We start from the raw sequence: 57,671 nt of genomic DNA on the forward strand, positions 1-57,671 counted from the left end.
CGCTTTGATGATTGGAGATCTGAAGATATAACTTGCATCCAATGATGTAATCTTTTCTTCAGTTATACCTTGAACAAAATTATTGTTTTCTCTTGAGTTAGAGAATGTATTACGAATTGATGGAGCTTTAGTAATATACCCTGCATTTACATCAAACAAGTGACGACCTGTTAACTTATATGTTAATCCAGCTTTAGCTCCTATACCAGTAAATGATAGTTTTTCACTTTTCCCGAAAGAATTCTCTGGGAAACCACCGTTTCTGTATAATCCTTCACGTTGGTAGGTTGTATTTTTAACACTAGCTCCTACAAAGAAATCTACTTTTTTGTATTTGAATTGTGCTTGTGCAAAACCTCCAATAGTGTTAGATCTGATTTCAAAATTATAACGGAAACGATCTCCTTGTGTTACCAATCTGTTTGGATTGTTTAAATCGTTTTGAACTGCACCTGGATCAGTTACTAAATCGCTAGCAAAAGGATCTACATCTAAATATCCTGTTCCTCCTAATAAATCAACAACTTCTGCAAAATTTTCAGAAACTAATGAAGTGAAGTTTACATTTGCGTTCAAAGTAATATTATCGTTGATTACTGAGTTTAAGATTGAATTTGCGGTAAACTGTCTGTCATCTGCTCTATCTTCATATACAATATTGATAGCGTTTCCACCAGCAGCTAAGTTATTTTGGTTTGCTGTGTATAAAGCTGTCCAATCAATTTGTCCGTCATTTACAAACGCTTCTTGCGCTTGGAAAGCTAACAGTGGATTGTCTGGGAAGTTTCTTCTGAAATAACTTGGTAGGTTTTGGTAGTATGTTGGACTTGGGTTTGCTGCGTTTCCGATTGGGAAACCACTAGCATCTAAATCTGTTCCACCAAAATCTAAACGACTTCTTCCTTGCTCACCAAATTGATAGGCAACATTTGTGTTTAACGTCGTGTTTTCTGAAATGTCCCAATAGTGATTTAGCATCAAGATTGGCTCAATTACTCTACGTACTCTTGAGTTACGCTTTTCACCGTCTTGATATCCCCAAAATTCGTTGTAACGAATTCCTTTTAAATCGTATACCTCTTGAGTGTTTGCAGAAGATAATCCTCTTCTGTTTGGCGCGTAAATTCCTGTAAAGTTAATACTGTGATTGTCGTTTAATTGTTTTTCAACTGAAAGAAATAAAGAATTTGCGTCGTAGAAAGTACCGTCGTTAAAACCTTCATCTCCCCATCTTCTTCCTGCTGAAACTGTGTACGCCCATCCACTTTCTAGTAAACCAGAAGAATATGTTGCCATAAGTCTATTGGTATAACTTCTATCTGATGACGAATACGTTACTCTACCTCCTTCTCTGTATTGAGAAGCTCTTGTATTGATATTTGTTGTTCCTAAAACACCTCCAAATGTGTAATCTGAAGCACTTAAACCATTTGTAAGCTCTTGATTTCTTACAACATCATTCAATCCTCCCCAATTACTCCATTGTGGTCTTCCGTTGAACATCTTGTTCATTTCAATACCGTTAATAAGTACTGTTCCATTTTCTGAGTCCAATCCTCTTACTCTGAAGAAAGTCGCTCCAAATTCAAAAGCTGCAGTTCTTAGGAATACATCTCTTGACGATTGTAATAATCCTGAGATGTTGTCTGCTGCTGTTGAATCGTCATTTAATTCATCATCCGTCAATGTTATAAGGGTAACATCTTCTTGAATGAACTTTTTTAACAAAATTGTTCCCAAGTCAATTGCTTGACCATCGGCAACCGTTACAGGCATCCTCAATATTGAGTAACCATCTTTTGTAAACACGATGTCTACTTCCCCTGCTGCAACATTTGTTAACTTAAATATTCCAGATGCATCTGTAACAACTTCTTGTTTGTTGTTACCCGCAACCGAAACTAAAACATTTTGAATTGTATCATCTGTATTGGCATCAAGTACGATTCCCGTAATTGAATTTTGTCCGCTGACAAACCAAACCGATAGCAATCCAAATAAAAAAATAAGTTTTTTCATACTGTAATTTGCAATTAATTATTATTCGAGTTTAAAAAATCTTTAATAACGACGGGCAAATGTACATTATTTATAATTAATAACTACTTTTGGTCTATCTTTTGTATAGATTGTTTAAGATAACATAACATTCAATAAATGAAAAACCTTAAATCCCTAGTAATACTGGCTTTTTTACTAGTGTTTACCCATGGTTGGGCACAAAAAAAGAAGCAGTATAAAGTGCAAACAATAGCGTTTTACAATGTAGAAAACCTATTTGACACTGTTAATGATCCGCTGAAAGATGACGAGAAGAGTCCAATTATGGAAATTCAAGGTGATCGTTCAAAGATTTATGAAGACAAAATTTCGAAACTTGCGCGTGTAATTTCTGATATCGGATATGATATTTCGAAGACTTCACCTGCTATTTTAGGTGTTGCAGAAATTGAAAACAGAAAAGTTTTGGAAGATTTAGTAAATCATCCAAAGTTAAAAGATTCCGATTACGGTATTATCCACTTCGATTCTCCTGATAAGAGAGGAATTGATGTAGGTTTATTGTACAAGCAAGGTGTCTTTCAACCACACAGTTTCTCAAAACATCCATTGTACATTTATGATGGAGATAGACGTATTTATACGAGAGACCAACTGTTGGTTTCTGGTGTGTTAGATGGTGATGAAGTACACATTATTGTAAATCACTGGCCATCTCGTAGAGGTGGAGAAGCCAGAAGTAGACCAAAACGTGTAAAAGCTGCTGAGTTGAACAAACGCATTATCGATTCTTTACAAGATATTGATAAGAAAGCAAAAATCTTCACTATAGGCGATTTGAATGATGATCCTTTTAACGTAAGTATGAAAGAAGTACTTAAAACGAAAGCTAAACGTGAAAATGCTAAAGGAAAAGATTTATTCAATCCAATGGAAGGTATGGCTAAAGAAGGTAATGGAACCTTGGCATACAGAGATGGTTGGAATTTGTTTGACCAAATTGTAATGTCTGCTCCTTTATTAAAGAAAGACTTTTCGGAATACCGTTATTACAAAGCAGGAATTTACAATAAAACCTATTTATCTAATAAACGAGGACGCTATAGAGGTTATCCGTTTAGAAGTTTTGCCGGTGGTTCGTATACGGGTGGTTATAGTGATCACTTCCCAGTATATGTACACTTGATTAAAGAAGTGAACTGACATTTGAACATTGCAAATCAGATTCTGCAGATATGTGGAATTCATATAAAAACAAAAAATCCTTATCGTATTTGATAAGGATTTTTTATGTCTGAATATTTCTTTCTTTATTAGTAAAGATTTAACCAAGTTTTCCAGGGCAGTCTTAAAAGAAGCAACAACAATCCTGTACTATAGAAAAGTATAATTTTCTCGTAGGCTCTTTTGCCTGTTTCCTGCTTTTTATGTTTAGACCATCCAATAGTGATAAAAACAATTGCTAAGATTCCTACTATCAGATGTTCTATGGTCAATAAATGATCTGCACTTTCCAATCTCGTTCCATTCGCCTTAATCGCTTTAAATCCTTTTATAGATGTAAAGCATAAAATGATTTCCATTAGTAATTGTAAGTGTGAAAAAACGATTGCAAATAACGAAATCCGTAAATCCTTTAGTGTAAACTTTTTATTAGTGAGAAAGCCTATAACAGCATTACCAATTGCTATTAGTAGCATTACTACTACACAATACACAAAATATGAATGTAATGTTTTTATAATTTCGTACATGAGTTTGCTTTTTGTTTATTAAGAAACTTCCTCGATTTTTTGACACATTAGTTTAGAAATATAAGATGATTTGTAGAAAACAAAAAATCCTTATCGTATTTGATAAGGATTTTTTTATGTCTAAATATTTTTACCGCGTTAGTTATTACCTTCTTCTAACTCTCTTTGTTTACGTGCATCAATAAAACTTCTAACAAATGCAATCATCGCGATCATTGTAAAGAGAATCATTATTGAAACTCTGGCAACACCAACATAATCAGCTGCATCCATTCTTCCCATGAATGGTTTTATAAGGCCAATAAGAATGGCTAAGGTTAACACAACAGCGATATGCGCTATAATTTTGTTTTCTTTTTTTACACCTCCATTTAAGACAATTAAAATTGCACCTATAATAACAGGAATTAATGCAGTCATGGATGGATTGTCAGAACCAAAATATCCCCAACTTCCTAAACCTATTAATACAATGGCATTTAGTAAACTTGCTACATGGGCTTTCATAATTATGTTGTTTTTTAAGTTAACTTACTATTTTCACAAAGATACAGGTTATTAAGTTTAGAATGAAAGCCTTTTTAAAAATAGTATATTGTGTTATTGTTTTGCTAAAGTTTAAAAACCGCAGGTATTCTTGCAGTTTTTGTGGTAATTTTAGTTTTTATATGTTATCATACATGATAACTAAAGACAGCCACTCTCAACATATTTTACAAAAGCTTGAACAGCATTCTAATATTGGAAATGTTGGACTTTTGAATGGACTCGCAGGTGAAAGCTTGTATTATTTTTATAGAAGTGAGTTATTGGATGAAGATGCTTCGTATGATACTGCAGTTTTAAAACTACAGCAAGTCATGTAAATTATGAGTAGTACTCAAGTACACACCAATTTCTATAATGGCTTAGCAGGCATTGGTTGGTTTATTTGTCATTTAAATGAAGCTGAAATCGCAGATGTGGATGTAGAAGATTTTTTGGATACTTCTATAGATACGCTTTTGTACGAAGATATGATTCAGTTATTGAATACGAATGTATATGATTTCTTTTATGGCGCTACTGGTATTTGCTTTTACTTTTTGAAAGGATTTATAACGACACAAAATCCAGCTATAAAAGAAACATACAGAACGTATATTACCCATTTTCTGTTTTATATCGAATACAGAAGTATTACAGATACACATGGCAAGCATTGGAAGCACTCTGGTTATCCTTTTGAAAAGGATCATGTAAATTATCAATTGAGCTCAGTGGATAATATTTCTGGTTTAATGCTAGTACTAACAGAAATTGCAAAGACAAACAGCTTTAATACTCTATGTTTACCACTTGCTTAAAGCATCCAGTAGTTGGCTGTTGCATCAATTGGGAGCGGTACAAGATATACGAATTGATCAGGCATATTGCTTATGGAAAGCTGGTAATGAACTGAACAACGATTCGCTTCAAACTAAAGCACTACAGTTTTTTATAACATACTGCAAAGCACCTTTCTGATGAGTATAGTATTTCATTAAGCAAATTTGCGTTGATTTATTAAAAGATAAGTCATGAAACTAATGATGCATTCTTCATAGAAAAGGCGCAAGAGAGTTTTAAAATCATCACAGAACGATTTGCTTCAGAAGATATAAAAGATGCTAGCCTATGGAAAGGATATGCAGGAATTGGACTTGCAGACCTTTCTTTGAAGTTTAACCTGAATACAGATTGGGAAACCTGTATGCTAATCTAATTTTTTGTTTATAGAAAAAGTTTTAGAAAAATTTGTAGTACATTGGAAACAGCAGCTAAATCTACGAGGGATTCTTTTAACGGGAAGTTATGCCGTGGGATTACAAAATGAAAATTCGGATGTGGATATTCGTTTGATTCTTAAATACAGTGTTGAGAAATCTTTTAAAGGACTCGAAACTATTGACGAATATTGTTTTTCGTATATGGGACGAAGTAAGGCAGAAACTATGCAAAAATTCAATCACCAGTTTTTTTCAAATGTAAAGATGGAAGCACGCATTTATGCTGTTGGAAAAATTGTGCACGATCCGTTTGGTGATATTGCAGAGATTCTAAAAGTTGCCCACGTATATTCAGATACTCCATTGATTAAAAAAGAAGTTTCTAATGAAGATTTGAAATTGTATATGTATTCGCTTTCTCAAAAGTATCAATTCATAGAAAAAACAACACCAGAAGATGCTTTTTACGATTATAATTATATATTATATTTAAAAAGTACGCTTGCTTATTATGCAGAAAAATTGAATATAGAAATGAATTATGGGAATGATACGAAGCTTTTTCGTTTTTTAATAGATGAAAAGTACTTAAGTGCCTATAAGTACCCTGAATTTCAAGACAAAACCTTTAGAAACTTATGGATCAGTGCATTAATAAAAAAAGACAAAAATAGTTTGAATATACTTCATAACTTTTTAGAAGAAAATTTATGTAATTTTAACAAATCTACAATACGTATTGAATGGAAAAAATGAGAAATTTGAGATATAATTTTTAATATATTAATCATAAAAAAAAGTAAATCAAAGTTAAATCTTAAAAAAATGTCCATCTCCAACTTGGCAGTTGTTAAGGGTGGAGCGACAGTTTGGTGTACCATTGCTATTGGTACAAGCGGTGTAAGTACTTGTAACTACACAGCTGGATGCCCTCCAACACAAGCTAGTGCTTGTTGTGACACAAGAGGTGATTCATACTGTGATCGTGAAACCTGATTTGTAATTTACATCAATTACAAGATATAAGAAAGCCTCGTAAAATTTACGAGGCTTTTTTATGTTTTCAACATAGTGTTACTTCATATTAAAATGAATAACGCACACTAAAGTTCCATGTTCTTCCAAATCCGAAGAATGCTTTGTTTGCTGTATTAATTCCGTCATACGTATCGTCTCCAGGATTCGCAAAGATGTTTGTTTGCGATTCTGCAAGATATGTAGTGTTGAACAAGTTGTTGATGTTCAATCTGAAATTAACTTTTTGGTTGTCATCTTTACCAAATAACCATTTGTACGAGATACCTCCATCAAATAAGTTATATGCTGGTAATTGTAATGAACCATTGTTATCAGCTGTATCAAAGTCTTCTGCTCTAATGTCTGCATATAAATCGTCAGCTCTAAACCAAGCAATATCAAACTTTAAATTTTCTACAGGCTCAACAATAGCAGCTAAACGCATTGTAGTTTGAGCGGCGTTTCCAACTTTTACATCGTCTAAGTATAATGTATTTTCACCTACTACACGTTGGTTATCACTGTTAATATCAATTGCAGGTCCGCTTACAGTTCCTCCGTATTCCCAATTACCAAGAGACAACATTCCTCTAAATGTTAAGAAGTCTAATGGACGGTATGTAGTTTCAATTTCAAGTCCAGAGTGAATTTGCTCAATTCCTACAACATTTGTACGTCCTTGCACTTCTTCCATTGGATCGTCTGGATCAGGGAAAGTTCCTGTAATACGTTGGAATCTGTCTTTCCAAGACGTTCTATATAAGTTTACGTTTGCCGATAATTTTTCAGACTGATATCCGTATCCTAGTTCAACTCCGAATACTTTTTCATTTCTGTAATCGTCATTCAATTCGTTGGTATTGTTTAAGTATACTGCATCAAATAAAGGTTGTTTTGAGTAGTATCCTGCATTACCAAAGATGTTGTGATTTTCGTTGATGTTATAATTCAATCCACCTTTGATTGTTCCTCCTAAGATGTTTTCCCAATCAGTACGTTGCCCTTGTGCAGGCGTTAATAAGAATAAATCTTCTCTACTAAATCCTTGGTTAGATCCAGAGAACTGAACAAACGCTGAGATGTCATCTTTTTTATATTCTAATTGACCAAAGATTCCTAACCAACGTACATATCCGATGTTGTAGTAGTTAATTTTATCTTCGTTGTCAATGTCTTTAAATACATTTACGATAGAAGAGAAATCAGAAGAATATGTGTTTGTTAATACAACATTAGGATTATTTACATTACTGTTGTCTAAATATCCGTCAGCTCCTAATAAGTTGTCTAATCTTCTATAGTGGAAACCTTTGTACGTTCTAGCATCAAATCCAATATCAAACGTAAGGTTATCATTTAACTGTGTGTTTAAATTTGCTAATAAACCAAACCAGTTGTGAGAGTTAATAGAAGCTCTACGAACAATACCGTTACTTCTTGAAGTTACAAAGTGATTTCCTTGAGAATCAGGTTGTGTTAAGGTAATATCATTATCTCCAGTTCCTGTGAAAGAAGTTGTTTGTCCTCCATTCCATTGTGCAATTTCATCAAACTTTACAATTCCAGTAGCTGCATCTCTAAAAGCTAGGTTTGAAGCAAAAGCAGATCGTCCAGCTCCTGTTCTACCTCTACCGATATCACCAGTTCCACCTCCACGACCGTAAGAAGCATAAAGTACAGATGATAATTTTGTTTTTTCAGAAATATTCCAATCCCAGTTTAATGATAATACCGGCTTGTGGTAAAAGTTTCTTCTCCAGTTAAATTCTTCACCATTCAAAGTACCATTGTTGAAGTTATACTTGTCTCCATACTGTAAGTACTGTGCAATTGTTGCAGCGTTAAAGAAGCTTGTTGTTCTTTGGTTGTGTACCTGTGGTGCTCCCGTTAAAGTGAACTGAATATCGTGTGTTCTTTTTTCGTTAGACCAACCAAATCCTAAGAAGTAGTTGTATCCTTCAAAAGCAGTACCGTCAATATAACCATCTCCTGCTGTTCTGCTGAATAATGTTGTAAAGGCAAAACCATTTTCCATTCTTCCTGTAGAATACGAAGCAATTGTTTTTAAATAGCTATCGTTACCTACTGTTGTTCCTACAAATCCACCTTCATTTCTTTCAGTAGTTTTAGTAACAATGTTTAATGTACCACCTACAGAAGAGATTGCTAATTTAGAAGAACCTAAACCTCTTTGAACCTGAATTGCAGAAGCTACATCAGCTAAACCTGTCCAGTTACTCCAGAATACACGACCGTTTTCCATATCGTTTACTGGCACACCATTTACCAATACAGCAGTGTTTACTTGGTCAAAACCACGAATATTAATTCTTGAATCTCCAAAACCACCACCAGATTTTGTTGCGTATACAGATGGCGTTGCATTTAACAATTCAGGAAGTTCTTGGTTTCCTAATCTTTCAACGATTTCTGCAGCTCTAATGGTTGATGCAGCTACTGGCGTTTCACGCTCTTTTGCTATATCAACAACACCTACAATCACTACTTCATCTAAAGAATTATCAGAAGCCAACGTAATTGTTCCTAAATTTTGCGTTCCTCCGTTTACACTGAAAGGAATCGATTTTGTACCAAATCCTACATACGATACCTCGATAGTACCCGTAGTACTGTTGACATTAATTTTAAAATTTCCATCAAAATCTGCTGATGTACCATTTGTTGTTCCCTTCACTACGACACTTGCTCCAGGTAAAGGACCATTTTCATCTACTACTTTTCCAGTAACTGTACCTTGAGAAAAAGCTACCGATGTTATCAATATCATCGCTACTGTAAAAAAGAAATTGTACTGTTTTTTCATATAATAATTTAATTTATTTAATCTTTTAACAATGAGTCTGTTAAAAGCACTAAAAAAGCCGAACCAAAATGTGGTTTGACTTTTTTAGTTTTTGAGACAATTCTATTTTAGAACTGTTTTATTTTTTCTTCTTTTAAAAATGATATCTTAAAGAAGTATTGAATGTACGTCCAGTAATTGGGAATGATCCAAACTGATCAGTATCTTGAATTCCTCTCTTATCAAATGCGTTGAAAACGTTTGCTCTGAAAGTTAACTTATTTTCTCCAATATTGAAGTCATAAGTAACACCTAAGTCAACTAATTCAAAACTATCCAAAGTTGGGAAGTTTCTAGTTTGTGGTGTTCCATCAAAGTCTCTATCATTTGAATAGTGATTACCAAAGTGCTTGAAGTTTATATCAGCAGATAAACCAGTAATGATTCTTGCTTTCGCCGTAGCACCCGCAGTAAATTGTGGAGCAGTAGTAACTTTTACACCATCTCTATCAACTCCTTCAGTTGAAGAGATTAATACATTTGTATCGTCATTATATATTTGTACATTACTACTTCCTTTATATTGCCAGCTACCTGCAGAAACAAATCCTCTTAAGTCTAACCAATCTGTTGGTCTAGCGTCTAACTCTAACTCAACTCCTCTGTGTACTTGACGAACTCCTCTTTCAAAAACATTGATGTTTGTTTCAGAACCATCTGTATTTGTGATTGTTCCTCCAGATAATAAAACTCTGTTATCCCAATCTGTGTGGTAGAAGTTAAAAATAGCTCTGAATACACCTTCAACTTCAAATTGGTAACCAGCTTCAATACCAGTAATTTCTTCGTTTTCTACTTCTGGTTGAACCAACGCATTAGATCTACGAATGTTTGTGAATACGTTATCTAAATACGGTTGTCTTGAATAGTAACCAGTGTTAAGGTATACCTTGTGATCTTCTGTAAATTCATATCCTAAACCAGCTTTTAAGTTGTAACCAACTTTGCTTAGGTTGTCGGACTTCCCTAAATCTCCCTGAAAGCGTCCTTCTCTTTGATATGTTTGGTTAGAAACTGCTCCTTGGAAGAATGCAGAGAATCTGTCTGTAGAGTACTCACCTTGAGCAAATAACCCTTGATATGTAATTGTTTCAGAGTAGTCATAGTCTAATCTATCACCTTCATCAGCAAAATTAAATAATGCTGCCCATGGATCTGGATTGTATTCTGTAGTATATGATACACCATCCTCTTCCCAAGCTGTCAATCCATATAAATTGGCTACTTGACGGAAGTGATCTCCCACATAATATCTTAAGTCTGTACCAACATTAAACGCAAAGTTTTCATTTACTTCGTGATTAAAGTTAGATACGATTCCATACCAAGCATGATTGTTCATAGAAGCTCTACGGATATAACCAGGACCATCATCTCCTCCTGTTGCTACACCTATAGCTTGATTTGACTGTTCAATTGCAAAATAATCAATTTGACCATTTGGGTCTCTTAGCCTACCATCACCTCTTGGACCTGTTCCACCTCCACGTCCCCATGAAGCGTATAATACTGTAGATAAATCTGATTTTTCACTAATAGTCCAGTCCCAGTTTAAGTTCATTACTGGCTTGTGGTAGAAGTTTCTTCTTTCTGAATCGATATCAGAAGTATAGTTATTTCCTTGTAAGTTTGAGGTATATCCCCAGTGTTGGTTAAACTTAGGATCATTAAGTGTTCTATCTACACTTTGAGACCATTTTTGTCCGTGGAACTGAGGTGCTCCTGTTATTAAGAAGTTGAAGTTATGTCTTTCATTTGGCTTATATCCAACAGAGAAGAAATAGTTTTGTCCTTGTCCAAAAGTTCCTTCAGCCCATCTTCTATGTGCTTGCCAGTGGTCAATTAATACAGAAAAAGCCCATCCTTTATCGTTTATACCAGTATTGTACTCAGCAGTTCCTTTAAAATAACTATCGTTACCTGTTAAGAAACGTACAGATCCACCTTGTTTCTTTTCTGCAGCTTTCATTACAATGTTCACTGTACCACCAACAGAAGATATTGCTAATTTAGAAGCCCCTAAACCACGTTGTACCTGAACAGCGTTTGCGATATCTGCCATTCCTGCCCAGTTACTCCAGAATACACGTCCATCTTCTTGAGCGTTGATTGGCTGACCATTTAAAAGTACAGCAGTGTTAGTGTCGTCAAAACCTCTCACTAATAACCGTCCATCACCAAATCCTGTTTGTCTAGAAACGAATACAGAAGGAGTGTACTTAATAATTTCAGGTAATTCAACATTACCAACTGCTCTTTCTTGAATTTCTCTTTTCTTAATTGTAGATACAGCGATAGGAGTTTTTCTATCTTCGGCTAAATCGATAATTCCGCTACCTACAATAACCACCTCATCAAGAGAGTTGTTTGAAACTAATTTGATAGTTCCTAAATTTTGTGTTCCTCCACTAACATTGAAAGTAACTGATTTTGTATCAAATCCTACATATGATACTTCAAGAGTTCCGGATGCAGAGTTCACGTCTAATGTGAATTTCCCATCAAAGTCGGTTGATGTTCCATTGGTCGTCCCTTTCACAACTACACTAGCTCCTGGAAGCGGTCCTGATTCATCTACTACAGTACCTGTAATTGTTCCTTGAGAAAAAGCAACTGATGTTACTAAGAACATCGCTACTACAAAAAACAAGTTGTTAAACGTTTTCATAAGTTTTATTAGTTTATTTAATGCCGCAAAAATCGTATTTATTGTGCATGCATACATTAAGCGAATGTTAAATGTTTTAACATTATACCAAATTTACATTTTTAACCTATTTGATTGTTTTGCAGTGAATTAAGATATAAACTAAATTATTAACATTTATTTTCTATTTTTTTTGAAGTATCTTAAAAGATTCGTAGTTGAAGCATCATGTTCTGCAATTTCAGAACTCTTAATGTCTGTTAAAATTTTTGTCGCCAATTGTTTTCCAAGTTCAACTCCCCATTGATCATAACTAAAAATATTCCAAATTACACCTTGTACAAATATTTTATGTTCGTATAAAGCAATCAATGCACCTAAACTTTCTGGCGTGAGCTTGTCTATTAAAATGGTGTTTGTAGGTTTGTTGCCTTCAAAGATTTTATATGGAAGGAGTTTTTCTATTTGAGAAGCCTCCATTCCTTTGGCTGTTAGTTCTGCTAAGACTTCTTCTTTTGTTTTTCCATTTAACAATGCTTCCGTTTGCGCAAAGAAGTTTGCCATTAATTTTTCATGATGCTCTTTATCTCCATATAATGAATGTACATATCCTATAAAGTCTGCTGGAATGAGCTTGGTTCCTTGGTGTATTAATTGGAAAAATGCATGTTGTGAATTGGTACCTGGTTCTCCCCAAATTAAGGTTCCCGTTTCATAGTTAACTCGATTTCCTTTTCTGTCTATACTTTTCCCATTACTTTCCATGATTCCTTGTTGCAAGTATGCCGCAAAACGATGTAAGTATTGTGTATACGGAATGATAGCTTCACTTTCTGCATCATAGAAGTTATTGTACCATACACTTATCAATGCCAATACAACCGGAATGTTTTGATCAAAAGCAGCAGTTTTGAAATGTGTATCCATTTCATGTGCTCCCGATAATAGTTTGTCAAAATTATCATATCCAGTAGCTAAACTAATTGATAAACCAACCGCACTCCACAAAGAGAAACGTCCACCAACCCAATTCCACATTGGAAATACATTTTCTGGCGCTATTCCAAATTCGTTGATTTTTTCCAAGTTTGTAGACACTGCCACAAAATGTTTAGCAATGGCTTCTTCTGAGGCTTGTGTTAAGAACCATTTACGAATTGTCAACGCATTGGTTAAGGTTTCTTGCGTAGTAAATGATTTTGAAACAATGACAAATAAAGTAGTTTCAGGATTTACTTTTTTAATCACTTCTTGTACATGATCGCCATCAACATTGGATACAAAATGCACTTTTAAGTGATTTTTATAATGTTCTAAAGCTTCCGTTACCATGACAGGCCCTAAATCAGAACCACCAATTCCAATATTTACAATATCAGTAAAAGCTTTCTCTGTATGTCCTTTTTGATTTCCAGAAATAATGGCTTCTGAGAATTCTTTTATTTTTTGCTTTACTTCGTATACTTCAGGGATTACATTTTTACCATCTACATATACTTCGCTACTTTCTTTTTCGCGTAGAGCGGTATGCAACACTGCTCTACCTTCAGTCTCATTAATAATATCGCCGCTAAAGTATTTTTCTATGTTTTCTTTTAGATTCACCTCAGCTGCCAATTCTAATAGCAAATCCATAGTTTCTTGAGAGATTCTATTTTTCGAATAATCCACATAAAAGTCTTTCCACTGAATCGTGAAACGATCTGCTCTTTGAGAATCTGTTGTAAAATAATCTTTTAGCGCAAACGATTTCGTTGCATAGAAGTGCTCCTGAAGTCTTTTCCAAACTTCAGTTTCTGTAGGGTTTATGTCTGTCAACATGATGTGTTAGTTTATTGCAGTTATTGGTGCTTCCTCTATTGGAAGCTCTATTTGAATACCATCTAATTGCTGTTTTAATGGCTTAATGAATTCTAAATAAGATTCTTTTAGTTTTAAATCTATCGGATCTGCATCTGGTAGTTTTTGTTTGAATGGATCTACCTGACGTCCATTTTTCCAGAAACGATAACATACGTGTGGCCCAGAAGTGTTTCCGGTCATTCCAACCCAACCAATGACGTCTCCTTGTTTTACAAATTCACCTACTTTTGCCTTTCGCTTACTCATATGCAAATATTGTGTGGTGTACGTGCTGTTGTGTTTTACCTTGACATAGTTTCCGTTTCCTCCTCTACGCGCAGATTCAACCACAACACCGTTTGCTGTTGAAATGATTGGCGTTCCTATTGGCGCGGCAAAATCAGTTCCTTTGTGTGGTCGGATACGATTTCCGTATAGCTTGATACGTCTGCGCAAATTGTAACGCGATGATATACGAACATGTTTGTAACGCACAGGCGCTTTTAAGAAAGCACGACGTAAGTTTTTAGCATTTTCATCATAAAAGTCCACAATTTGCTTTACACTATCAGTTTCAAATTCAAAGGCATAAAACGGTTCTCCATTGTGCTTGAAATACGCCGCATGGATTTTATCAATTCCCACGTAAGTGGTATCATTTATATATTTTTCAGTATAGATTAACTTAAATTCATCTCCTTTTTGCAGTCTAAAAAAGTCAATTGTCCACGCATAAATATCAGACATATTATACGCCAGTAGCTGACTTAAACCAGCATCATCTAACGAAGCTGACAAAGAACTTAGAATAACTCCTGAAGCTTCTTTTTCAACAATTTTTACAGGTTTGCTTTCCTTATAGGCATTGATAGAGTCTTTAAAATTGATAACGACATAGTCAATACTATTTTCTTGATAGATGAAACATTCTGGTCGTTGAAGCGAATCACCTTTTGTACATAAAAGTGTATAGGGTTTTCCCGCTTTTAATTTTGTAATGTCAAACGTGTCTTTCGTTTTTTCGGCTATTTGAAAGATTTTTGAGTAGCCAATATGATTTTTTCCTAATATCTCACCAAAACTATCACCACTTCGTACCGTATCTCGCACCACAACATAGTCATTTAGATGGAATCCAAATTCCATCGGATCAGGCGCTGCCGCTTCAACTTGTACAATTTCTTTTTCGTTTTTCTTTTCGCCAGAACATGCGTAAAGAGCTACTAATAAGAGTGTAAGCAGTGTGATTTTAGCTATTTTCATTGTTTTCTTTCTGTATTGAAGATATGGTCTACCCATTCTTTTCCCCATTCGCCTTTTTCATTTTCGCTCCAAATTTCGGGAAAAAAGATCACTTTTTGAAAACTTGGAGGCAAGTATTCTCTCCAATTTGTTCCTCCAGTGGCTTCAATGGTCTTTTTTTCGCGTCTTAAATAGCGATATGCTGAGCCCATGTGCATAAGTGGCCAATTGACATTTGCATTGAGGTCTAGCTGTTTTAGGGCTTCAATTAAATTCTTATTTTCTTTTACCTGTTCAGGCAACGCTAAATAGCGGTGATATATTGTGCTGTGTTGTACTTCTGCAGCAATTCTCATGAAACGTGGTGTGTAACGATACTCAAATTGTTTGAGTGTTAAAGTTTTTTCGCCTGTTTTGCTATCGGTTGCCCCTTTTTTCCAGTAGATATTTTCATAAAGATCATCTAAAGAGTTGTCTGCTGAAAATTGATCACGTACGGTATGATGTACTAAGTTTTCCACAGGTGTTGCATACAATTCAATCATTCGGTACTGCGCTGATTGAAATCCACTTGCTGGCAACAGAGACATTCTGTAGTTTAAGAATTGCTCTCTTTCCATTCCATTAATCATGATTTCAAAAGAGGAAATTAATGCTTTAAAATAATTGTTTATTCTATGGATGCGCTCTGTAAAAAACTTTGCTGTTTGATCTTTGTCGTCAATAATTTGTTTTTGTTCGTGTATGATCAACTTAAAGTATAGTTCTGTAATTTGATGATACATGATAAAGATTTCCTCATCAGGAAAAAAGGTACGTGGAATTTGTAGACTTAGTAAGGTATCTAAGTGAATATATTCCCAATATGTTAGATATCGCTGGTGCAATAAGCCATCGAGATATGAGCCTAAGTCCTGTCCTGAATTTGTATATTTTTTGTCTAATTTTTCAATTCGCTCTGCAATTTCTGGGGAAATTTTCATCTGCTTATTTTTATTTTCGGGATGTATCAGATGAGATTTGCCTTGCAACCTAGTTGAGTATTAACAAATGATTGTTGCGGCTCATTTCACGCTCCTAATCTACAATAATTTTAAAAGGATGTTTGAATCCTTTGAAGGCATCTAAATCTGCTTTTAGTGAGCCTACCACAAGTTTGGCTTTGATACGAATTGGAATTTTATTCTCATCATCAGAAACCCAAAGTGTTAAGCTTTCACTTTCTTTAAATACACGTCCGGCTTGTACATACGGTCTGAATTTTAGACAAGGAACTTTTCCAAATTTAGTTCGCATTGTTTCTCTTCCTAAGAATTTTAACTTGAACTTGAAGTTTTCTTTATCAAAAAACATATTTAGCACTACTTCGTCACCTTCTTTTATTGTTGACACATCATAATTGTTGCGAAGATAATAAAAAGCTGAAACCATATCTTGAACATTTTTTTCAATGTCGTATTCACTTTTCGTTTTATGCTTTTTATTGTTTACAAGCGCTTTTTCTTTTTTGTAGTTAAAATCGATTTCAATGTCTTTCGTATGTCCACCTTCATCAATTTTACGAATAAACTTGTATGGCTTTCCTGTGTCTTTATCAAAATAGCTTTCGTAATTGTCGTCTACTTTGAAAAAAATACTAGCAAAACCTGTTGTTTTTCCTTTTCCAACAACGTGATATACGCTTTTTCCGTTTAAGTAATCGTCTTTAACTTCGAGCGTAGCATAGCTAGCATTTATAAATCCGTAATGGATTCTAAATTTAAACCATTCGCCCGTTTCAAACGCGGTATCTTTTTTTTGTGCTTGTCCTGCGAAACAAGCTAACAGTAGGCAAATTATAGAAAGTGTACGTTTCATGTTCAGTATAATAGGTTTGTAAAAATAGTAAAATACTAACTACTTTTCTGTTAATTTATGTTAGCAAAACAATTACTATTCCAAAAAAAAATTAATTTTTTGTTAATGTTTGATGAGTCACCTCTTTCATTGGTATTTTTTTTACTTACTGGTACGCTAAATCTAACTATCACTTGTTTCTATTATAGAAATACTTGAAAAGTAGGAGAAACCACTTTTAGCTCACTTTTAGGGAAAATTATTAAATTAAATCTAGTTATCAAGGAGTTTCAACATATTAGGCTTTCCTTTTTACTATTATCTTGGTTCACATAAGTATATCATAGCTTTATTTATTAACAACGATTGAATAATTATTGAAGGCTGTCAACATATTGGCAGCCTTTTTTATGAATAAGAATCAAAAAGAAAAACTTTAAAAATAAAGAAGCTCGATCTTACGACCGAGCTCTTTATTTATTAACCAACCAAAACTTTAAATTATGAAAATCTCTCTTCTTAAAGTTGCAAAAGGAAACCACTCACTTTTGCACTGCAAATATAGAACGAGAATTTTATTATGCTAGCATAGTATTTCATTTTAACACAATTTTTATATTCAAAGATGTATTTTGTCGATTTTTAATATTGAATATTCAACACTTTTTAGTTTTTATTGATGATTTCTCAATAAAAACACACCTACTTCTACAAAAAGAGGTCATAAAAAAAGCTCGATCTTACGATCGAGCTCTCTTTTTATTTATTAACCAACCAAAACTTTAAATTATGAAAATCTCTCTTCTTAAAGTTGCAAAAGGAAACCACTCGCTTTTGCACTGCAAATATAAAACGAGCTTTACATTGTGCAATCACAGTAGTTGACTTTAACACAATTATTACATTTAAACATGTATTTCATCGATTATTATTATTGAATATTCAATGATTATTTGTTTTTTATAAGAAATGTGCAACTTTTTAGATTTTAAAGCGTTGGTTTTCTAGGTTATTTTAGTGTTTTATAGCCTTCTAAGTTGGTAATTCCCCAATTTTCAAGTTCTTCTTCGCTCCAAAGTGCTGGAAAGAAAATCCTTTTTTGATATTTTGGATGCATATATTTCTGCCAATCGCTTCCGCCTGTAGCTTCCGAATTTCCTTGATTTGAGTTTATATACTTTGCTGCTGCATTGTAATGATGCATTACCCAACTAATATTTACCGTATGATCATAATGACGCATAGCATTAATGAGTGAAGTATCATTTTGATATTCTCTTGGTAATTGCTTGAATTTTGTCCACAAATTGATGGTATTGTATTCTTTCATCCAAGAAATGAGTTCTTTTTTATATTTTTCATCAAAGTTGACCATCAATTTACTACGCTTGCCAGTTTTATGATCATGTCCTGCGACTTGCCAGTACATATTGTTATATGCATGCAAATACGGTGTTTCACGATCAATGGTAGCTCTAAATCTATAATCAATTAAGTTGATAAGTTCGGTAGAAGCAATTTCTATCTTTCGGTATTGTGCTGATTGAAACCCACTGGCAGGTGTTAAGGTATCACGGAATTTCATGTACTGTTCAACCTCCATTCCATCTCCCATAATTTCAAAAGAATTGGACAGTAAATCAAAATAGCGACTGATACGCATTAAATGCATTACGAACTTTTCTGGTACAATGTTTTCTGTATGCGAAATTTGCTTCATTTCCCACAAAATCATCTTAAAAACCAATTCATTTACCTGATGATACATGATAAATACCATTTCATCTGGCAATTGTGTACGTTGCGTTTGTAATCCTAAGAGTGCATCTACTTGAATAAAGTCCCAATATTTCATGGGTTCAGCATATAATAATCCTGAAAGGTGTACATCAGGATCTTGTCCCATATCCAAATATTTTTTGTCTATGGCAGCGAGTAATTCTTCTCTGGTCATGTTGTTGTTGTTTTGAAGAGAAAATAAAAAACGCACACTTCGACTCCGCTCAGTGTACGTTTTTGATAGTTTTTATGTTTTTATAACGTTCCGCGTGCAGCTTGCTCTCTTTCAATAGCTTCAAAGAGTGCTTTAAAGTTTCCTACACCGAACGATTGCGCACCTTTACGTTGAATGATTTCAAAGAACATCGTTGGTCGGTCTACAATGGTTTTGGTAAACAACTGTAATAAGTATCCTTCTTCATCACGGTCAATTAAGATTCCATGCTTTTTTAGTTCTTCCACATCTTCATCAATATCTCCAACTCTTTCTAATAAGTCATCATAGTACGTCTCTGGAACATATAAGAATTCCACACCACGTTCGCGCATTTGCGAAACCGTTTCGATAATATTATCTGTTGCAACAGCAATATGCTGCACACCTGGACCATTGTAAAAGTCTAAATATTCTTCAATTTGCGATTTCTTTTTTCCTTCTGCCGGTTCGTTGATTGGGAATTTGATACGTCCATTACCATTACTCATTACTTTACTCATCAACGCTGTGTAATCTGTAGAAATGTCATCGTCAGTAAAAGAAATGATTTGCGCAAATCCCATTACTTTCGCATAAAACTCACACCATTCTTGCATTTCTCCCCAACCTACATTTCCTACCATGTGATCGATAAATTTTAATCCTACTGGTGTTGGATTGTAGTGAGATTCCCATTTTTGATAGCCTGGTAAAAAGATTCCGTTATAGTTTTTACGCTCTATAAAAAGATGCACTGTTTCTCCATATGTGTAAATTCCTGAACGCACTACATATCCGTTTTCATCTTCTTCTTTCGTAGGTTCCATATATGGTTTTGCACCTCTTTTGGTAGTTTCTTCAAAAGCTTTTGTTGCATCTTCTACCCAAAGTGCAACTACTTTTACACCATCGCCATGTAAATCGATATGCTCATTGATTTCACCTCCTTTTCCCAGTGGAGTTGTCAATACCAATCTAATTTTATCTTGTTTTAATACATACGAAACTCTGTCTTTCATTCCTGTTTCTAAACCTGCATAGGCTTCTGATTGAAAACCAAAAGCAGTTTTGTAGAAATGTGCAGATTGTTTTGCGTTTCCAACATATAATTCCACATAGTCAGTTCCTAACAACGGAAGAAAGTCTTCTGCTTCTTCAAATAATTTTTTGAGTCCGTATTCTGTATTTTGTAAGTCCTTTAAATTTTTTATTTCTGCTGCCATTTTGTTAATTTTTTAATGCATTTGCGAATTCATTTTGTAAATAATCAAGTGTGATAAATAGTATTTACCACATGGCACGAATATGCGTTGCGATTTTAGTTGTTTGTTGTCTCATTCGTACTATTTTTTTATTCTAACCAAGATTTAAAATAATCTTCATCAGCAATTTTCATAGCTTCTTCTGTCACTTGCAATGGCTTGAAAGTATCTACCATCACTGCTAATTCTTCGGTTTCTGTTTGACCAATACTGCGTTCTACTGCTCCAGGATGTGGTCCGTGAGGAATCCCAGCAGGATGTAATGAAATGTGACCAGCATCAATATCATTTCTGCTCATAAAATCACCATCTACATAATATAAAACCTCATCACTATCAATATTACTGTGATTGTATGGTGCTGGAATACTTTCTGGATGATAATCGTAGAGTCTTGGCACAAAAGAACATACTACAAAAGCATCTGTCTCAAAAGTTTGATGCACTGGTGGCGGTTGATGAATACGCCCTGTAATAGGTTCAAAATCATGGATTGAAAAGGCGTACGGATAGTTGTAACCATCGTATCCAATTACATCAAAAGGATGCGTAGCGTATACCATTTCAAAAATGTCTCCTTGTTTTTTTACTTTGATTAAAAAGTCTCCTTTCTCATCATTCGTTTCTAGTTCGTACGGTCTTCTAATATCGCGTTCACAGAATGGCGAATGTTCTAACAATTGTCCAAACCAGTTACGGTAGCGTTTTGGTGTATATATTGGTCGATACGACTCTACGATGAATAATCGGTTATCGTCTGTATCGAAATCTATTTTGTAAATAATTCCGCGTGGCACTAATAGATAATCTCCATATTTAAAATCAAGATTTCCGAGCATTGTACGGAGTTTTCCTGTTCCTTTATGGATAAATATTAATTCGTCAGCGTCTGTATTTTTATAAAAATAATCACGAGTAGATTCTTGCGGAGCTGCCAAAATGATGTTACAATCACTATTGGTCAATACTACTTTTCTACTTTCTAAATAATCTGCTTCTGGTGGCACTTGAAATCCGCGAAAGCGATACGATTGCATATTATTTGCTTTAGCAATTGTAGGTTTTACACTGTATTGCTTGCGTATTTCTTTGACTTGTGTTGGTCTGTGTTCGTGGTAGCTGTTGGTAGACATTCCATCAAAACCGATGGTTCCAAACAATTGTTCGTAATATAAATCGCCGTTTGGCTTTCTAAAAATGGTATGACGTTTTGGTGGAATATTTCCTAATTTATGGTAAAAAGGCATAGTGTTATTTTTTTGTAATCGTAAAATTGATGTAAAAAGATATAGAAAAATGTGATGAATTGAGTTCACATTTAGCAAAAAAACAACGCTTTCTTATTCAGGATTTCGCTTGATAAGATAGTGTAAATGCGCTAATAAGTCGTTCCAAAAAGGTTTCACTTGTATAAATTTAGCAGATGATTTTTCTTCATCTGTACACAAATATCGTAATTATTTGGAGATTTTTTATGATTGAAGTCATGTTTGACCTTTTTTCTGCATAAAATCAAGCAATTTTCAACCTTAAAACCAAAAACCGGTACTAAAAAAAACTGTATCTTTTTTAATATCTGGTGACCAAGAATATTTGACTTGCAATGGTCCAAAAAAAGTTTCTAAACCGTAGCCAATGGCATATCCATTAAAATTTGGTGTCGTAAACCATTCACCTGAATCAAAAATATTGTTTCCTGCATTAGCATAATTTGCTGTAAAATTTAGGTGATGTTTAGTCAGAAAATTATAATCTAATGTAATTGTTCCTTTAACAAAACTATCACCAGCAATGCTTAAAAAATCATACCCAACAAAAGGAATATAATTGTTGATGAAGTCATTTCCAAAACCTCCTAAAACAAAATCTAACGACGTTGTTCCAGGTTCTCCTAATTTAAAGCCTCCTTCTGAAATTAAATTCAATGAAAAGTTATCAATTAATGTCACTGCATAGCCAATTTTTGCTCTTGCAAAAGAAAATGGCTCAAAGTTTTTATTAAAGTTCGAAGAAAGAAGATACCAATGAAAATCTCCTGAAAAGAACAATCCATCAGATGGAAAATATTTATTATTATAAGTATCTAATTTTAGGAATCCGAAGGCACTTCCAAAGTCACTTCGTTCAAAAATAGTCTCATCACTGTTATTCTGGCTGATGGTTTCAGAGGCAATTTTTAGGCGTTTATGTTCTGCCCCAAGACCAAATACAAATTCTTCTTGTAAAACCGTTTGAATATAGAGTCGATTGGTTAGATCAGAAACTTCAACATCAATTCTATTTAAATCTGGATTGGATGTATCATCAGAAATCAGATCATAATTCACACCATGTTCAAATTTATTGAACTGTGATTTTAGACCAATACTCCAGTAGTATCCTTTATCAATATAGTATTCAAAATTATAACGTGTGTTATCACCTACAATAAAATCTAATGAAGCCACATCATTATTGAATAGTAATTTTTTCTTCGTTACATTAATTAAACCTGCTGTTTTGTATACATCATCATAATGTGCTGCCAAGCGCAAGAAGAGTGTATTTGGTTTTTCTCTTAAATTTAAGATGATAGCATCTTTACCATCGCTACTTTTTATTCTTTGGTACCGAATTCCTGTAAAATTTCCTGTGGCTGCTAAATTCCCAATCCCTTCTGTAAATTTTTTGAATGGTATTTTGGTAGGTGTTTTAAAACGAAGTTTCCCTCTCACATAGGAACGCGTAAAGTTGTCGGTTCCACGTAAGTGAATATAATTAATAGCAATAGAGTCTTTTCGTTTTACAGGTGACAAGTTTCGTTTTTGTTGTTGTTGTTCCGCAACTGACTTTAAAACTTCTATTTGTGCTCTTCCTGCAGCTTCACCTCTATCAATAAGTTCGCGCCCTTTGTCAAAAGCAATTACAGAAAACCCTTTGATATTTGGGCGAATGTAGATATCTGTTTGCTTGCTTTTCACCTTCATAGCATTGATGGTTCTGAAGTTATTGATTTGCGTTAGAATGCTTGGTGCTGACTGTAGTTTTTCTCTATCCGCCAAACCATCTTGTACATCGACACCAATTATGATATCTACATTTTTAGCTTTGATTTCGTCGATTGGATAGTTGTTTGTTACGCCACCATCAATGAGTAAACGCTCGCCCATTGGAATGGGCTCAAATAATGACGGAAACGCACCACTGGCCGTAATGGCATCTGGCAAATATCCTTTTTCTAGCACTACTTGCTCGCCTTTTTCTATGTCGGAAGCAATGCAAAGAAATGGAATTGGCAGCTTGCTAAAATCATCTACGTTTTCTACATGTAAGAGTAATTCTGCTAGTTTATTGTATACGTTTTGCCCTTTGGAAATAGACGATGGAAACGTGACTTTGAAACTATCAAACGGTAAGGTAATTGCATAACGTTCGGCATCTTCTTTTTCGTAAAATGTTTTTGCAGAACGTGGTAATTCATCTTGAATCAGTTCGTTTAAGTCTGTTTTTTTGAAGATTGAATCAATTTGTTCTCCTGTATATCCTGAAGAATATAATGAACCAATGATTGCTCCCATACTGGTTCCACCGACATAATCGACTCTAATTCCTAAACTATCAATGATTTTTAACGCGCCAATGTGTGCCAATCCTTTTGCACCACCACCACTGAGTACTAAACCTACTTTTAGGTCGCGCTTTTCAGATTCTTCCTGAGCAGAAACTGTTAAGAAACAAAACATTGATATGCAGATGAAAATCCATCGTTTCATAATTTGGGCACTTATTTTTTATGAAAGTTATCGTATATTTTTTTTGCTCTACTATGACCAACAACTGCCGAAATTTCTTCGAGTGAAGCTGCCGAAATTCGCTTTACGGATTTGAACTTTTTTAGCAGTTCTACAATCGTTTTTTCGCCAATTCCCGGAATGGTTTCTAACGCTGAATTTAACGCACTATTGCTTCTTTTATTACGATGGAATGTAATTCCGAATCGGTGTGCTTCATTTCGTAAATGCTGAATAATTTTGAGCGATTCACTTTTTTTATCTAAATATAACGGAATAGAATCGCCTGGATAGTATATTTCTTCCAAACGTTTTGCAATTCCGATAATTGCTATTTTTCCACGTAAATTTAAGACATCTAAACTTTTTAACGCAGAAGAAAGTTGCCCTTTTCCACCATCAATGACAATTAATTGTGGTAAAGGTTGCTCCTCTTCTACTAATCTTTTGTATCTGCGATAAACAACTTCTTCCATAGAAGCAAAATCGTCAGGACCCACAACGGTTTTTATATTGAAATGTCGGTATTCTTTTTTGCTCGGTTTTCCGTTTTTGAATACTACGCAAGCTGCTACAGGATTGGTTCCTTGAATATTGGAGTTGTCAAAACATTCAATATGTCGCGGTTCTTCTGAAAGACGCAAATCTTTTTTCATTTGAGCCATGATACGATTGACATGTTTGTCAGGATCCGTCAATTTAATTTGTTTGAAACGCTCCATTCTGTGATATTTTGCGTTTCGTAACGACAGTTCTAAGATGCGCTTTTTGTCTCCTAGTTTTGGAACTGTGATTTTAAATTTTTCGCCTACTTCGACTTCAAAAGGCACATAGAGTTCTTTGGAATTTGTTTTGAAGCGCTGATGAATTTCCGTGATTGCCAACTCTAAAAGTTCCTTATCGGTTTCATCTAGTTTTTTCTTGATTTCCATAGTATGTGAACGTACAATAGAACCAAGTGAAAGCTGCAAGAAGTTGATGTAACCAAAGCTTTCATCTGAAATGATAGAAAAGACATCTACATTGTTGATCTTTGGGTTTACAATCGTAGATTTTGCTTGATAATTTTCTAAGATTTCGACTTTTTCCTTGACTTTTTGTGCTTGTTCAAATTCCATCGCTTCTGCATACGCTTTCATTTGTGCTTTGAATTGATGCAAAGAGTCTTTGAAATTTCCTTTTAGAATTTTTCGAATCGCAACAATTTGCTCATCATAACTTTGTACGGTTTGATAACCTTCACACGGACCTAAACAGTTTCCTAAGTGATATTCGAGGCAGACTTTGTATTTGCCTGCGTTTATTTTTTCTTGTGATAAATCGTAATTACAGGTTCGTAACGGATAGAGTCCTTTGATTAGATCTAATAGTGTTCGAACTGTTTTCACGCTAGTGTATGGCCCAAAGTATTCTGAACCATCTTTGATGACTCTGCGTGTTTGAAATACTCTTGGAAAACGTTCATTTTTGATACAAATCCACGGATACGATTTGTCATCTTTTAGCATGACATTGTAACGTGGTTGGTATTTTTTGATCAGATTGTTTTCGAGCAATAACGCATCTGTTTCTGTAGCAACAATAATGTGTTTTATAGAAGCAATCTTTTTGACGAGCACACGTGTTTTTCCATACTCATGATTTTTGGTAAAGTAGGAGGAAACTCGTTTTTTCAAATTTTTAGCTTTTCCTACATATAATAACTTTCCTTCTTTATCATAGTATTGATAAACTCCAGGATTGGTTGGTAAGGTTTTGAGTTGTAATTGTAGGGCTTCCGTCATTGTTGGGTATTGGCTCTTAGGTTTTAGGTCGCTTCGCTTTTTGTTATGGACTTGTCTTTTTATTAATTCGTTTTTGTGGATTTGTTAATTTGCGTATCTAGTTTTTTTTAGCAACATGAACCGCTATTAATTACGAATTTTAAACTCAACATTTCCAATTTAGCATTTCAATGTTTCATCCACAAAGTTACTGGCAATTATTCCAAAAACAAAGGTGTATCTAAGTTACAATTTTTATTTTTGTTGTAAATCTTTTTATAATGTCAAAATCTGCTTTACGGAAGAAGTATAAAGCCTTGCGAAATGAACTGACTATTGCACAGTTAGACACGTTTAGCATGGCAATTGCCAACAACTTGTTGAAGCTTCCTATTTGGGAAAAACGCTATTACCATTTGTTTTTGACCATTGCCGAACAGAAAGAGATTGATACAGAGTTTATTTTGAATATTCTCTTAGGAAAAGATAAAGATGTGATTTTGTCTAAAAGCAATTTTGATGATTATTCTTTGACGCATTTTCTACTTACAGACAATACAGTTATTAAAAAAAACACCTATAATATTCCTGAACCTGTGGATGGCATTGAAGTTTTTTCCAATAAAATTGATGTGGTTTTTGTGCCTTTATTAGCCTATAATACAGAAGGAAATCGTATTGGTTATGGCAAAGGTTTTTACGATCGTTTTTTAGCAGAGTGTAAAAAAGATGTGGTCAAAATTGGGGTATCTTTTTTTCCGCCAGAAACTACTGATTTTGAAACTAATCAGAATGATATTCCTTTAGATTTTTGTGTGACGCCTGAACGGATTTTTGAGTTTTAAACAAGCTGTATGAAGGTAAAAATTCCTTTTATATTCATAATTATTCTTTGCATGTTTGGTTGTACTAGTGCAAAAAGAAAATATTATAGAGCTATTGGGGAAAAATATGTATGTGCTTATGAAGGACATAAAGATGATATAGCCTATTTGCTAAATAAACGTTCTAGTTATAAGCAAGACAGCATTAGATTAGACGTATTTTTACAGACCACATATACCTTTTACAATCAAAACTATAGATACAAGAATTTTTATACATATTTAGAAGATGAACAGAACCTAACAAATAATTCAATGAGACTATCTTCTACTGGTGATTGGTACAGAAACTATACAATGCTAATCAATGAAAATGACAATGGGATTATTCTGAAAATAATGTCCCCTGGAGATTTTGTAATGACAAGAATGAAAAGAGCCATCATTCTAAAATGTACCAAAGAAAATGAAGTCACCGTTCAGGAGTTTCTAAATAAGGGAACTAGAGAATAACTAAATGTATACTTCAATTAGTAAATCCCTGTATATTCTTCCTCTGCTGAAGCTTTCTCGCTTTCCGTTTCTGGGTTTTTATCTTCTTTTTTCTTTTTAGGAAATGCTTTCTTATTGAAGATGATTAATAGTGCTACTCCAACCGTAATGGCAGAATCAGCGATATTGAATACTGGCGCAAAGAATCGTAAGCGATCGCCGCCAACCCATGGAACCCATTCTGGCCAAGTTGAGTCAATTAATGGAAAATGAAGCATATCTACTACATGTCCATGAAACACAGGTGCATATCCACCACTTTCTGGCATAAATGTAGCCAGTTGTCCTTCGCTTCCGTTGAAGATAATTCCATAGAAAACAGAATCGATGATATTCCCTAAAGCACCTGCAAAGATGAGCGAAATGGCAATAATAAGAATGCGAGTACTGTGTTTTTTTACTGCATCATATAACCAATATCCAATAGCAGTAATGGCAAATAAGCGGAATAAGGTAAGGAATAGTTTTCCATAGCTTCCTGGAATTTCTGCACCCCAAGCCATTCCTTTATTTTCTACAAAAAGAATTTTAAACCAACTAAAAACCTCAACTTCTTCTCCTAATACAAAGTTGGTTTTGATATATATCTTACTGATTTGGTCGATTAATAAGACCAAAACAATGATTCCAATAGCTTTTTTTAATGACATTTGTCGTACAATTTTCGTTTTGAAAATAATTGCCCGCTAAAATACTAATATTTTATCCTTTATCCGCAGAATATGTAATCTTTCCGTTGTCTGCTTTTAATTCTACTTTTTTTCCTTTTTCATAGAAGACTAGTTCTCGATCTGATTGAGTTTCAAAAGTTGGCAATTTTTGTTTGATATAATGAATGTTTCCCTTTTTGGTCTGAAGTTTTGCTTCACCTTCTAATTCATAGAGTTTGTAATTTCCTGAGATGAGCATTCCCCAAAGTTTTTTGTAGCTTCCTTGAATGTATACTTGGGTTTCATCGCCTTCAAACTGCACTTTGAGATGCTTGGGAATGTATATGTTCATCGTAATTGAAAATACTTTGTGCGCACTTAGCTTGTCATTTGGCAATTCAAAATCTTCTGCCAATTGACATGAGAGTTGTAATTGTTTGTTTTTTGTTGCCGTAATTACATTGACATCACGATAGTATTCGCCTTCCATCTTGGTTTCAATCTCCAAAACATTAGCATTTGTACTTACGATATTGAGTTCAAATACTTTTGCTGTGTTGATACGAATTTCTTCTATACCATGAATCGTTAGCATTTGTTTCGTTACTTTTTGCGCAAAACAATAACTGCTTAAAAGCAACACTAGCAATGATATTTGTATTCGTTTTAGCATTTTTGACATTTGACAAGCTTGTACACTTTCATACGCAAAATTATAAACCAAAAAAGCGCTCCTATAGAGCGCTCTTTGCGAAATATATAGTTATTTACTTCTGCATATTTTTTGCTTCAATGCTTAACGTAGCATGAGGAACGAGTTTTAAACGTTCTGGATTGATCAATTTACCAGTTACTCGACAAATTCCGTATGTTTTGTTTTCAATACGAATAATTGCATTTTTAAGGTCGCGAATAAACTTTTCTTGACGAATTGCTAATTGCATATTCTTCTCTTTTGACATCGTGGTAGACCCTTCTTCAAAAGCTTTGAATGTTGGTGACGTATCATCAGTTCCATTGTTATGGTCGTTCATATACGCACTTTTTAATAATTCTAAGTCTTTTTGTGCTTGGTCTATCTTATCTTGTATGATCTGTTTGAACTCTGCAAGTTGCTTGTCTGAGTATCTGATTTTTGTATCTTCCATGGTATACTACATTTTTTTAATAAACAATACGGTATTCACTTCATCGAAAGTAATTTCTGTACCATTTTCTAGCTGATCTACAAATTCTAATTTGGCTGTTAACGTTTCCGTTGTCAGATAGTCCAAATTACTATTGATAGCATCGACTAAATGTTCATCTTTTTGTAGTGTTACATGGATTTTATCCGTGACTTCAAACCCTGAATCTTTACGTGCATTTTGAATTCTATTTACGAGTTCCCTTGCAATTCCTTCCTTTCGTAATTCATCAGTTATGGTAACGTCTAACGCTACGGTAATTCCTCCCGAATTGGCTACTAACCAACCTTCTATATCTTGTGAAGTGATTTCCACTTCTGTAATCCCTAAAGTACTACTTTTTCCGTTAATTTCTATAGTGATTTTTCCTGTTTTTTCAATTTTGGCAATTTCTTCTTGCCCAAACTGCATAATTGCTGCTGCAGCCGCCTTCATATCTTTTCCAAATTTTGGACCTAAGACCTTGAAATTAGGCTTTATTTGCTTCACCAATATTCCAGAAGCATCGTCTAAAAGTTCTACTTCTTTTACGTTTACTTCCGATTTAATTAAATCTGCAACAGCTGTAATATCAGCTTTAGTTTCTACATCTAATACAGGAATCATTACACGTTGTAACGGTTGACGCACTTTAATCTTCTCCTTAGCTCTTAACGACAATACTAACGAGGATATGGTTTGCGCTTTTTCCATTTTACGTTCTAATGACTTATCGACGAACGATTTGTCATAAACTGGAAACTGAGCTAAATGTACACTTTCAAAGTTTTCTTTTCCTGTAGTTTGGATTAAATCTTTGTAAAGTCTGTCCATATAAAAAGGCGCAATTGGTGCACCAAGCTTGGCAACTGTCAACATACAAGTATACAATGTTTGATATGCTGATATTTTATCGTGCTGATAATCTCCTTTCCAGTATCTTCTTCTACTTAAACGTACAAACCAATTACTTAGGTTTTCTTGTACGAATTCTGAGATGGCTCTTGCTGCTTTTGTTGGCTCATAATCCGCATAACTTTCATCTACAAATTTGATGAGTGTATGCAATTCTGAAAGTATCCAACGATCAATCTCTGGTCGCTCTGTTAATGGGATTTCAGCTTCACTGTATGTAAAATTGTCAATGTTTGCATATAAACAGAAGAATGAGTAAGTATTATATAATGTTCCGAAGAATTTACGACGTACTTCGGCAATTCCTTCTAGGTCAAATTTTAAGTTGTCCCAAGGATTTGCGTTTGAAATCATGTACCAACGCGTAGCATCTGGTCCGTAAGTGTCTAATGTTGTAAATGGATCTATAGTATTTCCTAAACTCTTAGACATTTTTTGACCATTTTTGTCTAATACCAAACCGTTTGATACTACATTTTTATAGGCTACCGAATCAAATACCATAGTTCCTATTGCGTGAAGTGTGTAAAACCAACCACGTGTTTGATCGACACCTTCAGCAATAAAGTTTGCTGGATAGTTTTCGTTTTTATCTATGAGTTCTTTGTTTTCAAATGGATAGTGCCATTGTGCATACGGCATAGAACCTGAGTCAAACCACACATCAATTAAGTCACTTTCACGCTTCATAGGCTTTCCTGAGGGCGACACCAACGTAATTTGATCTACAACATGTTTGTGTAAGTCTACTTTTTCATAGTTTTCTTCAGACATATTTCCAACTTCAAAATCGGCATATACGTCTTTATTTTCTACACCAGCATCAATTGCTTTTTTAATTTCCGCTTTGAGTTCTTCCAGAGAACCTACAATGAGCTCTTCTTTTCCGTCTTCTGTACGCCAGATTGGTAATGGAATTCCCCAGAAACGTGATCTGGATAAGTTCCAATCATTTGCGCCAGCAATCCAGTTTCCAAAACGTCCTTCTCCTGTTGATTTTGGCTTCCAGTTAATGGTTTGATTCAATCTGTGCATTCTGTCTTTTACATCCGTAATTTTGATAAACCAAGAATCTAATGGATAGTATAAAATTGGTTTGTTCGTACGCCAACAATGTGGATAACTATGGACATATTTTTCAACCTTAAAGGCTTTGTTTTCAGTTTTTAGCTTGATCGCCAATTCAACATCGATAGATTTTTCTGGAGTTTCACCATCTGTATAGTATTCATTCTTTACATATTTTCCTCCAAATTCGCCCATTTCTGGTCTAAAGCGTCCTTGTAAGTTTACAAGTGGCGCAGGGTTTCCTTCTTCATCCAATACTAATAGCGGCGGAACTTCTGGTGTTGCTTCTTTGGCAACTTTAGCATCATCTGCTCCAAATGTTGGCGCTGTGTGAACAATTCCTGTTCCATCTTCTGTAGTTACAAAATCACCTGAAATGACTCTAAATGCATTTTCAGGATTTTGATAAGGTAATACATAGTCAAGCAATTGCTCATATTTGATTCCTACTAAGTCACTTCCTTTGTGTTCTGTTGTGACTAAGTATGGTATTTTTTTATCTCCTTGTTGGTATGCTTCTAATTCTTCTGATGTTTCCACTTTCGTGAATTTCCCTGCGAATTGTTTTCCAACCAAATTCTTAGCCAATACTACATTGATTGGTTCAAACGTGTACTGATTGTATGATTTTACAACAACATACTCAATTTTTGGTCCAACCGTTAATGCTGTGTTCGATGGCAATGTCCAAGGTGTTGTCGTCCACGCTAAGAAATGTAAATCACCATCTATATTTTGCAATACTTCTGGCAAGGTTTCCTTGATGGTTTTAAACTGCGCAACTACTGTTGTATCAGTTACATCTTGATACGCTCCAGGCTGATTTACCTCGTGCGAACTTAATCCTGTTCCTGCTTTTGGAGAATATGGCTGGATTGTATAACCTTTGTACATTAAATCTTTATCATAGATTTGCTTTAGCAACCACCAAACACTTTCCATATACTTAGATTTATAAGTAATGTATGGTGTTTCCATATCTACCCAATATCCAGTTCTACGGGTCATGTTGTTCCAGATGTCCGTATAGCGCATTACCGCTTTTTTACAAGCTTCGTTGTATTCTACGATAGAAATTTTCTTCCCGATGTCCTCTTTGGTGATTTTCAATTCTTTTTCTACACCTAATTCTATCGGAAGTCCATGAGTATCCCAACCTGCTTTACGCTTTACCTGGTATCCTTTTTGAGTTTTGTAACGGCAGAAAATATCTTTAATAGCTCTTGCCAATACGTGGTGAATACCTGGTAATCCATTTGCTGAAGGTGGTCCTTCAAAAAACACAAATGATTCAGCACCTTCACGCGAGGTTACACTTTTTTCAAAGATGTTGTTTTCTTCCCAATAGCTGAGTATTTCTTCAGCAACTACGGGTAAGTTTAGTCCTTTGTACTCTGTAAATTTATTAGCCATTTTTTCTGCTCTGTATTGAATTTGCGAAATTAATGAATTTCATTGAATTGTAATGTGTTAAATAAAAAAAGACCACTTGGTTTTCAAGTGGTCTTTGTATTGTGTGTGATTCTGTGTTATTGGATGACTAGCTTTTTACTAATTTTTCCTGTTTCAGAATAAATGCTCACTACGTAAATACCACTTGCGGCATTGTCAATAGGAATTCGAATGGTTTTTTTATCAATTTCCTCATTGATTGAAATTAATTGCTGTCCAAGAATACTATGTATATCAATTCTTTCAAGCTTGAAGTTTGTATTGTTAGTAACTACAATTTCATCAGCTTTTGTGTCATTGTATAGTACAATACCATTTTCTAGAATATTGTTATTAATACTCAATAAACTATGTGGCTTGAATACTAATGAATATTTATCATTGGTTTCTCCTGAAGGAATGTCTATTTGGAAATCACCTTCTCTTAAGTCGTATGTTGCTCCTGTATAGTTGTTTTTAATATATATACCTATATTATCACTTACATTTTCAAGAGCATCAATCATTACTGTTCCGCCACCTGAGAATTCTGAAGTAAAACCAAGTGATACTTCTCTATCGTCATAATAATTTTCTACTGCTTGAATTACATATTTTCCACCCTCTAATGCCCAATACATATCATCTTCAGTAGCTCCTATAGATTCTCCATCATATCCTAAATCGATTGCATCCGTTGCCTTTCTATCGAATGTTAGTAATATTTGACGGTGGAATCCTTCAGTGTTTCTGTATCCTAAACGAATTTTTTGTCTATTATCTCTACGAATGTTAGCAGGTGTTGGCTCCGTATCAAATAAAAGATTATTAGCTTCTGTTGAAGCATTTTCAGCACTCTGATTGATTCCAGATACATCTAATTCATCTTCTTCACCATTTCTTAAGAAGATAGATAGTACAGAACTTGGGTTTTCTATAACCAACCCTGCAGAGTTTCCACGTTGTGAATTATTAAATTCTACAGTAGTAGATAATCCATTACCAGCGTTAGAATCTCCTTGCACGTAGAACCCTTGACCAACAGGGACAAATCTTCTTGGCGTTTTTACACCTGAACCTGTTTGATCAACTGTTGGGTGAGATAAGGCAGAAACTCCTCCACTTAGTGTATAGGTTGCATATCCTCCTTGGTATTCTAAAAGCGTATGTGTTCCTCCTCCCCAATGTTCCCAGAAGAATAAGGTTCCTGTAGTAGCACCATTTGCAATATTATCATTGATAAATTCATTTGCATCTAAAGCTGATAAGTATGGATTTCCAACTAAATAGATATTTGTATCATCTAAAGGTCCTACCGTAATTACTCCATTATTTGGTTTACCTCTAAAGACATAGTTTTGCTCTTCCAGTTCATCTAAGGCAGCAACTCCTTTCATTGTATATCCTTCACCAGGAGATATATTTCCTGTTTGCTGGATAAATTGCCATGCGTCATAATCTTCATCTGCCCCATTTACAAATTTGTAAATCCAACGTGTACTAATTGTAAATGGTGATGTAGCTCCATCTGCATTTGCAGGAACTGTCCAAGTAATTGCTCCTGGAGAGCTTGGGTTTGTTCCATCTAATAAGACATCAGCAAGTGTAAAGTCTTGATTGTTTGCTGTTGTATTTATATCACTTACTGGCGATGACCAATAGTTATAGGTATATCTATTTGCCGTTCCTTGTTGATCTCTTTCTACGTAACCAGCACTAGAAGTTGCCAGATCACTTCGTTCTGTTTGTCGAAACTGGCTTTCTCCATTAAGATCAATGATTCCGTCTAATTCTGTATACCATGTGTTTATAAGTTCAAATCCTGTTCCATTAGTTACTGTATACGGAGCTGTACTTGTTACCACAGGATTAGTTCCTGTAAATGTTAATCTAGCTCCACTATCGACCGTTAATCCTAATGTAGAATAACTTGCACTAGCAGTTACGTTATTTCGTATTTGCACAATTGACCAGTTAATACTATTTGCAGAAGGTGTATCCCAAACGGTTCCAAATTCCCAAGTAGCATCGTCTGTCCAGTTACCATCAGCTACACTTATGTAAGGCATTGGTGCTGTTTGCGGAGCAATAGTAGACATGTTTTTTATGTATAAATTATCGCTATTACCAGTTAGATCGAGAACACGGTTACCAGTTATTGAAGACATATCATAATAAGCCACTAATGAGGACCAAGCAACATTATGTCCACTGGTAAAATCTTCTATATCTTTAGGTATCACACTTCCACGAACATTTGATCCATTTTGCTCAATTTCTTGATGCACCATTTCTCGGAGTTGATCTTCCGTAAGTGCAATATCAAAAACTCTGACTTCATCTATAAACCCTGTAAAAAAGTTTAGATCATCAAAGGTTCCCATACGCAATGGATTTGTATTCGAACCTAATGGATCTATTCCTCCTCCTCCAATAAGGAATCCATTGAGATAGAAGTTGGCTCTTCCTGTACTAGTATCAGTTATGATTGCAAAATGCACCCAATCAGTCAGTGATCCTGTTCCGGCTCTTGGTGTCCCACCTGTTTGTCCTTCTTGGATAGAAAGTAATCCTCCACTTAAATAAAACCTAAACTGACCTTGTACTCCTAAGATATCTCTATCTGCAGTTGGGATTGATTGTCCTGGATTACGAATCCACCCCATTACAGTGTAGTCTGTTAAACCTACTGATACTGGTGATTTTTCTTCTGCATAATCATCAACTCCATCAAAGAAAAGAGCATTTGTTCCTGTTACAGTTTGCGGTTCTCCTAAAGTAAAGTATTGACCATCTTCTAGGTTCACTCCTGCAAACGTTAATACGCCTCCTACATTTGTTCCTGTATAGTTTTCGTATGCCGCAAAACTAGTATCGTCTGCAATATATAATTCTAAGTCATCGAGGTTCGTTAGTCCACTACTACTCATATCAAACTCTAATTCTACAGTTCCTACATCCGTAGCACTTTCGTGGGCATGCCATATTTTATTAAGCATTCCTGCAGTACGTTGTGGCAACGTAGTTGTTTGAATTGATTCTGTTAAACCATTGTTTCCAATAACTAGGTAACTTAGGTTTGAAGCGAAAGAACCTGATTCTTTTCGTATAGTTAATACATCTGCAGGTGCTATATTTACACTTCTTGATTCTGTTTGTTCAAATACAGAATTATCATCTCTTGCTATTCCAAATACATTATATCCAAATCCTGCATTGGCAGATCCGTCCCAAATAACAGTTCCGTTTGTATCTATGTAATCTTCACTAGTTCCTGCATATCCAAAAGGAGAAGAAGTATTTGTATTACTATCCCAGTTTTCATCATTAGATCCTAGTGTAATTCCATATTTTAGTGCTAAATACGACTCAACTCTTTGAACTTCTGTCGCAGTTAAAGCTCTGTCATACAGAATAACTTCTGCAATATCTCCATTGTATAGATATCCTGAATCTGTATTGTATCCTGCATTTCCAAAGGTATCTTCATTTCTACGTGCTCCAATCAATACATCAACATTATTGCTTCCGCTATTAATTCCATTATTAGTAAATGCTGGATCATTTACTCCATTCACATTTGTTGATAATCGCAGAAAAGGATCTACATTTGTAGCAACAACTCCTGTTGTAATTTTTGGTTCGTTTAACGCATAAATAGTACCAAATCTTTCCGAAGTATCAATATTATTAGGTCGCCCCAGAGTGTAATGTACAACTCTGTCTGTAGTCCCTAGCCACAATTGGTAATTTCGCATACTATTTGTTGCTTTGGAAATTACCGTTCCTGTACTTCCTCCTCCAGAAATAATTACAGACATTATAGTCATTTCCTCTGTTAAAGGATCAATATCCAATACAGCAGGATTCCCTAGACTTAAATATTGAGCTCCTGAAAAGCGCAATACAGGATTAAAGTTTAATGCATTAGTTATGAATTGGGCATCTGAAGCTCCTCCTGAATTTGCTGTAAATCCATTTGGTGACTGATCTGTCCAACTATCTACATCTGCTCCTGTCAATGAAGTTCCTGCATCTGCCTTGAGCCATAATTGCAGGTTGGTTGATATGTTTCCTGGACTTGGAACAGGTACAATTCCCGTACCAGCAATATTGAAAGTATACGATTGTTCTGCAACATCAGGATCGTTATTGGAAATTATTATTTCAGCAGAAGCAGCACCTACTATTGTAGGAGCAAATTGCACCGTAAATGTTGTGGTTTCTCCGGGCGATAACGAAAGATCAGTGGGTTGAGTCAAAATTGTAAAAGCCGCATTACTACCTACTCCGAAACTTACTGGACTTGCGGGCAACGTTAAGTCTGTTGTAGTTCCTACGTTTTCTATCGTGAAGGTCCGAACAACGGTTCCACTAGATATTGTTGTAGATTCAAAGTCTGTATGATCGGTAGTAGATGGAACGTTTATAGAACCGTCTGCTATTTCAACTGAGTTCCCTGACACATAAATATCAGGTGGCAAAGAGGAACTTGTAATATTAACCGTATAATCTTCTACTTCTCCATAATCATATCCAGTACCTACTACATCACAGGGATCGTTCACGGAATTGTCCCCTTGCATTTGTATACGCATTCGCGTATTTCCAAGAGTTGCTCCTAATGGAACCGTGAAGTTTCCTGAAACAGGTGTTGTGGTATTGGGCGAATCATTATACACAAACTCTCCAGCATCAAAGAAATCTCCATCTTGATTATAGTCAATCCAAACACCAATTCCTTCGTTGTATGGACCTCCAAAACCTGCTGGCCAAAATTTTGTGATCGTTATAGTATAGTTTGTACTTATCTCCAAATCTGTTGGAGTATCACCAGTAAAATCTGTGTAGCCAGTTGCTGGTGTAGATGGGCTAGAATTGTCCAAGGTATTTAATTGAACTCTACTTATATACTCAGCGGTTGGATCACTCGCTGAAGATGTACAATATTGTGCACTCGCATAAGTAAAGGATAGCAATAAAGCTAATAACGAGTAGGTTTTTTTCATGTGTGAAAGCATTTTTAAGGCAAGGTAATTTTTTTCAATTTTAACTTTTTTTATTCATTTCTTTGGTATATTAATCCATTAAATTAGATGAAATCTATGAATTTGTCGATATAAAAGTCATAAAATTTCAAAAAGGGTAATTTTCCGTAGTATATTTCTTGCTGTTTTTTAGCGCTAGAAGCTGTAATTTAAGGCTAAAATCAGGTTTCTTCCTGGCGAAGAAATTCCTGAAGAGTATACTCGATAACGTCTATCTGTTATATTTTCAAGTGAAGCTGTTAAGTTAATTTTTTCGGTGATTTCAAAATTTGATTTTGCATTTATAGTGACCCAAGATGGCGAATATGGATTTCCATTTTCATCCATTGCATATAAGTATGCTTTACTACGTTCTGAAGGAGCTAAATCTTCAAATCTTATGGAGCTATTGAAGTTTGTAAAAAAATCTAAATTCCATCTTTCGTTTTTGTAGATAAAATGAAAGTTTCCAAAAATAGGCGATACATGTCGCAACGGAACTTTTGTTCCATCTACTTGTTCTTCTTCTCCGTTAGGAATTGTTAAATCGGCTGTAATTTTTGTCCTTTTATCAAATTTTGCAGAAAAACCAAATTCGAAACCATAAGTATATACTTTTGAAGCATTTTGAATGGCTTGCACATTACTCAATTCACCATTGTATATGATTTCTGTTTCACCATTCAAATTAAAGTCTTTACGAATGAGCGCATCGTCCAATAATGTATAAAAAGCATTAAAACTTAAGTCAAAACTACTCCCTATCCTTTTTTGAATTCCAAATTCAGCACTGTATGCATGTTCTGGTGTCAAATTTGGATTTGGCACTACTACAGATCCTGGTTCAGAATCGAATACTTTTCCAATATCATCAATGTTTGGCGCTCTAAAAGCTGTACCAATGTTTGCGGTAATTTGCCAGTTTTTTGGTAACCAACTATATCCTAGACTTCCTGTATACGCACGTGTATTAGTACTTGATTCTGTATATGGAAACGGAAAATAAGTAGTGTCATAATCTGTATCAATTAAAATATGATTGTAGCGCAATCCCGACTGAAGCGTAAATTTAGGATTTGGTTTGTACTCTAAACTTGCATATGCTGCCATAGACTGCCAAGAAGCTCCATCAGGATAACGAGAAGGTGCATCCGTGATTTGTCCTGTGTTGACATTTCTATTAAATCCGTTTGAATGTACTTTGTTGTACACGTACTCTAAACCATAGAAGGTTTTGATTTGCGGGTTGAATCTTTTTTCAAAATCCAAACTTGATGAGATTGCATCTACTTTTTCCTCTGTAACATTGAGAATATCATCTTGGAAGTTACGTTTGTTTCTACTTTCCTCAAATCTTTGATATGCATTGGTAAATTTTACATTATCGTAATAGGTGTTGTTTCCTTTTTTCTGAGTTTGAAAATTCCCCATAAACCAACGTTGCGGTCCATAAAACCAATCACCATATCGAAGCGATCCGTCTCTGTACTGTATTAAACGATCGTATCGCGGATAGTTTGAAGTCGCAGAATAATGCAATCCTAAGTCAAATTCCCATATATCATCAGTAACTAGTTTTATACGTTGAGCTAGGCTGATTTGACTATATCCTGTAAAGCGTTGATTTATTGGATTTGCATTTTCTACAACAGTATCTTCTCCGTTAAGGTTTGCTACAAATTCTGATCGAAGATATTCATCTTTACCATTTTTACCCATGCGTAAATCATCAAAATCACTATAACTTACACTCGTTAAAAACGCCCATTTTTTTAGTCCGATATTGACATCAAAATGACCTGTTTTTTCAGTATTTGCAGATGCGTAGCGCATGTTTGCATTTCCTGAAATCAGCGTTTCTTCATTCCATGAAAGCTTTGGTGTTTTTGTATAAAAATTCATGACACCACCAATAGCATCACTTCCGTAAATAACAGATCCTGGACCTAATATAACCTCTGTATTGTTAACATTGAAAGGATCTATTGAAATCACATTTTGCACGTTTCCGCCTCGAAATATGGCATTGTTCATTCGCACACCATCTACAGAAAGCAACAATCGGTTAGTAGAAAAACCTCTAATCATAGGGCTTCCGCCTCCTAATTGACTCTTTTGAACAAACACTTTTCCACTTTTTTCTAACAAATCGGCTGCGGTTTGCGGTGCTGAGTATATGATTTGCTTGCTATCAATACTCACAATTTTTTTAGGAACTTCTTTTTTGTTTTGTTGCCACTTAGAAACAGATATTACAATTTTAGTCAACTCCGCCGTTCTTTTGACTAAGTAGACAATATTTTTGTTTTCGAGAATTTGTTGTTTTGTGAATGTAACTGGCAAATAGGAAATATGCTGAAATGTAATTTTTTCATCTTCAGAGAACATAGAAATATTTATCTTGCCTCTTGCATTGGTAATTCCGCCTTTAGATTGATCAGCATTATATACATTTACGTTAGAGATGTTTCTATCGTTAACAATATCTTTTACTTGAATTTCTTGACAAAAAAGCGCTTGGGAAAAAATAAAAGAGATTATACCAACAATGCCTTTTATTTTATTTGAATACTTCATGTAACACTTCCATTGATTTTGGTTCCCTAAATCCCTGCAAATGTAATTTAAAATATTGAATGAATATTGCAAGAATTTCATTTCTTCTGAACGAAGATAACATTATGGTATTTTGTGCATCAAATTTTATGCCTAATAGCTGTTTAAAAAACGTTAAATTTTCACCTGTCACACATTCGTTCATCGTACTATTATCAAAGAATTGGCCTTCTTGCAAGTCAAAATACTCTTTATGGATATGTTTAGTTTCTGGATAGAACCCTAAATACTTCGTTAAGTTGGTTAAAAATACGAGGTGAAAGTTCGCAATTTCATCGTTCATATCAAGCCATTGTAGTGCATTTTCAATAAATTGAAATAAGGCATCATTTTTTTCTTCTTCTTGAATAGAATAGTTAAGGATTTCTGATAAGAATAATACAATGGCACTTTTAGCTATTTGCGTATGAATTGAAGTGTATGGATATACTGTTTTAACGTCTTTAATGTATTCTAAACTTCCTTTGTTTTTATGATTAGCAACAATTTCTAGTTGCATTAATGGTTGAAAGTAAGCAATTTTTAACTTGCCTTTTTTTGATTTTAAAATTCCGCGTAATAAATAACTTTTGATTCCATCAGAAGCTGTAAAGCATTTTGCTATAACACCAGCATCACCATATTTTATGGTTGAGATTACAATAGCTTTGGTTGTGACTAGCATTTTAACGAACAATCATCACTTTCGTGACTTTAGTCTCAGTACCATCTGCACTTGCTATTAGAACAAGATATACACCCGTAGCAACTTTGTGTCTGCCAAACGCTGTTAAATCCCAAAGCAAGGTTCCACCTTCAGAAGTTGTTTCATATACTAGGTTTCCTTCAATATCTGTTATTTTTACGTTTGCATTATTTGTTAAACCAGTAATTGTTAAGTCTCCACTAAATCCAGGTCGTACAGGATTTGGATATGCATATACATTTTCTAAAGTTTCTTTTGGTGCTGTTGCAGTTCCCTGAAAAGACAGTAGTCCTTTCGCCGTAGCGATATACACTCTTCCAGACTCTGCATCAATTTCAATATTATTTACCGTGTTTGTGGGTAATGGCGAGTTATCTTTTGTAAAGTGCGCTAGTGTTTCCGTAGCATCTGGTGACATATAAAATACACCGGAAGCCGAAGTTGCGATCCATTTGTTATTAGAACCATCTACTTCAATATCAGTAACCGTTTGTTCAAATAATAATTCTTTTGGCACACCATCTTCATCTACAATAATAATATCGTTGGATTGCGGGTCATCATCTTCAAAAATACCTGCTGCACCAAAGTACACACGAATTCCTTTTACGGTTCCAATCCATAGATTTCCCGATTTATCAATACGTACAGCACGCACATCCGTTGTTGGTAAGTTTCCTGATTCTTCTTCACTTATGGCAACAAATTGAGAACCTTCACTACGTGTTTCATCAAAGGCTAGCACTCCATGTGATTGTGTTGCTATGAATTTGATATTGTTGTTACTGATTTCTACTTTAGAAAGTCCATTTTCACCAAAAACTGGATCACTGATAGCTTCCGATACAGAATATGAATCCCATTGCCCACTACTTCGCAATACTTTGATTCCGTTTTCAATCTTTGAATTTAGTACCCAAAGATCGCCATTGGCATCAAATTTTGTTTCACCAATTCTAATGTCTATATATGTTGGAATTCCAATATCTAATGATTCAAGCCCACTATTCGTATGATTTAAAATCTCAACAGGCACATTGTCTTCAATTTTTAGTATTCCAGAAAAAAATGAACTCAAGAATACTTCATTTTGGTTTGATGGATTTACTGTTGCATGCACAATACTTTTTGCATCATAATGTGGCGAATAAGGAATATTTACCCAAGCCATATCTTGCAAGTGACTTACACCTCTATCATCAAGTGGATATGGATCGTATCCAGCAGTGTAATCACCATACACTACCCATAATTCATTTGGAATTGCAGTAATAGAAAATGTGTTATTTAATAGAGGACCATCTGGTAATATTTGATTTGCCGTCATTGGCATAGGAAATGCAGTTTCTAAAATACCTTCTGTTTCTGTACCTATGTATAAAGTATTCCCTATAAGCAAGGCAGAATTAAATTCAAGATCTGGATAATCTTCTAAAGACTGAACTCCTACAACTTCGTTAAGCTCAGTATCATACACATGTACTTCTTGATCATGCGCTACAATCATATAGTTTTCTGACACTTTCAGGTCTTCCGTAAACGTGGCATACTGTGGTATTTGAGACAAGAATGAAAAGCCAGTACCATTAAATCGAAACATTCTTCTTGTCAGAGAGATTGCATATAACTCTTCACCAAATGCAATAACTCCTCGCCAATTAGAAGAATTAATACGTTCCCACTCTTCGAAATCAATCAAATTATCATTATCCACAATGGCTCTAAACATACCTATGTCTGTAGCTGCATAAATATATTCTCCAAAAATAGTTGTTTGACGCACTTCTATTTGACTTCCGTTAGGTCCAATAAAATAGGTATCTCCAAATTCTAATGCATTGATATCATATAGCGAGATTCCAAAGTCAGTAGCTATATATAGTATGTTGTTGTATTCTAATATATGATTGATATTTTTTTGATTTGGCGGAATTGTCGGTTTGTCAACAATATCTACTACTTTATTTATTTCACCTGAAGAAGGATCAAATACTTCCAAAAGTCCATTCCCATATCCTAAGACATATTTATCGCCTGATTGACTGTAGTATGCTGTACTTATTTCTTCACCAGAAAGTCCATTGATCGTAGAATACTTAGCCAATTCATTTGTTTGTAAGTCGTATGTAAAAAAAGAATTGTCACAAGCGGCATAAATTTTATCCGCACTTCGTGAAATATCAACTACATTATTATAGGAATAGTGTCCTAACCAAGAATTGTTTGCAGATTGTCCATGTACCGAAACATAACTTATTAGCAGTAGCAAATACAAAAAACTTTTCTTCATCTGTCTATTTTTAATTTTATGCTCTTTAAATAGAACTTTCGCATTTATTTTTGAACACTTAACCACAACTAAATGTGTTGCAGTCTCTTATTGTTAGAATATTTTACCAAATATATTTAATAATAACGTAAATGAATTGGTTATCATATATTATTGTTACAAAAAAAGCTTCCTGCCGTATGGGCAGAAAGCTTTTATATGTGATTTTAGGATTTTAATTACACAACTCCTTGTGCAATCATAGCATCTGCTACCTTAACAAAACCAGCAATATTGGCTCCTTTTACATAGTCGATAAATCCATTTTCGTCTTTTCCGTATTCTTCACAAGATTGGTGAATATCACTCATGATTTGCTTTAATTTAGCATCAACTTCTTCACGAGTCCAGTTGTAACGTAATGAGTTTTGTGTCATTTCTAAACCAGAAGTTGCAACTCCACCAGCATTTGATGCTTTTCCAGGTGCAAATAAAATCTTGTTTTTTAAGAAGATTTCAATTGCTTCAGGCGTAGATGGCATGTTTGCTCCTTCACTTACACAAATACAACCATTATTTACTAATACTTGTGCTTCGTCTCCGTTTAATTCGTTTTGAGTTGCACATGGCAATGCTACATCACAAGCTACACTCCAAGGTCTTTCACCTTTGTGGAATGTTGCAGAAGGGTATTTTTCTACGTATTCGTGAATTCTTCCTCTCTTTACATTTTTAAGCTCCATGATGAAGGCTAATTTCTCAGCATCAATTCCATCAGCATCGTGAATATATCCTGAAGAATCAGACATTGTCACAACTTTTGCACCTAATTCTGTTGCTTTCTCAGCAGCATATTGTGCTACATTTCCAGAACCAGAGATTGTTACTGTCTTTCCTTCAAAAGATGTTCCTTTAGTACCTAACATGCTTTGTGCAAAGTACACATTTCCGTACCCTGTAGCTTCTGGACGAATTAACGATCCTCCCCAAGTAATTCCTTTTCCTGTAAGAACTCCTGTGAATTCGTTTCTTAGTTTCTTATACATTCCAAACATGTATCCAATCTCACGACCTCCCACACCGATATCTCCAGCAGGAACATCAGTATTTGGTCCAATATGTCTGAATAATTCTGACATGAATGCTTGGCAGAAACGCATAATTTCTAAATCTGATTTTCCTTTTGGATTAAAATCAGATCCTCCTTTTCCACCACCCATTGGAAGTGTTGTTAAACTATTTTTAAATACTTGCTCAAATGCTAAAAATTTAAGAATACTTAAATTTACACTTGAATGAAAACGCAATCCACCTTTGTAAGGTCCGATAGCCGAATTCATTTCAATTCTATATCCGCGATTTACTTGAGTTTCACCATTATCATCAACCCATGGAACTCTGAACATAATTACGCGCTCAGGTTCTACCATTCTCTCAAGAATCTTAGTTCCTTTGTACTTTTCCTTACCTTTTATGTAAGGTATTACAGCTTCCGCAACTTCCTGAACTGCTTGTAGAAATTCAGATTCGTGTCCGTTCGTCTGCTTTACCAAGTCTAAAAACTCTTTTACTTTTGCTTCCATAAACGAAGTTTGATTAACAAATTTTTATTAATATCATTATTTGACCATGCAAATATACATTTAATTAAAAAAAAACATTCTTTTTTTTACAATTTGGCAATTTCAACTTTTAACTAGATGAATGAGCCTTTTATCTATTACATATGACATCTTGAAGATAATAAAGGTTAGATATTACACTTTTTGTTTTTTTGTTTTGAGGGTTTTTATATATTTGCTGTATAGCCTCATATAAATACTGGTTTATAACATGTTAAACAGAATCCGCCCTATCCTCCTACTTTTCATGCTGATGTGTGTCGGTACAACATATGCTCAGTTTGGGTTTTCCCATGAAATTGGCTTTGTCGTTGGACCAAATGCATTTCAGTCTGACTATGGAGAACGTAATGACTTTGAAACCAACATTGGAAATGTTGGTGCCGAGTTTGGTATCGTACATTATTTAAACTTCTCTTATCGTGCAGAATGTAACTGTTTCACACGTTACACATATTTTAATGACCATTTTAAGGTAAGAAACGAACTTACATACACAACTGTTAACCTTGAACATTTTGGAAGATTTGTTGGAGATGATAAAGTTTCTATAACTGCTGATCAGCTTCGTGCTATGACTGGAAGTACGCGTGTTTTAAACTTAGGAACACAATTAGAATTCTTCCCAAGAAGTATTAGAGAGTTTGAAAGTGGTGGTTATTTATTAGCACCTTACGCAGCTCTAGGAGCGCAATACCATTATTATACCCCAACTGTTCAATCAGATCGAGGTCCGTTAGCTAGTCCAGGTGTTTTACCTATAAAGTATCAAGATGCTTACAGAAATGAATCTAGTTCTACTTGGTCTATTGTAGCTAGTGTTGGTACACGATACAAGTTTACAGAAACATCCGATTTATTGCTTGATTTACGTTGGAGATACTATTTTTCTAACTGGGTTGACGGATTAAATCCAGATGAAAACCTATATCCTGAAAACAAAGCAAATGACTGGAGTTTTGTAATTAGCGTAGGATATATTTATTATTTAAACTTTTAATATATACATTACATATTTGAAAAGTCATTCTGATGAGAATGGCTTTTTTTTGTGACTTAGAATTTTTATTTGGATAATGCTTGCGCTAAATCTTCAATAAGATCATCAACATCTTCAATTCCTATACTTAAACGAATCAACGCATCTACTACACCTATTTTTTCTCGCGTTGCTTTTGGAATACTTGCATGTGTCATACTTGCGGGATGACCTGCTAGAGATTCTACACCACCTAAAGATTCTGCTAAGGTGAAAACTTTTAAATTTTCTACAATTTTTATTGCCTGATCATAATCGTCTCCTTTCGTTACAAACGAAATCATCCCACCAAAGTCATCCATTTGCCTTTTTGCTATATCATGATTTGGATGATCTTCAAGTCCTGGCCAGTATACTTTTTCTACTTTTGGATGTGCCGCTAAATATTCAGCAATAGCTTTTCCATTTTCACAATGTCGTTGCATACGCACATGCAAGGTTTTAATCCCTCGTAATGCCAAAAAACTATCCATAGGTCCACAAATAGCACCACTTGCATTTTGGATAAAGTATAATTTATCTGCAATTTCTTTGTCCTTTACTACCAAAGCTCCCATTACCAAATCACTATGTCCGCCAATATATTTGGTAGCAGAATGCATCACAATATCGGCACCTAAATCTAACGGACGTTGCAAAAACGGAGTTGCAAAAGTATTATCAACAGCCAATATGATATTATGTTTTTTAGCAATTGCAGCAGTCACTTCAATATCAATAACATTCATCATCGGATTCGTTGGTGTTTCTGTCCAAATGAGTCTAGTGTTTTCATTGATATATGCTTCAATATTGCTTGCATTTTCCATTCTGATAAAATGAAATTTAATTCCATAATTTTCAAAAACCTTTGTAAATAAACGATACGTTCCTCCATACAAATCACTGGTAGAAATAACCTCGTCACCCGATTTTAATAATTTAATTATGGCATCAATAGCTGCTAAACCTGAACCAAAAGCCAATCCATAGTTTCCATTTTCTAGACTTGCCAATGCGTTTTCTAGCGGAGTTCTGGTTTGATTATGTGTTCGTCCATATTCATACCCTTTATGACCACCGGGCGTGCTTTGTGCAAACGTAGATGTTTGATATATTGGTGGCATTACAGCTCCATAAGCTTTGTCTGGTTGCTGTCCGCCATGAATGGTTTTAGTGTTGAATTTCATAAGTATTCTTCTTTAATATAAAACTAGATTCAGAAATCATCAATACGCTTACATATTCTTAAAATCGCGAATTGTTGCTTGTATTACATTCTCGTTCCTGTGAGTTGTATACAAATTTAACTTTTCATTTATTAGTTTTCAGATTATAGCTGTACCTTTATCAATACGTAACTTTTTTATCAAAATGATACATAAAAATAACAACTTCTCCGCATATCTTCTTTTAGTATTTGCATTTACTAGCTTGCAAGCATTTTCACAGAATTTTACAAAACAAGATACATTACGGGGTTCCATCACGCCAGAACGTGCTTGGTGGGATTTGACACATTATCATTTAGATATTACTGTTGATCCTGACGAAAAAACCATCAAAGGAAGCAATACCATTCAATATAAAGTACTGGAAAAAGGACAAAAGACGCTTCAGGTAGATTTGCAACCGCCATTACGAATAATTAAAGCTATTCAAAATGGTAAAGAATTAGAGATTACTCATGAAGGAAATGCACATTTTATTCACCTAACTAAAAGACAAAAAAAAGGAAAAATATATAATATAAAAGTTTTTTATGAAGGAAAGCCAAAAGTAGCTAAACGTCCACCGTGGGATGGCGGAATTACATGGTCTAAAGATGCTAATGGTTTACCATTTATAGCTTCTTCTTGTCAAGGGCTAGGTGCGAGCGTTTGGTGGCCTTGTAAAGACCACATGTACGATGAAGTAGACAGCATGAAGATTAGCGTGAATGTTCCAAAGAATTTAATGAATGTTTCTAACGGACGACTCATAAAAGTGGAAGAAAAAGATAATACTACTACAACTTATCATTGGAATGTTGTGAATCCTATTAATAATTACGGTGTAAATATCAATATTGGTGATTATGTACATTTTGGCGAAAAGTACAAAGGCGAAAATGGCATGTTGGATATGGATTATTATGTGCTTCGAGATCATTTAGACAAAGCCAAAAAACAGTTTAAAGATGCAACTCGAACACTGGAAGCTTTTGAACATTGGTTTGGTCCATATCCGTTTTATGAAGATAGCTTTAAGCTTGTAGAAGCGCCATATTTAGGTATGGAACATCAAAGTTCGGTAACGTATGGAAATGGATATAAAAACGGTTACAGAGGCACTGATTTGAGCGGTTCAGGTTGGGGATTGAAGTTTGACTTTATCATTATTCACGAATCAGGGCATGAATGGTTTGCCAATAATATTACCAATATTGATATTGCTGATATGTGGATTCACGAGAGTTTCACAGCCTATTCTGAGAACTTATTTTTAGATTATTTTTATGGGAAGAAAGCAAGTGCAGAATATGTGATTGGTACACGTGCAAATGTTCAAAATGACCGTCCGATTATTGGCATTTATAATGTAAATCATGAAGGTTCGGGCGATATGTATTACAAAGGTGCCAACATGTTACATACAATTCGTCAGTTGATTGATAATGACAAAAAATGGCGTAGTATTTTGCGAGGATTGAATAAAGATTTTTACCATCAAACAGTAACGACACAACAGGTTGAACGTTATATAATAGAAAAGTCAGGGATTGATTTTTCTTCTGTGTTTGACCAATACTTACGAACTACTGACATTCCTGTATTGCATTATAAAAAAGATGGTAAAAAGCTCATGTATCGTTGGGAAAAAGCAGTAGTCCATTTTGATATGAAAGTCCGCGTTGCTATTAACGATACTATTATGCTAGTTTCACCAACCACCAAGTGGCAAACTAAGGAAATGCCTTCCAATGTTTCGAAAGTTGTGGTAGATCCTAATTTTTATGTGATTGCTAAGGAAACAGAATAGGTTTTTAGTTGCTTTATTTCGACTCTATTCATTTCCACTATGCTTAATGTGTATAACAAAAAGACAAAATTAACCAACTAAGCAGGAGTCAAAATTTCTTCTACAAAGTCCATAAAAACTTCTTCATGTCGTTGTAAATTCATATTTGGAGATAGTGCAACACGTGCAATATAATCTTTGTCGCCTTCTTTTGTTGTTCCTTGTGTAGATGTTGCCGGAATCGTCCAATAACAACCTTTTAATTGCCCATAACTTACACAATACTTACTTTCATTTGGAATTTCGGCAATCATCATGTTGATTAATCTCAGATTCAACGCTCTTTTATACGCTTCTCTTTCTTCATTGGTATCTCCTTTGGTAGGAAGATCTAATGAGAATACCGAAGGTGTAAATCCTTCCGCAGCAAGTTCTTCAGAAACAAAATTGATTTTTGCAGTAGGTAATGTTGTTTTTATAAAATTCACAAACTCACGCGTATTTTTATAAGCAGCTGCAATTCGTTGATTCATAGAAGGCATTTGCTCCGCTAATATCTCATACTGTAGGTCAGTTGCTTCGTTATCACACAGAATTAGGTGTTTTTCAATAGTGTCAAACACACTTGCTACTTTTTCATTTCCAATACAGTATCCAGCTGTACACAATCCACCACTTGGGAATTTTGATCCACTAGAATACGAAATAGCACGAACTGTTGACAGTATTTTTCCTTCTCCTAAAAAGTGGACATTTGGACAAAAAGTTTGATCTAAAATAAATACAGGCTCTATGGCAGTTTCACCAGTTGCAGTTATACGTTTTTTGCTTAATGTTTCTTTTAGTTGCATTAAATCTGGAACTTCCACTCTAGGATTCGTTGGAATTTCTGCAATGATATACGGAATGGCATCTTCGTGAGCAACTTTAGCTAAAATTACATCTATACTTTGCACCATATCACTATCGCCATCTACATGTAAATCGACAACTTCAACATTATCAATACAAGCAGCTACACGTCTTGCTTGATCGTTTGTTCCTCCATAACAATTTGTAGGCACAATAAACTTAATTGCTTTTCCAGAATGATTTTCAAACGCATCCTCAATCAAGCCCATCATAATAGCATATTGAATAGAAAGTCCACTAGAACCTACTAAAGCTTTTGTGCTGACGTCCGTAATTTTCCGAATGGTCTTTGTTACCAAGGCTTTGTCATTAGCAACATTACGTATTTTTTTGCCTAAAGTATTTCCTAACATCGTACTTAAAGCTACAACACAATTTACAGGTGTCATTGCAACCGTTTCTCTTCTACGAACATGCTGAATTTCTGAAACATAACTTGCATCTTGTTGATTGTTTACCAATAAAATGCTTCCCAATTTTGAATGTATATTCACTACAAAATCAATTGTTGAAGCAAAATTCACCATACTTAATTCGTCTTGCTGATCTATTAAAACTGTGCTTCCATCAAACGGAGAAAGGCTTTCCAGATTTTCTACTTGTTGCAATTCAAAATTATAGTTATATACATGCTTCAATAAAGCTTCGTCAAAAATACTTGGCAATGTATCTGTATAAACAATTCTTGTATTTTTATTAGCTAATAGATTTTTTCTCAAAATTGCCATCACAGGAATGATGATCGATTGAAAACTGATGACATTTTCAGGTTTTATATTATTCAACTTTGCAATTCCCCATTCCAACACACAAGATAATGGATGTCCTAAACGAATATAGTCGTATGCAGTTGGCAATTCATTTAACGTTGCTCTATCATACGTATTACTTTCATATAAGTTTTCAAATTGGTCTAAAAACTCAACTTTTGCTAGTTTTTCCGTGTAAATATCTAATCGATGCGTAGTTAGTCGCAACCAACTATCAGGCATATTCTCTAAGATATTTTTTATATGTGTGAGTGCTGTATTGCCTTCCATTCTGTCTACTCGACAATCGAGATTTAAATCCTCCGACGATTGTGCCGAAATGTTATTAATTGTTTCCTCTAAGTCCTTCGTTAGCTTTCCTAAAAGTCGCTAACTCAGATAGGTGGTAAATATACGATAATTGTACCTTTTTAAGGTGTTATGAGTCGCATTAAAGTATCAATACTTTCTAAACATCATGTTAAAAATTTAATCTTACAAAATTTACTTACAACGCCTTTTTTAACGCCAAAATATATCCGTAATGCATCCCTTCGTGTATATTGTTGAATTCAATAGCTTCATACACATTGCTTAAGGTAGTTCCTAAGCTAAGGGTATATTCAGTATAGTTTTTAAATATTCCTGCTGCCAAATCTTCTTCTGTTTTTATCAATAAATTATCTAACTGATCATAGACTTCATCTACTTGTTCTTGAGTAACATCAGCTTCTGGTTCTGTTCCTTTTTTGTATTTAGAAACCATTTCATCCGATACATGCATTGGTAAATTTGACAGTCGATATACTAACAATTGCTGCGCAACTACAATGTGTGCAATATTCCAAAATATATTTGGAAATCCCTCTGGGATTTATTTAAATCTTCTTAACTGATCTCTTTTAAAAGTCGTTTTATGACATTTCTATTATTTTGAGTAACGGTCCTTGTAAAATTCATTTGCTATATTTTTATTAAAAGTATTCATTTTTGATGGAAATGAATTTTCTTTGTAAAAATTATCACAATTAATAAAAAATAACTTCTTTTAAAACTCCAACCCTGTGAAAAAAATATATCACTTAAAAACTTGCAATACTTGTCAACGAATTATTAAAGAGATTCAACCAACACCTGACTTTGTATTACAAGGAATTAAAGAAGAAGTAATTACTGTAAAGCAATTGGAAGAAATGCATGCCCTTTCTGGAAGTTATGAAGTATTGTTTAGCAAGCGCGCAAAGCTTTACAAAGAAATGGACTTAAAAAACCAAGAGTTAAGCGAACAAGATTACAAGCAATACATTTTAGAGCATTATACATTTTTAAAACGTCCTGTGATTATTGTAGATGACCAAATTTTTATTGGAAATTCTACAAAAACTGTTGCCGCAGCTAAAGAAGCAATATCCTAATGTTATCTAAAAAAGCCTTTGCCTTTATTGCTGCCTTTATGGTGCAAGTTTTTTATGGTGTAACATTTACGTTTGCTTCCGATGTGATAAAAGGCGGTCATATTGAACCTTATGGATTTATACTATTACGCGTAGCTGCAGCAGGTGTTTTATTTTGGCTATTCAGTTTTTTCGGCCCAAAAGAAAAGATTGATCGTAAAGATTATATCACTTTCTTTTTAGGTGCTGTCTTTGGAATTACCATAAACATGCTTTGTTTTTTCAAAGGTTTCGAATATACAACGCCAATTCACGCTTCTGTGATTATGGTGGTTGTCCCGATTATTGTACTGATACTCTCTGCCATTTTCTTAAAAGAAAAAATAATTCCCACCAAAATCATCGGGATTGTTTTAGGACTTTCAGGAGCTGTTATTCTTAGTATTTATGGAAAAGCTACAGCAGATTCTACTAATATTCCACTTGGAAACTTTCTTGTGTTTATCAATGCGGTTTCGTACAGTATTTATATCATCATCATTAAAAAGCTGACGTATAAGTACCATCCGATGACTTTTATAAAGTGGCTGTTTTTGTTTGGAACATTCTTAGTACTACCATTCGGTTATTCACAATTAAGCGTGGTAGATTGGGCTAGTTTTTCACCATATATATTTTTTGAAGTTGGATTTGTAATTGTTGGTGCTACTTTTGCGACGTATTTATTAAATCCATTGGCATTGCGTGAATTAAAAGCTTCAACTGTTACAACATTTTTATATCTTCAACCTGTAATTGCAGGAATTTTTGCGGTTCTCGTAGGTAGTGATTCGCTAGATATTGTTAAAATTGTTGCTGCAATTCTCATTTTTGCTGGAGTATATCTGGTTACCCTTAATAAAGTCAAAAAACGTACATGAGTTACGCTCCGCCTATTTTTTATAATAGTATCAACGATATTCCTTCGGCTTATTGGGAGCAGTTAGGTTGCGGAAAAAATACGTACTATACACCTGAATTTCTTCGTGCGTACGAACTTGCAAATGACGACATTGTGTTTCGGTATATTATCATTGTCAACGATCAAAAAAAAGCGGTTGGTTTTGCCGCTACACAGACAGTGACGATTCCCATAGAAACCATTACACAAAATATTAAAATTGCAGAATGGATCAAAAAAACAATCAATAGTTTGTTTTGCAACGATTCGCCTAAAATTATGTTTTGCGGAAATGTCTTTTTAAGTGGCGAATACGGTACTTTCATTAAAGATGGAGAAGATTTAAATGCCGTATTTCATGAATTGGCTGCTGCATTAAAAGTTGTCATGAAAGACACAAAACGATTGCATGCAGTTTTTGTAAAAGATTTTAAAGAAACATCATTGAAACTAACCGATCAACTGAAAGATTACGGTTACACTCCCATGAAGGTAGAACCTAATATGATTATTATGCTCAAACCTGAATGGACATCTTTTGATGATTATAAAAATGAGTTGAAATCTAAATACAGAGTCAAAGCCAATAGAGCAGATAGCAAAAGTGAACATTTGGTTGCAAAAGAATTTACTTATCAAGAAATTGAACAATATAAAGATGAATTGCAAGCTTTGTATGAAAACACCATTGCCAATGCAAATTTTAATGCGCAAGTGCTCGATTTAGATACATATATGCTATTGAAAAGAACTTATGGCGATCAATTTATTGTAAAAGGATATTTTTTAGAAGATAAGCTCGTTGGTTTCTTATCTGCCATACGCAATGGACACAATTTGGATGCACATTTTATCGGATTGAATTATGCACTAAATAAAGACTATTCTATTTATCCACGAATCTTAAACGATTATGTGCGTTTGGGAATTTTGTATGGTTCAAAACGTATCAACTTAGGAAGAACCGCTTCCGAAATTAAAAGCACACTTGGCGCCAAACCACAAGATTTAACTTGCTATATCCGACACAAAAGACCTTTTATTAATAGTTTGATGAAGCCTTTTATCAAAAACATTAGAATTAAGTCGTTTAAAGAACATGCTCCTTTTAAGAAGTAGGCTTCTAGACTTTCTTAGATTTGCTTCGCGCTTAGATTGTTAGACTGGTTTCGTTACATTGAGTAATTAAACTCATCATTTTCAACTAAATCTCGACTGTGCTCAATTTGACACGCAAAAGTGACAACTAATAAACATCACTTCGAATGATTTTTCGAAGAAAAATAGTATCGAGAACTACTTTGAAGCAGCAACGGCATTTACATAAATATTCTTTTTGCAGAATTCACTTTATAAACTATTTATTGTCATACACTCAAAAACCGCTTTCATAGCAATTTATTCTTGCTCCATGGTATTTTATTAAAATTGTGTATCATATTTTATCAATTTTGACTTGTAATCAAAGACAAACAATTCGATTTAGCAGCTACAATTTTGTTTTTGCATTTCAGGCGAAATCCGAAAAGCCATTATAAATAGAGCATAGGAATCATTTAACAATAAATATCATGGCAAACGCAACAGCAAGCTCAAAAGACGGAGTATGTACTATCACATTACCTCCAAATGTATCAAACATAATTTTACAACCAAAAACAAGCGGCACAGCTGCATGGGTGAATTATTGTTCATGGAATGGAAAATGGAGTTTATCTGAACCTACCGCTACTCCTCATCATCATCCACTTGAAGAATGGTCTGCACATCAAACGAATTTAGAAATTTTATCCAACCATTTTAACTTGATCAATAGTACCACAAAGCATGGAACTATAACAACAGGCACAAATCCTTCAATAGCAAATATGACAAGTATGTAGTAGACCTTTACGCATCAAGAAGATCCATCAAAAACTATGTTATCAGATAAACTAGATATTAGCACAACAGATGTAAACGATAACCTAAATGTAATTACAATTATGGCAGAAGATGGAGACGATCAAAATTACTTAGATTTCCAGATGGTCATTACAATCACAGATAATTAAAATCACAAATTCTAAGTAACTATATATAAAGTTTCCTTCATAACTTATGAATTTGAAGGAAACTTTATGCTATTCTAATTATACTTTAAAGAATATAATCTGTACTTACGAAATTAGAAGCTCTGGTTTGCAACAATTCCGTTAAGATTTCATTGTTATAGTCATTGTCTTTGGAAGCTACAAACGTTCTGATTGAGAACGAACGCAAAGCATCATGCACACTTAAGGTCGCTACTGCAGAATCTTTTCTTCCCGTAAACGGATACACATCTGGACCGCGTTGACACGAACTGTTTAAATTTACTCTACATACCAAATTTACCAACGTATCAATTAATGGAGCTAGTGTTTTGATGTCTTTTCCAAACAAACTTACTTGCTGCCCATAATTGGATTCCGCCATATCATCCAACGGTTGTTCAATGTCTGAAAATGGAATCACAGGAATGACTGGACCAAATTGTTCTTCTTCATACACTCGCATATCTTTTGTCACAGGATATAACACAGCTGGAAATATATAATTATCGGTAGTTTCTCCACCTTTTGCATTGATAATGTTTGCACCTTTTTCGGAAGCATCATCAATTAATTCTTGAATATATGCTGGCTTGTCTGGCTCAGGTAATGGCGTTAATTTTGCGCCATCCTCCCAAGGATTTCCAAATTGCAGAGCATCTACTTTTGCAGAGAAACGCTTGTTGAATTCGTCTACAATGTCTTCATGTACATATAACACCTTTAATGCCGTACAACGTTGCCCATTAAACGAAGTAGTTCCGGCAATACACTCACTGATTGCCAAATCTAAATCAGCATCTTTCAATACAATCGCAGGATTTTTGGCTTCCAAACCTAATACCATACGCAAACGGTTACTTTTTGGATGTACATTTTGCAAAGCATACGCAGATTTACTATTTCCAATCAACGCTAAGACATCTACACGACCATCTTTCATAATTGGTGTTGCTACTGTTCTTCCACGTCCGTAAATGATGTTTACAACACCTTTTGGAAAACTATTTTGAAATGCCTCTAATAATGGTGATAGTAATAACACACCAAATTTAGCAGGTTTGAAAATTGTTGTATTTCCCATGATTATCGCAGGAATCAACAAAGCAAATGTTTCATTTAGCGGATAATTATACGGCCCAAGACATAATACAACACCTAAAGGTCCACGACGAATATGCGCATTGACACCACCATATTTTTCAAACTTCGCACTGTCACGATCCATTTGTGTATAATCTTCAATAGTATCATAGATATACTGAACCGTTCTGTCAAACTCTTTTTCTGAATCTGCTAAGTTTTTACCTATTTCCCACATGAGCAATTTCACAACTTCATCGCGTTTGGTTTTCATTTGTTCTACAAACTTTTCCATACACGCAATTCGATCAACCACTTTCAACGTTGGCCACAATCCTTGCCCTTTGTTATAAGCAGAAACCGCAGAATTTAAGGCTTCTAAGGCTTCTGTTTCTCCTAAAGTTGGAATGGTTCCAAGTAATGTGGGTTGATAGTTTTCTGTGGAAGAAATCGTAGAATAGACTTCAGAGGTTTGTCCTGACCATTCTTTTAATTCACCATCTACTAAATATGTATTTTGAGTAAGTGTTTTTTTAATTTGATACTGTTCGGGAATGTTCATTGTTTTTTTATTTAAACTAAGAATTGAAATAAATCGGGTTTATCATTTAAGTAGTCGCCGTAAAAGTTTCTTAATTTCATTTTTGTGATTAATGCTTCTAAATCGTCTGCGTTTTTTAGCTGCAATCCTACAACTGCTGCACCGTTTTCACGATTGGTTTTTTTGGTATATTCAAAATGTGTGATATCATCCGTTGGACCTAAAATTTCAGCTACAAATTCGCGCAAAGCACCTGCACGCTGTGGAAATTTGATAATGAAGTAATGCTTCAAGTTTGCGTAGAGCAATGCACGTTCTTTGATTTCCGCAGTTCGTGTAATGTCATTATTGCTTCCACTCACTACACATACTACATTTTTTCCTTTTATCTCATTTTGATATTGCGGTAATGCACTTAAACTTAAAGCTCCAGCAGGCTCTACTACAATTGCTTGACGATTGTATAGATCTAAAATTGTTTGACATACATTGCCTTCATCAACCGCAATCATCTGATGTAAATTTTCTTTGCAAATCGCAAAATTCAAATCGCCGACACGTTTTACTGCCGCACCATCCACAAAGTTTTCAATGTTTTTTAACGTGGTATTTCTATCTTTTTGAATAGAAGTTGACATCGAAGGCGCACCTTTCGGTTCTACACCAATAATTTTTGTGTTTGGAGACAACATTTTGAATACAGAAGATAATCCTGCCGACAATCCGCCACCGCCAACTGGCACAAATACATAATCAATTGGAGTTTCTAGTTGGTTTAAAATTTCCAATCCTGTAGTAGCTTGCCCTTCAATAACTTTTTCATCATTGAACGGATGAATAAATGTTTTGTTTAAGCGTTCTGATTCCTCCATAGCTGCATGATACGCATCATCAAACGTATCGCCAACCAAGACAACATCAACATATTCCTCACCAAACATTTTGACTTGCTCAATTTTTTGATTTGGTGTTGGTGTTGGCATGAAGATCGTACCTTTTATTTGCAATAGTTTACACGACAAGGCAACACCTTGCGCATGATTTCCAGCACTAGCGCACACAATTTCGTTTTCAATTTGTGTCGCTGTCAACGATGCTATTTTATTGTAAGCACCACGAATTTTATAAGAACGAACTTGTTGTAAATCTTCTCGTTTTAGGTAGACATTACAATTCCATTGTTTTGAGTAGTAATCATTATAACTCAAAGGCGTTACCGAAGCAATGCCTTTGAGTGTTTTCGCAGCTCTTTTGATAGCTGCTAACGTTGGAGCGTATGTTTTTGCAGTAAGTTCCATTTTTATACTGTGACTGGATTTTCTTTTTTGACAGCTGTTTTAATAGTTTTCATTGCTGTCATTGCGGCTCTGAGTCGTTTTCCAACAGCTTCTATTGGATGATTTCGAATTGCATCGTT

General features: G+C 34.6%; 43 protein-coding genes (1 of these 43 running past the window's edge). 14 read left to right on the forward strand and 29 right to left on the reverse strand.

Translation table 11 applies throughout. The annotated features are described in order from the left end of the window. Positions 1–2,019, reverse strand: a 2,019-nt coding sequence (locus MK119_RS10525; protein WP_290678113.1) for a carboxypeptidase regulatory-like domain-containing protein, incomplete at its 3' end; no start/stop codon positions are given. Positions 2,020–2,157: 138 nt separating this feature from the next. Between MK119_RS10525 and MK119_RS10530 the strand changes: the two genes are divergently transcribed. Then, positions 2,158–3,204 (forward strand): endonuclease/exonuclease/phosphatase family protein, encoded by a 1,047-nt coding sequence (locus tag MK119_RS10530; protein ID WP_290678115.1) that lies wholly within the window; start codon positions 2,158–2,160, stop codon positions 3,202–3,204. A gap of 110 nt (positions 3,205–3,314) precedes the next feature. On the opposite strand, the gene MK119_RS10535 is transcribed toward MK119_RS10530, so the two are convergent. Together MK119_RS10535 and MK119_RS10540 are read right to left on the reverse strand one after the other, a co-directional pair. Continuing rightward, entirely contained in the window at positions 3,315–3,755 is a 441-nt protein-coding gene (locus MK119_RS10535; RefSeq protein WP_290678117.1) for a hypothetical protein, read from the reverse strand. A gap of 138 nt (positions 3,756–3,893) precedes the next feature. Then, complete coding sequence (locus MK119_RS10540; RefSeq protein ID WP_290678119.1) at positions 3,894–4,262, reverse strand: hypothetical protein; 369 nt, start codon at positions 4,260–4,262, stop codon at positions 3,894–3,896. A gap of 173 nt (positions 4,263–4,435) precedes the next feature. Here MK119_RS10540 and MK119_RS10545 point away from each other — a divergent pair, with 173 nt between their 5' ends. The 4 genes from MK119_RS10545 to MK119_RS10560 all read left to right on the forward strand — a co-directional run bounded on the left by MK119_RS10545 (position 4,436) and on the right by MK119_RS10560 (position 6,499). Then, on the forward strand, positions 4,436–4,621 hold the full coding sequence (locus MK119_RS10545; RefSeq protein ID WP_290678121.1) for a hypothetical protein: 186 nt from the start codon (positions 4,436–4,438) through the stop codon (positions 4,619–4,621). Between the two features lie 3 nt (positions 4,622–4,624). Next, positions 4,625–5,101 (forward strand): lanthionine synthetase LanC family protein, encoded by a 477-nt coding sequence (locus MK119_RS10550; RefSeq protein ID WP_290678123.1) that lies wholly within the window; start codon positions 4,625–4,627, stop codon positions 5,099–5,101. Between the two features lie 402 nt (positions 5,102–5,503). After that, positions 5,504–6,259: a nucleotidyltransferase domain-containing protein gene (locus MK119_RS10555; RefSeq protein WP_290678125.1), complete on the forward strand. Its 756-nt coding sequence runs from the start codon at positions 5,504–5,506 to the stop codon at positions 6,257–6,259. A gap of 84 nt (positions 6,260–6,343) precedes the next feature. Further along, positions 6,344–6,499 (forward strand): hypothetical protein, encoded by a 156-nt coding sequence (locus MK119_RS10560; RefSeq protein ID WP_290678127.1) that lies wholly within the window; start codon positions 6,344–6,346, stop codon positions 6,497–6,499. Between the two features lie 88 nt (positions 6,500–6,587). Here the strand turns inward: MK119_RS10560 and MK119_RS10565 are convergent, their stop codons facing one another. From MK119_RS10565 to uvrC, 11 genes are all read right to left on the reverse strand, one after another. Continuing rightward, a complete protein-coding gene (locus MK119_RS10565) occupies positions 6,588–9,344 on the reverse strand; it encodes a carboxypeptidase-like regulatory domain-containing protein (RefSeq protein WP_290678129.1) in 2,757 nt (918 codons plus the stop codon). A gap of 133 nt (positions 9,345–9,477) precedes the next feature. Beyond that, positions 9,478–12,051 (reverse strand): carboxypeptidase-like regulatory domain-containing protein, encoded by a 2,574-nt coding sequence (locus MK119_RS10570; RefSeq protein WP_290678130.1) that lies wholly within the window; start codon positions 12,049–12,051, stop codon positions 9,478–9,480. 156 nt (positions 12,052–12,207) lie between these two features. Continuing rightward, complete coding sequence (gene pgi / locus MK119_RS10575; protein WP_290678132.1) at positions 12,208–13,851, reverse strand: glucose-6-phosphate isomerase; 1,644 nt, start codon at positions 13,849–13,851, stop codon at positions 12,208–12,210. 6 nt (positions 13,852–13,857) lie between these two features. Then, positions 13,858–15,135, reverse strand: a complete 1,278-nt coding sequence (locus MK119_RS10580) for a peptidoglycan DD-metalloendopeptidase family protein (RefSeq protein WP_290678134.1) — start codon at positions 15,133–15,135, stop codon at positions 13,858–13,860. Next, complete coding sequence (locus MK119_RS10585; protein ID WP_290678136.1) at positions 15,132–16,097, reverse strand: tryptophan 2,3-dioxygenase family protein; 966 nt, start codon at positions 16,095–16,097, stop codon at positions 15,132–15,134. Before MK119_RS10585 ends, MK119_RS10580 begins: the two co-directional genes overlap by 4 nt. Positions 16,098–16,191: 94 nt before the next feature. Further along, positions 16,192–16,971 (reverse strand): DUF3108 domain-containing protein, encoded by a 780-nt coding sequence (locus tag MK119_RS10590; protein ID WP_290678138.1) that lies wholly within the window; start codon positions 16,969–16,971, stop codon positions 16,192–16,194. A 988-nt stretch (positions 16,972–17,959) separates the two neighbouring features. Beyond that, positions 17,960–18,904: a tryptophan 2,3-dioxygenase family protein gene (locus MK119_RS10595; RefSeq protein ID WP_290678140.1), complete on the reverse strand. Its 945-nt coding sequence runs from the start codon at positions 18,902–18,904 to the stop codon at positions 17,960–17,962. 80 nt (positions 18,905–18,984) lie between these two features. Continuing rightward, positions 18,985–20,148 (reverse strand): 4-hydroxyphenylpyruvate dioxygenase, encoded by a 1,164-nt coding sequence (gene hppD, locus MK119_RS10600; protein WP_290678143.1) that lies wholly within the window; start codon positions 20,146–20,148, stop codon positions 18,985–18,987. A gap of 128 nt (positions 20,149–20,276) precedes the next feature. Beyond that, on the reverse strand, positions 20,277–21,434 hold the full coding sequence (locus tag MK119_RS10605; protein ID WP_290678146.1) for a homogentisate 1,2-dioxygenase: 1,158 nt from the start codon (positions 21,432–21,434) through the stop codon (positions 20,277–20,279). A 282-nt stretch (positions 21,435–21,716) separates the two neighbouring features. Then, the gene (locus MK119_RS10610; protein WP_290678149.1) at positions 21,717–23,939 is read right to left on the reverse strand and encodes a patatin-like phospholipase family protein; all 2,223 of its coding nucleotides are present in this window, start codon (positions 23,937–23,939) and stop codon (positions 21,717–21,719) included. Positions 23,940–23,950: 11 nt separating this feature from the next. Then, positions 23,951–25,741, reverse strand: coding sequence for an excinuclease ABC subunit UvrC (uvrC, locus tag MK119_RS10615; RefSeq protein WP_290678152.1), 1,791 nt, complete (start codon positions 25,739–25,741; stop codon positions 23,951–23,953). Positions 25,742–26,001: 260 nt separating this feature from the next. Here uvrC and MK119_RS10620 point away from each other — a divergent pair, with 260 nt between their 5' ends. Together MK119_RS10620 and MK119_RS10625 are read left to right on the forward strand one after the other, a co-directional pair. Then, positions 26,002–26,565 (forward strand): 5-formyltetrahydrofolate cyclo-ligase, encoded by a 564-nt coding sequence (locus MK119_RS10620; protein ID WP_290678155.1) that lies wholly within the window; start codon positions 26,002–26,004, stop codon positions 26,563–26,565. A 9-nt stretch (positions 26,566–26,574) separates the two neighbouring features. Next, the gene (locus MK119_RS10625; protein WP_290678158.1) at positions 26,575–27,057 is read left to right on the forward strand and encodes a hypothetical protein; all 483 of its coding nucleotides are present in this window, start codon (positions 26,575–26,577) and stop codon (positions 27,055–27,057) included. Between the two features lie 17 nt (positions 27,058–27,074). Here the strand turns inward: MK119_RS10625 and MK119_RS10630 are convergent, their stop codons facing one another. The 9 genes from MK119_RS10630 to gdhA form a co-directional block, all read right to left on the reverse strand. Continuing rightward, entirely contained in the window at positions 27,075–27,746 is a 672-nt protein-coding gene (locus MK119_RS10630; RefSeq protein ID WP_290678161.1) for a lipoprotein signal peptidase, read from the reverse strand. 52 nt (positions 27,747–27,798) lie between these two features. Continuing rightward, a complete protein-coding gene (locus MK119_RS10635) occupies positions 27,799–28,419 on the reverse strand; it encodes a hypothetical protein (protein ID WP_290678163.1) in 621 nt (206 codons plus the stop codon). Between the two features lie 94 nt (positions 28,420–28,513). Continuing rightward, positions 28,514–28,894: a TraR/DksA C4-type zinc finger protein gene (locus MK119_RS10640; RefSeq protein ID WP_290678166.1), complete on the reverse strand. Its 381-nt coding sequence runs from the start codon at positions 28,892–28,894 to the stop codon at positions 28,514–28,516. A 6-nt stretch (positions 28,895–28,900) separates the two neighbouring features. Next, positions 28,901–32,308, reverse strand: a complete 3,408-nt coding sequence (ileS, locus tag MK119_RS10645; RefSeq protein WP_290678169.1) for an isoleucine--tRNA ligase — start codon at positions 32,306–32,308, stop codon at positions 28,901–28,903. 116 nt (positions 32,309–32,424) lie between these two features. Then, entirely contained in the window at positions 32,425–37,335 is a 4,911-nt protein-coding gene (locus tag MK119_RS10650; RefSeq protein ID WP_290678172.1) for a GEVED domain-containing protein, read from the reverse strand. Positions 37,336–37,509: 174 nt separating this feature from the next. Further along, a complete protein-coding gene (locus MK119_RS10655; protein ID WP_290678175.1) occupies positions 37,510–39,930 on the reverse strand; it encodes a TonB-dependent receptor in 2,421 nt (806 codons plus the stop codon). Beyond that, positions 39,914–40,633, reverse strand: a complete 720-nt coding sequence (recO, locus tag MK119_RS10660) for a DNA repair protein RecO (RefSeq protein ID WP_290678178.1) — start codon at positions 40,631–40,633, stop codon at positions 39,914–39,916. Before recO ends, MK119_RS10655 begins: the two co-directional genes overlap by 17 nt. 1 nt (position 40,634) lies before the next feature. Then, a complete protein-coding gene (locus tag MK119_RS10665; RefSeq protein WP_290678180.1) occupies positions 40,635–42,944 on the reverse strand; it encodes a two-component regulator propeller domain-containing protein in 2,310 nt (769 codons plus the stop codon). 218 nt (positions 42,945–43,162) lie between these two features. Then, the gene (gene gdhA, locus MK119_RS10670) at positions 43,163–44,506 is read right to left on the reverse strand and encodes an NADP-specific glutamate dehydrogenase (RefSeq protein ID WP_290678183.1); all 1,344 of its coding nucleotides are present in this window, start codon (positions 44,504–44,506) and stop codon (positions 43,163–43,165) included. 250 nt (positions 44,507–44,756) lie between these two features. Here gdhA and MK119_RS10675 point away from each other — a divergent pair, with 250 nt between their 5' ends. Then, entirely contained in the window at positions 44,757–45,545 is a 789-nt protein-coding gene (locus tag MK119_RS10675; protein ID WP_290678186.1) for a glutamate dehydrogenase, read from the forward strand. 65 nt (positions 45,546–45,610) lie between these two features. On the opposite strand, the gene MK119_RS10680 is transcribed toward MK119_RS10675, so the two are convergent. Next, positions 45,611–46,753 carry a cystathionine gamma-synthase gene (locus MK119_RS10680; RefSeq protein WP_290678189.1) on the reverse strand — a complete coding sequence of 381 codons (1,143 nt, stop codon included), beginning with the start codon at positions 46,751–46,753 and terminating at the stop codon, positions 45,611–45,613. A gap of 184 nt (positions 46,754–46,937) precedes the next feature. On the opposite strand from MK119_RS10680, the gene MK119_RS10685 reads away from it, so the two are divergent. Further along, positions 46,938–48,584: a M1 family metallopeptidase gene (locus MK119_RS10685; RefSeq protein WP_290678192.1), complete on the forward strand. Its 1,647-nt coding sequence runs from the start codon at positions 46,938–46,940 to the stop codon at positions 48,582–48,584. Between the two features lie 77 nt (positions 48,585–48,661). Here MK119_RS10685 and MK119_RS10690 read toward each other — a convergent pair whose 3' ends face one another. Together MK119_RS10690 and MK119_RS10695 are read right to left on the reverse strand one after the other, a co-directional pair. Beyond that, the gene (locus MK119_RS10690; protein ID WP_290678195.1) at positions 48,662–50,515 is read right to left on the reverse strand and encodes a PLP-dependent transferase; all 1,854 of its coding nucleotides are present in this window, start codon (positions 50,513–50,515) and stop codon (positions 48,662–48,664) included. 217 nt (positions 50,516–50,732) lie between these two features. Next, the gene (locus MK119_RS10695) at positions 50,733–51,038 is read right to left on the reverse strand and encodes a DinB family protein (protein WP_366512793.1); all 306 of its coding nucleotides are present in this window, start codon (positions 51,036–51,038) and stop codon (positions 50,733–50,735) included. Positions 51,039–51,288: 250 nt separating this feature from the next. On the opposite strand from MK119_RS10695, the gene MK119_RS10700 reads away from it, so the two are divergent. The 5 genes from MK119_RS10700 (at position 51,289) to MK119_RS10720 (ending at position 54,612) form a co-directional block, all read left to right on the forward strand. Next, the gene (locus MK119_RS10700; protein WP_290678197.1) at positions 51,289–51,639 is read left to right on the forward strand and encodes an ArsC/Spx/MgsR family protein; all 351 of its coding nucleotides are present in this window, start codon (positions 51,289–51,291) and stop codon (positions 51,637–51,639) included. Next, positions 51,639–52,538, forward strand: a complete 900-nt coding sequence (locus MK119_RS10705) for a DMT family transporter (RefSeq protein ID WP_290678200.1) — start codon at positions 51,639–51,641, stop codon at positions 52,536–52,538. Before MK119_RS10700 ends, MK119_RS10705 begins: the two co-directional genes overlap by 1 nt. Beyond that, positions 52,535–53,677, forward strand: coding sequence for a hypothetical protein (locus tag MK119_RS10710; RefSeq protein ID WP_290678203.1), 1,143 nt, complete (start codon positions 52,535–52,537; stop codon positions 53,675–53,677). Before MK119_RS10705 ends, MK119_RS10710 begins: the two co-directional genes overlap by 4 nt. A gap of 452 nt (positions 53,678–54,129) precedes the next feature. Continuing rightward, positions 54,130–54,441: a hypothetical protein gene (locus tag MK119_RS10715; RefSeq protein ID WP_290678206.1), complete on the forward strand. Its 312-nt coding sequence runs from the start codon at positions 54,130–54,132 to the stop codon at positions 54,439–54,441. A 36-nt stretch (positions 54,442–54,477) separates the two neighbouring features. Beyond that, positions 54,478–54,612 carry a hypothetical protein gene (locus MK119_RS10720; RefSeq protein WP_290678209.1) on the forward strand — a complete coding sequence of 45 codons (135 nt, stop codon included), beginning with the start codon at positions 54,478–54,480 and terminating at the stop codon, positions 54,610–54,612. A gap of 85 nt (positions 54,613–54,697) precedes the next feature. On the opposite strand, the gene MK119_RS10725 is transcribed toward MK119_RS10720, so the two are convergent. The 3 genes in view from MK119_RS10725 to ilvC are tightly spaced (at most 11 nt apart) and all read right to left on the reverse strand, a layout consistent with a single transcriptional unit that may run on beyond the window. Continuing rightward, a complete protein-coding gene (locus MK119_RS10725; RefSeq protein ID WP_290678212.1) occupies positions 54,698–56,275 on the reverse strand; it encodes an NADP-dependent glyceraldehyde-3-phosphate dehydrogenase in 1,578 nt (525 codons plus the stop codon). Positions 56,276–56,286: 11 nt separating this feature from the next. Then, complete coding sequence (gene ilvA / locus MK119_RS10730; protein ID WP_290678215.1) at positions 56,287–57,552, reverse strand: threonine ammonia-lyase IlvA; 1,266 nt, start codon at positions 57,550–57,552, stop codon at positions 56,287–56,289. Between the two features lie 2 nt (positions 57,553–57,554). Then, positions 57,555–57,671, reverse strand: the final stretch of a protein-coding gene (ilvC, locus tag MK119_RS10735) for a ketol-acid reductoisomerase (RefSeq protein WP_290678218.1). 1,386 nt of this gene lie beyond the right edge of the window; the window shows 117 of its 1,503 coding nt (coding positions 1,387–1,503); the start codon falls outside the window, past its right edge; the stop codon is at positions 57,555–57,557.

This window comes from Kordia sp. (assembly GCF_022447245.1).
Taxonomy (GTDB): domain Bacteria; phylum Bacteroidota; class Bacteroidia; order Flavobacteriales; family Flavobacteriaceae; genus Kordia.

What these genes read in the sequence shown, in the direction of transcription:
- MK119_RS10530 (WP_290678115.1), top strand. Translation starts at nt 2,158, where the DNA reads ATGAAAAACCTTAAATCCCTAGTAATACTGGCTTTTTTACTAGTGTTT.
- MK119_RS10535 (WP_290678117.1), bottom strand. Translation starts at nt 3,755, where the DNA reads ATGTACGAAATTATAAAAACATTACATTCATATTTTGTGTATTGTGTA.
- MK119_RS10540 (WP_290678119.1), bottom strand. Translation starts at nt 4,262, where the DNA reads ATGAAAGCCCATGTAGCAAGTTTACTAAATGCCATTGTATTAATAGGT.
- MK119_RS10545 (WP_290678121.1), top strand. Translation starts at nt 4,436, where the DNA reads ATGATAACTAAAGACAGCCACTCTCAACATATTTTACAAAAGCTTGAA.
- MK119_RS10550 (WP_290678123.1), top strand. Translation starts at nt 4,625, where the DNA reads ATGAGTAGTACTCAAGTACACACCAATTTCTATAATGGCTTAGCAGGC.
- MK119_RS10565 (WP_290678129.1), bottom strand. Translation starts at nt 9,344, where the DNA reads ATGAAAAAACAGTACAATTTCTTTTTTACAGTAGCGATGATATTGATA.
- MK119_RS10570 (WP_290678130.1), bottom strand. Translation starts at nt 12,051, where the DNA reads ATGAAAACGTTTAACAACTTGTTTTTTGTAGTAGCGATGTTCTTAGTA.
- pgi (WP_290678132.1), bottom strand. Translation starts at nt 13,851, where the DNA reads ATGTTGACAGACATAAACCCTACAGAAACTGAAGTTTGGAAAAGACTT.
- MK119_RS10580 (WP_290678134.1), bottom strand. Translation starts at nt 15,135, where the DNA reads ATGAAAATAGCTAAAATCACACTGCTTACACTCTTATTAGTAGCTCTT.
- MK119_RS10585 (WP_290678136.1), bottom strand. Translation starts at nt 16,097, where the DNA reads ATGAAAATTTCCCCAGAAATTGCAGAGCGAATTGAAAAATTAGACAAA.
- MK119_RS10590 (WP_290678138.1), bottom strand. Translation starts at nt 16,971, where the DNA reads ATGAAACGTACACTTTCTATAATTTGCCTACTGTTAGCTTGTTTCGCA.
- MK119_RS10595 (WP_290678140.1), bottom strand. Translation starts at nt 18,904, where the DNA reads ATGACCAGAGAAGAATTACTCGCTGCCATAGACAAAAAATATTTGGAT.
- hppD (WP_290678143.1), bottom strand. Translation starts at nt 20,148, where the DNA reads ATGGCAGCAGAAATAAAAAATTTAAAGGACTTACAAAATACAGAATAC.
- MK119_RS10605 (WP_290678146.1), bottom strand. Translation starts at nt 21,434, where the DNA reads ATGCCTTTTTACCATAAATTAGGAAATATTCCACCAAAACGTCATACC.
- MK119_RS10610 (WP_290678149.1), bottom strand. Translation starts at nt 23,939, where the DNA reads ATGAAACGATGGATTTTCATCTGCATATCAATGTTTTGTTTCTTAACA.
- uvrC (WP_290678152.1), bottom strand. Translation starts at nt 25,741, where the DNA reads ATGACGGAAGCCCTACAATTACAACTCAAAACCTTACCAACCAATCCT.
- MK119_RS10620 (WP_290678155.1), top strand. Translation starts at nt 26,002, where the DNA reads ATGTCAAAATCTGCTTTACGGAAGAAGTATAAAGCCTTGCGAAATGAA.
- MK119_RS10625 (WP_290678158.1), top strand. Translation starts at nt 26,575, where the DNA reads ATGAAGGTAAAAATTCCTTTTATATTCATAATTATTCTTTGCATGTTT.
- MK119_RS10630 (WP_290678161.1), bottom strand. Translation starts at nt 27,746, where the DNA reads ATGTCATTAAAAAAAGCTATTGGAATCATTGTTTTGGTCTTATTAATC.
- MK119_RS10635 (WP_290678163.1), bottom strand. Translation starts at nt 28,419, where the DNA reads ATGCTAAAACGAATACAAATATCATTGCTAGTGTTGCTTTTAAGCAGT.
- MK119_RS10640 (WP_290678166.1), bottom strand. Translation starts at nt 28,894, where the DNA reads ATGGAAGATACAAAAATCAGATACTCAGACAAGCAACTTGCAGAGTTC.
- ileS (WP_290678169.1), bottom strand. Translation starts at nt 32,308, where the DNA reads ATGGCTAATAAATTTACAGAGTACAAAGGACTAAACTTACCCGTAGTT.
- MK119_RS10650 (WP_290678172.1), bottom strand. Translation starts at nt 37,335, where the DNA reads ATGAAAAAAACCTACTCGTTATTAGCTTTATTGCTATCCTTTACTTAT.
- MK119_RS10655 (WP_290678175.1), bottom strand. Translation starts at nt 39,930, where the DNA reads ATGAAGTATTCAAATAAAATAAAAGGCATTGTTGGTATAATCTCTTTT.
- recO (WP_290678178.1), bottom strand. Translation starts at nt 40,633, where the DNA reads ATGCTAGTCACAACCAAAGCTATTGTAATCTCAACCATAAAATATGGT.
- MK119_RS10665 (WP_290678180.1), bottom strand. Translation starts at nt 42,944, where the DNA reads ATGAAGAAAAGTTTTTTGTATTTGCTACTGCTAATAAGTTATGTTTCG.
- gdhA (WP_290678183.1), bottom strand. Translation starts at nt 44,506, where the DNA reads ATGGAAGCAAAAGTAAAAGAGTTTTTAGACTTGGTAAAGCAGACGAAC.
- MK119_RS10675 (WP_290678186.1), top strand. Translation starts at nt 44,757, where the DNA reads ATGTTAAACAGAATCCGCCCTATCCTCCTACTTTTCATGCTGATGTGT.
- MK119_RS10680 (WP_290678189.1), bottom strand. Translation starts at nt 46,753, where the DNA reads ATGAAATTCAACACTAAAACCATTCATGGCGGACAGCAACCAGACAAA.
- MK119_RS10685 (WP_290678192.1), top strand. Translation starts at nt 46,938, where the DNA reads ATGATACATAAAAATAACAACTTCTCCGCATATCTTCTTTTAGTATTT.
- MK119_RS10690 (WP_290678195.1), bottom strand. Translation starts at nt 50,515, where the DNA reads ATGGAAGGCAATACAGCACTCACACATATAAAAAATATCTTAGAGAAT.
- MK119_RS10705 (WP_290678200.1), top strand. Translation starts at nt 51,639, where the DNA reads ATGTTATCTAAAAAAGCCTTTGCCTTTATTGCTGCCTTTATGGTGCAA.
- MK119_RS10710 (WP_290678203.1), top strand. Translation starts at nt 52,535, where the DNA reads ATGAGTTACGCTCCGCCTATTTTTTATAATAGTATCAACGATATTCCT.
- MK119_RS10715 (WP_290678206.1), top strand. Translation starts at nt 54,130, where the DNA reads ATGGCAAACGCAACAGCAAGCTCAAAAGACGGAGTATGTACTATCACA.
- MK119_RS10720 (WP_290678209.1), top strand. Translation starts at nt 54,478, where the DNA reads ATGTTATCAGATAAACTAGATATTAGCACAACAGATGTAAACGATAAC.
- MK119_RS10725 (WP_290678212.1), bottom strand. Translation starts at nt 56,275, where the DNA reads ATGAACATTCCCGAACAGTATCAAATTAAAAAAACACTTACTCAAAAT.
- ilvA (WP_290678215.1), bottom strand. Translation starts at nt 57,552, where the DNA reads ATGGAACTTACTGCAAAAACATACGCTCCAACGTTAGCAGCTATCAAA.